Origin of the sequence: Enterococcus sp. AZ084, assembly GCF_051714905.1 — a bacterium.
In the GTDB taxonomy this organism is placed as follows: domain Bacteria; phylum Bacillota; class Bacilli; order Lactobacillales; family Enterococcaceae; genus Enterococcus_B; species Enterococcus_B pernyi.
This window is the reverse complement of record NZ_JBIOSS010000001.1, coordinates 1,799,730-1,857,400: the sequence shown is the minus strand read 5'-3', so window position 1 is coordinate 1,857,400 and position 57,671 is coordinate 1,799,730. Positions and strand designations below refer to the sequence as shown.

Here is a 57,671-nt window from a genome sequence, read left to right as displayed (position 1 = left end):
GGTGTCGATAATGTCTATGTGAATTATCAAAAACCTGATCAAAAGAAACTAGAAACAGTTGGTGTCTCAGAAATGAAACAATACATTGCTGAAAACCAATTTGCTCCAGGAAGCATGTTGCCAAAAGTGGAAGCAGCGATTGCCTTTGTTGAGGCTCGTCCTACTGGGAAAGCAATTATTACTTCCTTAGAAAATATTGAGAATCTATTAGCTTCAGAAGAAGGAACGATCATTGTTGCTGATGAAGCGTAAGAAACTTTTTATCGTTTTACCATGACCATGTGTATAAAATGTCCAGTTGGTTTTTAATCTCCTTTAGACCTCCTGGACATTTTAGGTTGTGAGAAAAGCACTTTGACCTGAGCAATAAGATAGAAAATCAGAAAATAGTATCTCATATTTTTTGATTTTTTAGCTTGTTGTTGAAGGTCAGCTTTTCGAACACCGTTTATTTATGAAGAAAACTCTAGCCAGTCGATTGGATATCTGCTATAATTCAAATCAAGTTAAATAAGAGCAACGTTTGCTGAACAAGAGAGTAATTGGTGTCATTTCGTTCAAAGCGAGTCTGGGTAGAGTGGAAGCCGGACGGACAAATCCCAATGAAGCGCACTTGGAGAACTCTGTCTTTGACAGACGGTCGTCTACCGATATCAGATCGAGCAGGTCCTTTTTTAGGACAATTGGAGTGGTACCGCGGGAATTCTCGTCTCTAGTAAATTCATAGGAAATATGGATTTGCTAGAGATTTTTTTGTTTTACAGCAAACAATATGTAGGAGGAAAATAAATGAATAACAAAGATGTTGTTGCAAAAGCACTATATGAAGTAGTACAAGATGATTTGACGTTGGAGCAAGTCGCACAATTACTTGAAAATCCAAAATCAGCGGACCATGGAGATGTCGCATTTCCCACGTTCTCTTTAGCAAAAATCTTCCGTAAAGCACCACAACAGATCGCAGCGGATCTTGCTGAGAAAATCGATGCAACAAATTTTGAAAAAATCGAAGTCGTTGGACCATACTTGAACTTCTTTATGAACAAAGAGATCATTAGTAAGCAAGTGTTAGCTACAGTAGTAAAAGAAAAAGAACACTATGGTGATAGCACGATCGGTAACCAAGGAAGCGTGCCTATCGATATGTCTTCACCAAACATTGCAAAACCAATTTCAATGGGTCACTTACGTTCGACAGTGATCGGAAACTCAATTGGCTTTATCATGGAAAAATTAGGCTACCAACCAGTACGTATCAACCATTTAGGAGACTGGGGCACACAATTTGGAAAACTGATCGTTGCCTACAAAAAATGGGGATCTGCTGAATCTGTAAAAGCTGAACCAATCAATGAATTATTGCGTCTATATGTCCAATTCCACGAAGAAGCTGAAACACAACCTGAATTGAATGATGAAGCTCGTTCTTGGTTCAAGCGTCTAGAAGAAGGCGACGAAGAAGCGATGGAGTTATGGCAATGGTTCCGTGACGAATCAATGAAAGAATTCAACAAGATCTATGACTTGTTAGAAGTTCGTTTTGATTCATTGAACGGGGAAGCTTTCTATAATGACAAGATGGATGAAATCGTCGAATTACTAGAAGAAAAACATCTCTTACAAGAAGACAAAGGTGCAGAAATCGTTGACTTATCTGCTTATGATCTAAATCCTGCCTTGATCAAAAAATCAGATGGTGCGACACTTTATATCACACGTGACTTGGCAGCTGCACTATACCGTAAACGTACGTATGATTTCAGTCAATCACTATACGTAGTTGGTAATGAACAAAGTTATCACTTTAAACAATTGAAAGCTGTCTTGAAAGAACTAGGCTTTGACTGGTCAGATGATATGCACCATATCCCGTTTGGTTTGATCACACAAGGTGGTAAAAAACTATCTACACGTAAAGGAAAGATCGTTTTACTAGAAGAAGTATTGAATGAAGCAATCGACTCAGCGAAACAACAAATCAGTGAAAAGAATCCTGATTTGGAAAACAAAGATGTCATCGCAAAACAAGTCGGTGTTGGTGCTGTTATTTTCCACGATTTAAAAAATGACCGTTTGAATACCTTTGACTTCAATTTAGAAGAAGTGGTTCGTTTTGAAGGGGAAACTGGTCCTTATGTCCAATATACTCATGCTCGTGCGATGAGTTTATTAGACAAAGCAGGTTTTGTTCCTTCTGAAGATCAAGCTTATGCGTTGAATGATGAAAATAGTTGGGAAGTCGTGAAGCTTGTACAGAAATACCCTGAAACAGTACTTCAAGCGGGTGAAAAATATGAGCCATCGATCATTGCAAAACATGCGATCAAACTGGCACAAGCATTCAATAAATACTATGCACATACAAAAATCTTAGCGGACGATGACCAAAAAGAAGCACGCTTAGCGTTAGTTTATGCGGTAACTGTTTTACTAAAAGAAGACTTACGTCTATTAGGATTACATGCACCAGATAAAATGTAAAAAGTTTCATTGCTCAATGATTTTCTGAAGAGAAATCTAAAAGTTATTTATCAGTCAATAATCCATTGCATATTTACAATTGAATTGATTTTTATCTAGAAGGTTCTCTTTTAGAAACGAGCCAAGTCGGGATTTGAAAAAATCCCGGCTTTTTTGACGTATTTTTGGTACGGCATACATTTTCATAGTTGTTTTATGTTGAATTGTACATACAAAAATTTTTATGAATAAATAATTGAATTTCCTTTTCTTATTTTAGAAAAAGTCGTTTCATGAGAATCTTCACTTTTTGTTAAGCGCTTTCTTTTCTTGCGATATACTCTCGGTGTAAATAAAAAAGAAAAGGAGTGGAAAAATGAAAGTGAAAAAGAAATGGTTCTCGTTGTTGATGGTTGTGATGTTGTTGTCGTCGGTTTTCCAACCGACGCTCTTAGCCTTTGCGAGTGATCGATCCTTCAAAGAAGCAACCTCGCGTCCAGCTGTTGAGATTGATTTAAGTGGCACTTCGCCAGCAAAAGATGAAAAAACATGGAACGAATGGGCAAAACTCCGAGGATTTACGGATACCCTGACTGCCGAACATAACGTATTTGATAATTTAGTTCTAGCGGATTATTTAGACATGATGGAAGGGCCAAGTACGTTACCCCTCAGTGCACGGTTTGCTCGTTCAAAAATTGCACCGATCATCCAAGCTACCGCCTTTGCTGAATTTACCCGACCCTACTTAAAAGAATCGTCCAAAGAGACGGCTGTCAGTCAGTTGTATCGTGTGACCTCCACCAATATCTTAAGACAATCGATCAGTTTACTTGGTGACGCCATTGATGCTCCAGAAGACCCCGTTGAGATTTATCCGACCACCAAAATCGAGTTGGCTAGCTGGATTTCAGTCCAAAACCAGTTTCTCGAATACATAGAAACGACCCCCGACTTATCTGGATATGAGATGCGAACTGGCACAGACGGTGTGAGCAGATTATTCGTGCCGAAAAGCACGAACAATCAAAGTCTGTTAGTTTATCCAGATGGTTCGCTGAATGAATACTTACCGGGAAATGAAAAATTACCTCCGCGGATCGGCGCCCTCAAGCAAATCAATTTTTCTCCATATAATGGTCCAGGAACGCCCTATGTCAATGTGACCATGAGCTATACCGCCTATGACCATCGTCAACAATTATATACACAATATGATGTTCGTGGCATCACGATTCCCATGGAGACGGACTTTGATACATTTTTAGCAGAAATCGCCACACCTGAACAAGCCTTGGAACTGGTCAAAGAATATTCTTCGGTCCAATTCGGGGCAGTAGACCCAACAGATGTCGATTCCGTCAATGAAGTCGGAAAAGAAATCACTCGTAAAATGATCGATGAGCGGGATGCGCTGATTGATCAATTACCTGATACGTTTCAGACCAATCTATTCCGGATTGCAGCGAAAGCCAATGACAAAGAAGTTGTCATTGATCGGGAAGGTGAGTTTGTGTATCGGGGAACGCAAGAAATTGTTCCCTTAGACCAAATCGACATCGGCTTTAACCAAGAAGTCATCTATACGATCCGCAAAGTGCAAAGCTTTTTCGGTATCTATTGCAACTACTATGCGTTAGCCGATGGCTTGTTTGATGAAGAACGCACGAATGCCTTACCAAGAAGTCTAGATGAAACCACCATTGCAGCGATTTCTGAAGTCGGTGGCAATGTATTGAAGAATTTACCAAATTACGAAAATACCGACTGGGTCATCAAACAGTCCCAAATCCAGCTCGAAAAAACAGACATCTTACTTATCATTATGTGCTTACCGTTGTCTGAAATGTTTTCTGTCTTACGAGCAGTTGAATCCGAAGAAGTCTTCGTAACAGCGATCGAAGTCGAAGAAGCTGAAGCCGCTCGCGTGCTAGAAGCCGAGAAAGCCCTGATCACCAAAGGTTGTCCAAATGAAGCCTTGGTGGAAAAATTACCAACCACTGAATTTTATAACCGCAAGTCGTTGCGTCATGTGGCAGGAGAGGTGAGACCGGGGAGAAGTGGCAATCCTGAAATCACAGGTGCCCATTCGAGACATCCTGATTTTTATAGCCCAGACAGTGGAGTAGTTTATGAACCAACTGGGGCGGTGGTGGAAGGACGACCTTTTGAGGCGGATGTTAAGTATGATGGGAAATATAAGAATACAAAATCTACTGTTTTTCCAGACAGCTGGGATGCAGAGAAAATTACGAGTGAAGTAGAACAAATTGTAAGGCAAAAAAATTTTGACTCTCCTGGAAACCATACTTTTAGTGGTGAGAGTACAGCTGGATTTGAGATAAAAGGAAATGTAAATGTTAAAATGAATGGTAAAATAACCGTGGTATCAGCATATCCCATTTTAAAATAAATATATACTCTGAAGTAAAAGATTTTCTAATGACATGGGTGAATAAGAAACGCAGATGTGGGACTTATTAATTAACTATAAAAAGACTAATGTCAAAACTATTTTTTAAGCTTTGATATTGGTCTTTTTATTTATAGGAATCTATTTAAAGTTTTTTTCCAAGCCTGCTTAAACCTCTTTCTTTATATTCATTAATTTTTTTTTGAAACATTTCAGGTGTATATACATTACGCCAATAATATAAATTGTTCTGTTGATATTGATAGATGATAGCTAAAATTGAATTATTCAATTGTTCGCTTAAACCAAGGTAGTCCGTATTAAACATCCATTCGCTATAAAAATCCCCATGTATTCCATAGCTTAATTGATAAGGGGAACAACCAAATAAAGAAATACCGCCGTAACTAATTGTATACTCTTCATTAGACAAATAACGTCTAGGATCATTAGGTTCATCTTCTTCAGGATCATAAGGGAATTCAGCGAAAAAGAACCCAACTTCTGGATCAAAATCAATGTATGATTCATCACGAATCACGGTTAATCGAGAATCTAATTTATTTAATCGAGTTTCTAGAAATTCCGTATTCTTTTCTACAGCAGCCAAAGGTCGATGCTTGGGGTCAGTGAAACTAATCGGCGAACTAACGAGTTCTCCTGGTCCAATGTATTGTGATGGACGATTATAAGGTTTTAACCTTTCCTGTTCCAATTGTTTTTCTGTAAATAAGTCATTCCAATAGAACAGGTTATGCACTTGATATTCATGAATGACTTTTAAGATAGCTTGGTCAATCACTTTTACTGCTTGTCTAGAAGAATCTGAAGCCCCGCTCGGTTTTCTATAATATTCGTAAATTTGTTCATCGTAAGGCGTAAACCAGTAAAGAGGATAGCCTCTATATCTAAGCAGATACTCCGAATACACAAAATATTCCATCGGATGATTCGGTACACGAGGGTCCCAGTAGATAGTAGAAAGTTGTGGAAAGACCTCTGGACCATAATCAATAAAGTTATCATTATGTATCAAAGACAAATCTGGATCGATTGCATGAAATTTTTGAGTCAGTTCTTCTGTCATTTTTCTGATCTCTGCTTGTGGTCGACGGTTGGAATCGACAAAGGGGAAGAAGGTCATAGTTACTATCCTTTCTGTTCAAGATTTTATTTTTTGAATAAACTGTTAAAATAAAGTCCACCATTCTTTATCTTCACTTATTTTACTTTGAAATTGTTCTGGGGTATAGGTTTCCCGCCAGTAGTATTTGTTGTAAAGCATATATTTTCTCATAATCACATTGATCGCATCAACTAGCTTCTTGCTTAGTCCAAGGTAGGTAACATTCGGTATTCCCCCATTAAAGTAATCGCCATGAAATCCAGTCCCACTACAATAAGGAGAGAGAGAGAAAAGTAATGTTTTATTAAAATAAATGTCGTACTCGTAACGAGATAAATCACGTCTAGGATCATCTGGCTCGTCTTCCTCTGGATCGTAAGGGCACTCCGCAAGAAAATGACCGATATCTGGACCAAAATCAATATATGAGTCATCACGAATCACGGTTAATCGAGAATCCAATTGATCTAACTGAGTTTCTAGAAATTCCGTATTCTTTTCTACAGCAGCCAAAGGTCGGTGCTTGGGGTCAGTGAAACTAATTGGTGAACTAATTAATTCGCCAGGTCCAATAGATTGCGATACTCTCTTGTAGGGTTTTAACTTCTCCTGTTCCAATTGTTTTTCAGTAAATATATCTTTCCAATAGAGAAGGTTATGAACTTGATAGTCATGAATGATTCTTAGGAGAGTCTGTTCAATCATTTTTAAAGTTTTTCTTCGCGAGTCTGCATTCCCTCCAGGTCTTCTATAATATTCATAGATTTGTTCACCATAGGGCGTAAACCAGTAAAGAGGGTAACCTCCATATCTAAGTAGATACTCCGAATACACAAAATGTTCCATCGGATGATTCGGTACACGAGGGTCCCAGTAGATAGTAGAAAGTTGTGGAAATACCTCTGGACCGTAATCAATAAAGTTATCATTATGTATCAAAGTCAAATCTGGATCGATTGCTTGAAATTTTTGGGTCAGTTCTTCTGTCATTTTTTTGATCTCTGCTTGTGGACGACGGTTGGGATCAACAAAGGGGAAGAAGGTCATAATCGTTTTTCCTTTCTATACTATAAAAGTTTTTTTAAATTAAAGTATGACATGTAAATAAGGAGTGTGGGGGACTGTTTTTTCGTCGATCAGAAAAAAGTGGGGATTTATAATGAAACAAGCAATACCTGCCTAATTCAAAGTGAACGAAGCTTTATATGATTTTTAGCGCTTGTTGTGTTTCTCAATGATATTTGAATTTATTCTACTAGTGGAAAACATTACTATTATTGTTTCTATGAGGCATTGAGTGCGAGGTATAATGGGCTTTCATAGCAACGAAAGGTTAAGTCAACTTGAGAGAGGTTCATGGTTCTTCTCCAGTATTGATTTAAATAAAAAAAGATGCTGGCAAATTTCACCAACATCAAAAAATATATATACAATTACTAACTGTTATGGCATTTAAAAAATTGTTGCTGTAGTGGGATGATGCAAGAAGTTTTCAACTAACTGCGCATCTTCATCATCTTTCGAAATAATGATCGTTGTATCAAAGCCAGCAATCGTACTAACGATATGAGGCGGTTTGATTTCATCTAAGACAGCTGCGAACAACGGTGCGTTGTCTGGTAAGGTATGGACGATAGTCAAAAAATGAACTCGTTCCACTTTTAACACGATATCTTCAATCATCTGGATCAAACGTTTTTCATCTTCGCTTTTTGATTCAGCTGTCTCCTTTTCTTTGAACAGGACAAAATGGGAAACACCATTTTCATCAGGCGCCTTGACGATTTTTAAGTCACGTATATCTCTTGAAATCGTCGCTTGAGTCGCAGATACACCCATTTCAGTCAGCTTAGCTAACATTTCATCTTGTGTACGGATCGTATAATCTTCAATGATTTGTTTAATCAACAAGTGTCGCTCAGTTTTTCGCATTTTAGTTCTCCTTTAACGAAACTTTTCACAAGTATCATAACAAAAAAACGTTGAATTGCCCATCTTTATTTTACATTTACCTGTTTATTTTTTCACGAATTGCTTATAAAAAAACAAAGAAATAAAGTAAAAAAATGAGAGGGAGAAAAAGAAGACACAAAAAAATAAGTAAGTTGATTTTTTTTCTTGAAATTTATGCCCAATTCAGTTAAACTATTGAATGTTGAGCAGAAAAAGATCACTTTGGTGTATCTTACGTCACTACTCAATAAATCCACATTCTTGTTGGATCGTTGGTCGGTGCTTGAAAAAGTTGGCTAGCGAGTTGGAAGACAAGAAGAGGGAAAATAAAAACCAAATCGGAGGAAACAAACATGGCAGTAATTTCAATGAAACAATTACTAGAAGCCGGCGTACACTTTGGTCACCAAACTCGTCGCTGGAACCCAAAAATGAAGAAATACATCTTCACAGAAAGAAACGGAATCTACATTATTGACTTGCAAAAAACAGTTAAATTAGTAGATGCAGCTTACGATTATATGAAGAGCGTAGCAGAAGAAGGCGGCGTTGCTTTATTCGTAGGTACGAAAAAACAAGCACAAGAAGCAATCAAAGATGAAGCTACTCGTGCTGGACAATACTTTGTAAACCACCGTTGGTTAGGTGGAACATTGACAAACTGGGATACGATCCAAAAACGTATCGCTCGTTTGAAACAAATCAATGCAATGGAAGAAGATGGAACTTTTGCAGTTCTACCTAAAAAAGAAGTTGCTGGTTTGAACAAACAACGTGAACGTCTTGAAAAATTCTTAGGTGGTATCGCTGATATGCCAAGAATCCCAGATGTAATGTACATCGTTGACCCACGTAAAGAACGCATTGCCGTTCAAGAAGCACACAAATTGAATATCCCAATCGTAGCAATGGTTGATACAAACTGTGATCCAGATGAGATCGACGTAGTTATCCCATCAAACGACGACGCAATCCGTGCCGTTAAATTGATTACTTCAAAAATGGCTGATGCTTTCATCGAAGGAAATCAAGGGGAAGATCAAGTAGTTGAAGAAGATTTTTCAGCAGAAAACACAGCGACTTCAATCGAAGAAATCGTTGATGTTGTTGAAGGCGACAACTCTTCAGCAGAATAATTTTTAAATGATGGAGCTGTTTCAAAGGCTAGGCGACAAGCCTCACTCTCCTTTGAAACAGCTTTTTTTAAAGAAAAAGCATACAACTAGGAGGAAGTAAAAATGGCAGACGTTACAGCTAAAATGGTAAAAGAACTACGCGACATGACTGGCGTAGGTATGATGGATGCGAAAAAAGCATTGGTTGAAGTTGAAGGTGACATCGAAAAAGCGGTAGATCTTTTACGTGAAAAAGGAATGGCTAAAGCTGCGAAGAAAAACGATCGTATCGCCGCTGAAGGTCTTGCTTCAGTTGCAGTGAAAGGTAATACTGCAGCAATCGTTGAAGTTAACTCAGAAACAGACTTCGTTTCTAAAAACGAAATGTTCCAAGACTTAGTAAAAGAAATCGCTGAACTAGTCGCTGAAAACAAACCAGCTGACATGGACGCAGCAATGAAAATCAAAACATCAAAAGGAACAGTTGAATCTGACTTGATCGAAGCAACACAAGTTATCGGTGAAAAAATCAGCTTCCGTCGTTTTGAAGTAATCGAAAAAGATGACAACGCTGCATTTGGCGGTTACCTACACATGGGTGGACGTATTGCTGTATTAGCTGTTTTAGAAGGTACAACTGACGAAGCGGTAGCTAGAGACGTAGCGATGCACGTAGCAGCGATCAACCCTCGTTATGTAAACGAAACACAAATCCCTGAAGCTGAATTAGATCACGAACGTACAGTCTTGACTGAACAAGCATTGAACGAAGGCAAACCAGCGAACATCGTTGAAAAAATGGTTGAAGGACGCTTAAACAAATTTAAAGCTGAAATCGCATTGGTTGACCAACCATTCGTTAAAGATCCTGATATGACTGTTGAAAAATTTGTTGCTTCTAAAGGCGCAACTGTGAAATCATTTGTCCGCTTTGAAGTCGGCGAAGGTATCGAAAAACGCGAAGATAACTTTGTAGAAGAAGTAATGAACCAAGTGAAAAAATAATCCGGTTTACGGACTTGATTAATGGTACGATGTTTGGTCCAAAGAAAATAGAGATTATTCTGCATTTTCTTTGTGACCACATCGGTTCCATCGCTTATTTGAATGAAATGAGGAGCAGCGACATTCGTCACAGCTCTTTTTTTTAGGGCAAGAGATATCAAGAGCATAGGTATTTTCGTGCCTAAACTATCTGGATATGGTAGAATGTCAATAGAAAATATTGGAGGAATGAACATGGTCACACCAAAATATCAGCGTGTCGTCTTAAAATTAAGTGGAGAAGCTTTAGCTGGAGATGAAGGGTTTGGAATCAAACCACCAGTTATCAAAGAAATCATCCAAGAGATCAAAGAAGTCCACGAGTTAGGCGTAGAGATGGCAATTGTTGTCGGCGGTGGAAATATCTGGCGCGGTCAAATTGGCGCACAAATGGGGATGGAACGTGCACAAGCGGATTACATGGGCATGTTAGCAACTGTGATGAATGCTTTAGCATTACAAGATACATTAGAAAATGTTGGTGTTCCTACACGCGTCCAAACCTCAATTGAAATGCGACAAATCGCAGAACCATACATCCGTCGTAAAGCAGAGCGTCATTTAGAGAAAGGGCGCATCGTTATTTTTGCCGGTGGTACTGGAAACCCTTATTTTTCTACAGATACAACTGCGGCATTACGTGCAGCTGAAATTGGCGCTGATGTTATTTTAATGGCTAAGAACAATGTTGACGGTGTTTATTCTGCCGATCCAAAAATCGATTCAACAGCAGTGAAATTCGATGAATTGACACACATGGAAGTCATTGCAAAAGGATTACAAGTAATGGATTCAACTGCTAGTTCATTGAGTATGGACAATGATATTCCGTTACTTGTGTTCAATCTTAATGAACATGGAAACATTCGCCGAGCAATCTTAGGTGAAAATATCGGAACAACCGTAAGGGGGAAATAAACAATGGCAGATGCAATTATGACAGAAGCAAAAGACAAGATGCAAAAAGCAGCACAAAATCTACAACGTGAACTTGGACAGATCCGTGCCGGCCGTGCGAATGCGAGCTTATTAGATCGTATCACTGTTAATTATTATGGTGCACCAACACCATTGAACCAATTAGCATCGATCCAGATCCCAGAAGCAAGAGTATTGATGATCACACCATTCGATAAAAGTGTGCTTCAAGACATTGAAAAATCGATCATGGCAAGCGACATCGGTATCAGCCCGACAAATGACGGAAATGTGATTCGCTTAGTCATTCCTCAGTTAACAGAAGAACGTCGGAAAGAATTAGCAAAAGACGTGAAAAAAGAAGCTGAAAATGCGAAAATCGCTGTTCGTAACATTCGTCGCGATGCAATCGATGAATACAAAAAACAACAAAAAAATGGCGATATCACAGAAGATGATTTGCGCGACTTAGAAAAAGAAGTGCAAACTTTGACAGATAACAGTATCAAAGAAGTGGATAATATTGCTGCAGACAAAGAAAAAGAATTGCTTGAAGTATAAGAATCAATAAAAACAGGTGGACAGTGAGAAGTGCTGTCTCCTGTTTTTTGCTTTTTGACTAAGAAAAACTAAAAAATCTTTTGAATTTGCGTAAAAAAAGGGCTATACCATAGGAAATAACGATAGATATTGCTATAATGGTAAAGATAGTTGTAATTTTTTAGTATGGGAGGAAAAAGAATGTTACGTTTTTTTCCGCAAAAAAACAAATATATTCAAGAAAAAAGTGAGTACCATTTTGATGCGCAGAGAGATATCCCGAAACATATTGCCATCATCATGGATGGGAATGGTCGTTGGGCACAAAACCGTCGTCTACCACGAGTGGCTGGCCACAAAGAAGGCATGGAAACCGTTAAGAAAGTCACAAAAAAAGCTTCTCGACTTGGGGTAAAGGTGTTAACGCTCTATGCGTTTTCAACCGAAAATTGGAAACGTCCAAAAGAGGAAGTCAATTTTTTGATGCAATTACCTGTAGACTTTTTTGATACGTTCGTCCCTGAGTTGATTGCTGAAAATGTCAAGGTACAAGTGATGGGCTATGAAGAACTCTTACCGGAACATACGCAAGATGCAGTACGCCGTGCTATTGAACAAACCAAAGAAAATACGGGAATGATCTTAAACTTCGCACTGAATTATGGTAGTCGGGCAGAAATCATCTCTGCAGTCAAAGCAATCAGTGAACAAGTAAAAGAAAACGATCTTTCTACGGAAGACATCGACGAGGACATGATCGCGGATCATTTGATGACCGGTTTCTTACCTCCCGAACTTCGCGATCCAGGGTTAGTCATCCGGACAAGTGGCGAAGAACGGATCAGTAATTTCTTATTGTGGCAGATTGCTTATAGTGAATTATATTTTTCAAAAGCCTTATGGCCAGATTTTGACGGCGCCCATTTAGAGGAAGCAATCGCTTCTTATCAACATCGAGACCGTCGTTTTGGTGGCGTAAAAAGTGTAGATAAAGGAGAACAATCATGAAGCAACGTGTGATCACTGCGGTCGTAGCATTGGCATTATTTATTCCGATCATTTGGATCGGAGGAATTGGTCTTGAGCTAGTAGCGGCTTTATTAGCAGTAGTTGGTGTCTATGAACTTTTTCGTATGAAAGGATTGACACTATTAAGTTTTGAAGGAGTTCTTTCTGCCATTGGTGCAGTTTTTCTTGTCCTGCCGAAAGAGCGCTGGTTTTTCTTTTTACCTGAACAAACAAATGAATTTATGTTGTTTTATTTGACTGTGATGATCCTTTTGGGTGCCGCTGTCTTCTCAAAAAATATGTATACGATCGATGAAGCTGGTTTTCCAGTTGTTACTAGTTTATATGTCGGTTTTGGTTTTCAAAACTTTGTTAGTGCGCGTACAGAAGGAATCAACGTATTGCTTTTTGGCTTGTTCATCGTTTGGGCAACCGATATTGGCGCATATCTAGTTGGTAGACGTTTTGGTAAGCGTAAGCTATGGCCAGATATCTCACCCAACAAAACGATTGAAGGTGCATTAGGGGGAATAGGTAGTGCGTTAGTTGTTGCCTTACTGTATTTCTTACTTTATCCACCACAAGAATTGTTTGGACATGGTTTATTCGTCATGTTACTCCTAACGATCATTCTATCGATCGTAGGACAATTTGGGGATCTAGTCGAGTCGGCAATTAAACGCCACTATGAGGTCAAAGATTCAGGGAACATTTTACCTGGACATGGTGGGATCTTAGATCGATTCGATAGTCTATTGTTCGTCTTTCCTGTCATGTACTTATTTGGATTGATTTAAATAAAAATTCTGTAAAAGAAGCTTCCGAAACCAAAAGTTTTTCGTCCGTCAATCAGACACGATCGGTAAGGAGATTCTTTACAGGATTTTTATTTTTTACATTTTAATAGGTGCTTGGTGAAGTGTCGATAATATGGTAAAATTAAGTAGTTTTATTTTAACTGAATAAAAAATAATGATTAATGTAAAGGAGAATAGGATGAGAACAATTATCACGTTCATTATCGTTTTTGGCATCTTAGTGATCGTACATGAATTTGGCCACTTCTTCTTTGCGAAACGATCAGGAATCCTAGTTCGCGAGTTTGCGATTGGCATGGGACCTAAAATCTACGGTCATCAAGCAAAAGACGGCACGACTTATACATTGCGTTTGTTACCGATCGGTGGCTATGTGAGAATGGCTGGGAATGGGGACGACGAAACGGAAATGGCCCCAGGAATGCCGTTATCGCTCTTGATGGATTCAGATCATGTCGTAAAGAAAATCAATTTAAGCAAAAAGATCCAATTGACCAATGCGATCCCCATGGAATTGATCCGTTATGATCTTGATGAAGCACTCACGATCACAGGTTATGTGAATGGTGATGAAACGCAAGAAGTAACGTATGCAGTGGATCACGATGCTTCGATCATCGAGGCGGATGGGACTGAATTGAGGATCGCACCGAGAGATGTGCAGTTCCAATCAGCCAAATTATGGCAACGAATGTTGACTAACTTTGCGGGTCCAATGAATAATTTTATTCTAGCAATTCTATTATTCATCGTATTAGCGTTCATGCAAGGCGGGGTGACTGTCACAAATACCAACCAAATCGGTGTTGTTACGCCAGACGGAGCTGCGGCTGCAGCTGGACTGAAAGAAAATGATGAAATTCTTTCGGTAGAGGGAAAATCAATCCGAACATGGAATGATCTGACAGCGATCATTACTGAAAATCCAGATAAACCACTTGATTTTGAAGTTGAACGAAATGGACAGGTTTCTTCTGTTGAAGTGACACCGAAAGCAATTGAGTCGAATGGTGAAAAAATTGGTCAACTTGGGATACAAGCGCCAATGAAAACTGGCTTCTTCGATAAGATCATCGGTGGAACACAACGTGCATTTAGTAGCTCTTTGGAAATATTCAAAGCATTAGGTTCATTATTTACCGGCTTTAGCTTGGACAAATTAGGTGGACCGGTGATGATGTTCCAATTGTCTTCTGAGGCAGCGAATCAAGGGATCATGACAGTCATTGGTTTGATGGCGATCTTATCCATGAATTTAGGGATCGTCAATTTATTACCGATTCCAGCATTAGATGGTGGAAAACTAGTCTTGAATATTTTTGAAGGTGTCCGTGGTAAACCACTTAGTCAGGAAAAAGAAGGCGTTTTGACGCTCGTTGGTTTTGGCTTCCTGATGCTATTGATGGTATTAGTAACATGGAATGACATTCAACGATTCTTTTTCTAGAAAAAGTAGGGTATAATGACATGCGTTAGATTATTTGAGGAATAAAGGAGTTTATATAATGAGACAATCAAAAATGTTGATTCCAACATTAAGAGAAGTTCCAAATGATGCGGAAGTATTAAGTCATCAAATCTTACTACGTGCCGGTTACATTCGTCAGGTTTCGGCTGGAATCTATTCTTATTTACCACTTGCAAATCGTGTATTAGAAAAATTAAAAACGATCATGCGCGAAGAATTTGAAAAAATCGGCGCAGTAGAAATGTTGATGCCAGCGATTTTACCTGCTGAGTTATGGCAAGAATCTGGTCGTTATGAAACATACGGTCCCAACTTGTATCGCTTGAATGATCGCAACGATCGTCAGATGATCTTAGGACCAACACATGAAGAAACATTTACAGAATTGATCCGTGATGAAGTCAATTCATACAAAAAATTACCTTTGAATCTTTATCAGATCCAAGCAAAATACCGTGATGAAAAACGTCCTCGTTTTGGACTATTACGTGGACGCGAATTTATCATGAAAGATGCGTATTCTTTCCATGCTTCTCAAGAGAGTTTGGATGAAACATACAAAGATTACGAAAAAGCTTATACAGAGATCTTTAAGCGTTGTGGTCTAGAGTTCCGTGCAATCATCGGTGACGGTGGCGCGATGGGCGGAAAAGACTCAAAAGAATTTATGGCAATCTCAGAAATTGGTGAAGACACGATTTGTTATTCAACAGAAAGTGACTATGCAGCAAATTTAGAGATGGCGACGAGCTACTATGTGCCAAAAAAATCCCATGAAACACAATTGGAAATGGAAAAGAAAGAAACACCAGATGTGAAAACCATCGAAGAGGTTGCAGCTTTCTTTGACGTTCAACCACAAAAAATCATCAAATCTGTACTTTTCACAGCAGATGAGCAACCTGTTTTAGTTTTAGTTCGCGGCGATCATGAAGTCAATGATGTGAAATTGAAAAACTTCTTAGGTGCAGATTTCTTAGAAGAAGCAACAGAAGAAGAAGCGAAAAACTATTTAGGCGCTGATTTTGGATCAGTTGGACCAATCGGTGTAGCTGAAGAGGTCAAAGTCTATGCGGATCGTCATGTTCAAGATCTGGCAAACGCGATTGCGGGAGCGAATGAAACTGGCTACCATTATATCAATGTCAATCCAGAACGTGATTTCAATGTTCTAGCATATGAAGACTTACGCTTTGTCCAAGAAGGCGATCCTTCGCCAGATAATAATGGCGTATTAGCCTTCACTCGAGGAATCGAGATCGGTCATATCTTCAAACTAGGGACACGTTACAGTGAATCAATGGGTGCTACTGTTCTTGATGAAAATGGTCGTGAAAAACACGTGATCATGGGTTGTTATGGTATCGGTGTGAGCCGTCTACTTTCAGCAATCGTTGAACAAAATGCAGACGAAAACGGTATTCACTGGCCAAAAGGCATTGCACCATTTGATTTGCATGTCGTACAAATGAACTTAAAAGATGAGTTCCAAACGAACTTGACGAATGAAGTGGAAAAAGCAATGAACGAAGCCGGTTATCAAGTACTTGTTGATGATCGCAATGAGCGTGCAGGTGTTAAGTTTGCTGATTCTGATTTGATCGGATGTCCAATCCGTATCACCGTCGGTAAAAAAGCAGTAGATGGCATCGTCGAAGTGAAAATCAAAAAAACAGGTGAAATGGTCGAAGTTCGGAAAGAAGAACTTGTAAATACATTACCGATTTTATTGAATCAAGGCGAATAAATAAGAGTGGAAAAGTCGTATCAGTCTTTTAAAAGACGGAAGCGACTTTTTCATTTCCTTTGGTGATTGGGATAGAGGTTGTTCAAGAAGCAACACTTCAATAATAAGGCAAAAAATCAAAAATGAAAAAGCCATTTTCGATTTTTCTGTCTTATTACTCAGTGCTGACCGCTTCTTTCACAACCTGATAAACGGTGTTCGAAAAGCTAACCTTCAACATTAAGCTGGAAAATCAAAAAATATGAGAAGCTATTTTCTCAATTTCTGCCTTAATACTCGGAGCTAACCGGCTTTCTCACAACCTTGATAAACGGTGTTCAAGAAGCAACACTTCAATAATAAGCCAAAAAAATCAAAAATGAAAAAGCCATTTTCGATTTTCTTGTCTTATTACTCAGTGCTGACCGCTTCTTTCACAACCTTAATGAAAATTTCCCTAAAAAGGGTTATACTAGATAGTATTGAAAAGTAAGGGTCGGAAATGGAATGATTTCTGGTCTTGACAGAAAGGGCGTATATTTTTGTCAGAAAAACGAGAGTTATTTGAGAAATTATTGGAGCAGATCCAATTAGAAGAAACAGAAAAAGCGCATCCGCTTATTTCTGCTGGTGAAATGGAACAGGTGGTGGTCCATCGTAAATCTCGTTTGTGGGAGTTTACGTTACGTTTTCCAGCTATTTTGCCTGTGATGCTTTATCGCTCGTTGGTGCAACATGTCATACTTGCATTCAAAGAAATTGCTGAGGTGAAAATCACAGTTCAAGCAGCGGATCAAACATTTGATGAACAACTCTTACAGGATTATTGGTCGCAAGCACTGGAGAGTCAGCAATGCGATACGCCTTTAGTACAAAAGGTATTAAAGACGCAAGTGCCAACGATCAAAGATCATAAGGTGATTTTGCCTGTTGATGGTGAGGGAGCGATCGGCTATCTTAAACAACAATATCTGCCATTAGTAGAACAGTTATTTGTTAGTTACGGCTTTCCTAAGTTTCGGATCGAACCAGAAGTTGATGAGCAACAAGCAGAAAGAGTCCTAAAGCTTTTTGAAGAAAGACGACAAGAACAGGCTGAGGCGTTTATGAAACAAGCGGCTGAAAGCTTGATTGTTCATGAACAAAAGAAAAAAGAGCGCAAAGAGCAATTACCAGCGCTTGACGGGCCGATCCAACTAGGTAGAAATATCCCGAATGATGAGCCTATCACACCGATGATCAATATCTTGGAAGAGGAACGCCGGGTAACGATCGAAGGTTACGTGTTCGACAAAGAAGTACGCGAGCTTCGTTCAAAACGTAAGATTTTGACATTGAAGATCACAGATTACACTTCTTCATTTATCGTCAAAAAGTTTTCAAATAATGAAAAAGATGAACAAATCTTTGAAGCAATCAGTACGGGTAGTTGGTTGAAAGTTCGTGGGAGTGTCCAAGAAGACACCTTTGTTCGTGACCTAGTGATGAATGCCCAAGACATTTTAGAAGTCAAACATGCACCACGTAAAGATTATTCTCCTGAAGGGGAAAAGCGTGTCGAATTACATCTTCATAGTAATATGAGTACCATGGATGCGACGAACAATATTGCAGATCTTGTGGCACAAGCAGGTAAGTGGGGACATAAAGCAATTGCAATCACTGACCATGGCGGTGCACAAGCATTTCCAGAGGCACATAGTGCAGGGAAAAAAGCTGGTGTGAAGATCTTGTATGGTGTCGAAGCGAATGTGGTCGATGATGGAGTGCCGATTGCGTATAATGACGCCCATGATTCATTGAGTGAATCCACTTATGTCGTGTTTGACGTGGAGACAACAGGTTTGTCTGCTGTTTATGATACGATCATCGAGTTAGCTGCTGTTAAGATGTATAAAGGAAATGTCATTGAAAGTTTTGATGAATTTATCGATCCTGGACATCCCTTATCACGAACAACCATTGATTTGACAGGGATCACAGATGAAATGGTCCGCGGTTCAAAATCTGAGGAAGAAGTTTTACGCTTATTCTTAGAATTCTCAAAAGATGCGATCCTAGTTGCCCATAATGCGGCATTCGATATGGGATTTTTGAATACAAGTTATGCCAAATACAACATTCCTGAAGCAGCTAATCCAGTTATAGATACCTTAGAACTAGCTCGTTATTTATATCCACAATTCAAACGGTTTGGTTTAGGTGTACTATCCAAAAAATTCGGTGTTAGCTTGGAACAGCATCACCGCGCGATTTATGATGCGGAAGCAACCGGACATCTGGCTTGGATATTTATCAAAGAAGCGATGGAAAATCACGAAATGTATTACCACGATCAGTTGAATGCCCATGTAGGTGAGGGTGATTCTTACAAACGGGCGCGACCTTTCCATGTCACATTACTGGCGAAAAACCAAGCTGGATTAAAAGACCTGTTCAAATTGATCTCGATGTCCAACGTCGATTATTTTGAACGTGTGCCACGAATCCCCCGATCACAACTGAAAAAATTCCGACAAGATCTGTTAGTTGGCTCTGCCTGTGACAAAGGTGAGATTTTTGAAGCTATGATGCAAAAAGGGGTAGAAGAAGCACGTAATCGGGCGAAATTTTATGACTATATCGAAGTCATGCCTAAAGCTGTCTATGCACCACTTCTGGAGCAAGAGCTTGTCAAAAATGAACATGATTTAGAAGAAATCATTCGTAACTTAGTAGAAATCGGCAAATCATTAGATAAGATCGTTGTAGCGACAGGAAATGTCCACTATCTGAATGAAGAAGATGCGATCTATCGTAAAATCTTGGTCAATTCGATGGGGGGAGCCAATCCATTGAATCGTCACAGTTTGCCTGAAGTGCATTTCAGAACAACGGATGAGATGCTGACTGCTTTCACCTTCTTAGGGACAGATTTAGCAAAAGAAATCGTAGTTGAAAATACCAATAAGATTGCAGATATCTGTGAAGAAGTCGTGCCAGTTAAAGATGAATTATATACGCCTAAAATCCCTGGTTCGGAAGATGAAATCACAGATCTAAGTTATACGAAGGCAAAACAAATGTATGGTGATCCATTACCGGATATCGTAGAAAAGCGTCTGAAAAAAGAACTGGATTCGATCAATGGTAATGGCTTCTCAGTGATTTATTTGATTTCACAAAAGTTAGTGCATAAAAGTAATGAAGATGGCTATTTAGTTGGTTCTCGTGGCTCGGTTGGTTCTAGTTTCGTAGCTACCATGACCGGGATCACAGAGGTCAATCCATTGGCACCCCATTACTATTGCCCAGATTGTCAGTATTCGGAATTTTATGAAGATGGAACTTACGGTTCAGGATTTGATATGCCTGAGAAAAAATGTCCAAAATGCGGCACTCGTTTAAATAAAGATGGGCATGATATTCCGTTTGAAACATTCTTAGGTTTCCATGGCGATAAAGTACCCGATATCGATTTGAATTTCTCAGGGGATTATCAAGCAGAAGCCCATCATTATACGAAAGTATTGTTTGGTGAAGAATATGTCTATCGTGCGGGAACGATCGGTACTGTTGCGGATAAGACGGCGTATGGATTCGTTAAAGGGTTTGAACGTGATCACAATTTGCATTACCGAAGTGCCGAAGTGGACCGCTTAGCCAAAGGTGCTACTGGGGTCAAACGAACGACCGGACAGCATCCAGGGGGGATCATTGTTATCCCCGATTATATGGATGTATATGATTTCACGCCGATCCAATATCCGGCAGACGATCAGAATTCAGAATGGAAAACGACCCACTTTGATTTCCACTCGATCCATGACAATGTCTTGAAACTTGATATCCTGGGACACGATGATCCAACGGTGATCCGGATGTTGCAAGATTTATCTGGGATTGATCCACAAACGATCCCAACCGATGATCCGGAAGTGATGCGGATCTTTTCTGGACCCGAAGTCTTGGGTGTCACACAAGAACAGATTTATTCTAAAACAGGTACATTAGGGATACCGGAATTTGGGACACGTTTCGTTCGTGGGATGCTAGAGGAAACACACCCAACGACTTTTGCGGAATTATTGCAGATCTCTGGTCTTTCTCATGGTACGGATGTTTGGTTAGGGAACGCAGAGGAATTGATCAAACGTGGGGATGCGACGCTGGCTGAAGTAATCGGCTGTCGTGATGATATCATGGTTTATTTGATCCATGCTGGCTTAGATAGTGGGATGGCGTTCAAAATCATGGAGACGGTGCGTAAAGGATTATGGAATAAGATCCCTGACGAATTACGTGAAACGTATTTGACCGCAATGAAAGAAAATAACGTTCCTGACTGGTACATCGATTCTTGTTCGAAAATCAAATACATGTTCCCAAAAGCCCATGCGGCTGCTTATGTCTTGATGGCGCTACGGGTTGCTTATTTCAAAGTTTATTTTCCGATATTGTATTACTGTGCCTATTTTTCTGTTCGTGCAGATGACTTTAATCTTGTCGCTATGTGCAAAGGAAAAGAAGCAGTGAAAGAAGCGATGAAGGAAATCACGGATAAAGGCTTAGATGCTTCTGTAAAAGAAAAGAATCAGTTGACAGTTTTAGAGTTAGCCAATGAGATGCTAGAACGTGGCTTGAAATTCGGAATGATCGATTTATACAAATCCGATGCAGTAAACTTTGTGATCGAAGGAGACACGCTGATTGCGCCATTCCGCGCGGTACCAAGTTTAGGGGCCAACGTAGCGAAACAAATCGTCGAAGCGAGAAAAGATGGTCCTTTCTTATCCAAAGAAGACTTGGCAACTCGTGGGAAAGTCTCGAAGACATTGATCGAGTATATGACAGAAAATGGTGTCTTGAAAGATTTACCTGATGAAAATCAATTATCGTTATTTGATATGTTATAAAAGTCAACGTGAGAAATGAAAATGAATCAAAATGAAAGCAAAGATTAGTAAAGCTGGTTGCCAGTTGGTTCTAATGATATGGCTTGTCATTTAGAGTGATTTATGTTATAGTTATTTAAGGTAATGATACTAACTGTGAGTGAGCGGAATTTTCGCTCACTCTTTTTAATGGAATTACGGATCTAATTTTAAGGAGGCGAAATCTTTGAGTAGCGTCGTTGAAACAGTCACAGAAATGGTGACACCGATCTTAGATGAACAAAAGTTTGAGCTAGTAGAAGTAGAATTTGTCAAAGAAGGAAAAAGCTGGTTTTTACGGGTGTTTATAGATAAAGAAGGCGGAATCGACATTGAAGAATGCGCATTTGTCAGTGAAAAATTAAGTGAGAAACTTGATACGACAGAGCCAGACCCGATACCACAAGCATATTTCCTAGAGGTATCATCTCCAGGCGCAGAACGCCCTTTGAAAAAAGAGGCAGATTATGAAAAAGCACGAGGAGAGTATATCCATGTGTCTTTATATCAACCAGTTGACGGAGAAAAACAATACGAAGGTTTTCTCCAATCATTTGATGCTGAACAGCTTACATTGAAGATACGCATAAAGACACGGGAAAAAGAAATTGTTTTTGACCGTAAGAATATTGCCAAAGCTCGCTTAGCAATCCAATTTTAATCACGGAGAGGAAACAGAAGAATGAGTAAAGAAATGTTGAACGCGTTAGATGCTTTAGAGGCTGAAAAAGGAATCTCAAAAGAAATCGTGATCGACGCTTTAGAAGCTGCGTTAGTTTCTGCATACAAACGCCATTATGGGCAAGCACAAAACGTAGAAGTAGAATTTGAACAAAAAAAAGGCAAGATCCATGTCTATGCAGTGAAAGAAGTCACCGAAGAAGTGATGGACTCACAATTAGAAGTATCTTTGAAAGACGCCTTGTTGATCAATCCTGCTTACGAGATCGGTGACAAGATCCGTTTTGAAGTCACACCAAAAGATTTCGGTCGTATCGCTGCCCAAACAGCTAAGCAAGTCATCTTGCAACGTGTACGTGAAGCAGAACGCACAATCATCTATAACGAATTCAGTGCGTATGAAAAAGACATTATGCAAGGGATCGTTGAACGTCAAGACAAACGTTATATCTATGTCAATTTAGGTAAAATCGAAGCAGTCCTATCAAAACAAGACCAAATGCCAAATGAATTTTATCAACCACATGATCGTATCAAAGTATATGTATCACGTGTTGAGAATACATCAAAAGGCCCTCAAGTCTTTGTTAGCCGTAGTCATCCTGATCTTTTGCGTCGCTTGTTCGAACAAGAAGTACCAGAAGTTTATGATGGACTTGTTGAAATCGTCAGCGTTGCTAGAGAAGCAGGCGATCGTTCAAAAGTGGCTGTTCGCTCAACTGATCCGAATATCGATGCTGTCGGCACATGTGTCGGTCCTAAAGGCCAACGTGTCCAAGCAATCGTGAATGAATTGAAGGGCGAAAACATGGATATCGTCGAGTGGGATGAAGATCCTGCGGTGTTCATTGCGAACGCATTGAATCCTTCACAAGTCGTGGATGTCATTTTTGACGAACAAAATCCAAAAGCTTGTACGGTCGTTGTGCCGGATTATCAATTGTCATTGGCAATCGGTAAACGCGGACAAAATGCGCGTCTAGCAGCCAAATTGACGAACCACAAAATCGACATCAAATCAGAGTCAGACATGACTGAATTCTATGAGAAAAAAGCTCAGGCAGAAGCAGCGATCTCTGAAGAATTACACGATGAAGCAATCATCCAATCAGATTTGACAGATGATGAATATCAAACAATCGCATTTGAAGACGAAACAACCGAAGTAACTGAACAAGAAGAAATTTAACTGCTAGTGAAGGAGGCAAAGAGATGAAACAAAGGAAGATCCCTTTACGCAAATCTGTGGTTTCAGGTGAAATGAAACCAAAAAAAGAGATGATTCGTGTCACACGTTCAAAAGAAGGTGTGGTATCGATCGATCCTACTGGAAAAATGCCTGGACGAGGAGCGTATGTCTCACTTGAGCCGGAGGAAGTACAACAAGCTTGGGATAAACATCTCTTGGATCGTGTACTTGAAGCTAAGCTAACAGATGAATTTTATCAAGAACTATTAGATTACGTCACTCACCAAAAAGCCCGAAAAGAGCTATTTGGCGAATGAATGGAATGAATCGGCAAAAAGCCATGAATCTTATTGGTCTAGCGATGCGTGCAGGGAAAATGATCACAGGTGAAGAATTGACGATCGGAGACATCCGTCGCCAAAAAGCCAAGATCGTTTTCGTCGCAAGTGATGCCAGTGAGAATACCAGAAAAAAAATCAAAGATAAGAGTTCGTACTACGAAGTTCCTTGCTTTGAGCTGTTTTCTGAGGAAGAAATCACGCAGATGATCGGTAAACCTCGGAAAGTGATAGGAATCACGGACACCGGCTTTGCAAAAAAGGTCAAGGAGCTAATTGAAGGTTAGGAAGGTGATTGCATGGGCAATAAACGAATTTATGAACTAGCGAAAGAATGGAACAAGTCTAGTAAAGAGGTCGTTGATAAAGCGCAGAAACTTGGAATCGATGTGAAAAATCACATGGGTGCGGTCAGCACACAAGATGAAAAGAAACTGCAACAAGCGTTCAACCAACCACAGCAGAAAAAGCAACCAGTACAAAAAGCAAACCAAAAACCAGCCGGACAACAGCCAAGTAACCAAAAGAAAACAAACGAACCATCGAACCAACAAAAAAATAAAAGTAACCGCAACTATCAAGATCGCGGTCAAGGGAGCGGTCAAGTGAATCAAGGAAAAAACCAATCAACAAATCAGAATAAGAGTAATCAGACAGGTGGAAACAATCAAAACCGTCAAGTAACTACTCAAAACAATAATCAAAATCGCCAAGGTAACAACCAAGGCAGCAACCAAAACCGTCAGGGAACTACCCAAGGTAACAACCAAGGAAGCAACCAAAACCGTCAGGGAACTACCCAAGGAAACAGCCAAGGTAGCAACCAAAACCGTCAGGGAACTGCCCAAGGAAACACTCAGGGCAGTAACCAAAACCGTCAAGGAGCAAACCAAGGCGGCCAAAATAGAAACAATAATAACAATCGCGGCAAATTCAACAATAACAACCGCAATCGTTTCAACAAAAAAGGGAAAAAAGGCAAACAACAAACGTCAAACAAGCCAGCAGTCCCACCACGTAAATTCCGTGAGTTACCTGAAGTATTAGAGTATACAGAAGGTATGAATGTTGCAGATATCGCGAAAAAAATCCACCGCGAACCAGCAGAGATCATTAAAAAATTATTTATGCTAGGCGTGATGGTCAATCAAAACCAAGCATTAGATAAAGATACGATCGAATTGTTAGCAACAGACTACGGTATGGAACCACAAGAAAAAATCCAAGTAGATATTGCGGATATTGACAAATTCTTTGAAGCGGATGAAGTGAACCCAGAAAAATTAGTCTCACGTCCACCAGTTGTTACGATCATGGGACACGTTGACCATGGTAAAACAACTTTACTCGATACCTTACGTCATTCTCGCGTAACAAGCGGAGAAGCCGGTGGTATCACACAGCATATCGGTGCGTATCAAATCGATATTGATGGCAAACCAATCACATTCTTGGATACACCAGGACATGCGGCCTTTACAAGTATGCGTGCGCGTGGTGCAAGTATCACTGATATCACGATTTTAGTTGTTGCCGCCGATGATGGCGTAATGCCACAGACTGTAGAAGCGATCAACCATGCGAAAGCAGCTGGTGTACCAATCATCGTTGCAGTCAACAAAATCGATAAACCAGGTGCAAACCCACAACATGTGATGCAAGAATTAAGTGAATATGAATTGATTCCTGAAGCATGGGGTGGCGAAACGATTTTTGTAGAAATCTCAGCAAAATTCGGCCAAAACATCGAAGAACTATTAGAAATGATTCTTTTAGTCGCTGAAGTGGAAGACTTGAAAGCTGATCCAACACAACGTGCGATCGGTACAGTGATTGAAGCACGATTAGACAAAGGAAAAGGTCCTGTGACAACATTACTTGTTCAACAAGGTTCATTGAATGTTGGAGACCCAATCGTTGTCGGAAACACATACGGTCGTGTCCGTGTAATGGTCAACGACTTAGGACGCCGTGAAAAAACAGCTGGACCAGCAACACCAGTTGAAATCACAGGATTGAATGATGTACCTCAAGCAGGCGATCGTTTTGTTGTCTTTGAAGACGAGAAGACAGCTCGTGCGGCGGGTGAAGAACGTGGCAAACGTGCGATGTTAGAACAACGTGCAGCAACTAGTCGTGTGACATTAGACAACTTGTTTGAAAGCTTAAAAGAAGGCGAATTAAAAGAAGTCAATGTCATCATCAAGGCTGATGTACAAGGTTCAGCAGAAGCACTAGCTGCTTCATTGAAGAAGATCGACGTTGAAGGCGTACGTGTCAAGATCGTCCATTCAGCTGTTGGAGCAATCAATGAAAGTGATGTGACGCTTGCTGCGGCAAGTAATGCGATCATCATTGGTTTCAATGTTCGTCCGACACCACAAGCGAAAATCCAAGCAGATACAGAAGAAGTGGATATCCGTCTTCACCGTATCATCTACAAAGCCATCGAAGAAATTGAAACTGCGATGAAAGGGATGTTAGATCCTGAGTTTGAAGAGAAAATCACGGGTCAAATGACTGTCCGTGAAACCTTCAAAGTATCAAAAGTTGGAACGATCGCTGGTGCCTTTGTCACTGATGGTTACATTCGTCGTGATAGCGGTGTGCGTGTCATTCGTGATGGCATCGTCATTTTCGAAGGACAATTAGCAAGCTTGAAACGCTTCAAAGACGATGTTAAAGAAGTGAAAATGGGCTTTGAATGTGGAGCAATGGTAGAGAAATTCAATGATCTTAAAGTAGACGATGTTATCGAAGGCTTTATCATGGAAGAAATCAAAGTCGACTAATTTAAAAAAAGGAGGCCGCTCATTATGGCTAACTATCGTGACCGCAGAGTCGGTCAAGAAATTTTAAAAGAAGTGAATGATATCTTACGCAAAAAGGTACGTGATCCACGTGTGGAAAACGTAACGATCACAGATGTGCATGTCACGGGTGATCTGCAACAAGCAACGATTTATTATAGCCTTTTATCAGACTTAGCTTCAGATAAGAAAAAAGCGCAAGAAGGGTTGAATAAAGCAAGTGGACTGATTCGTCGTGAATTAGGACATAACATGAGTATTTATAAAACACCTGAATTGACGTTTGAGCTAGACGAATCAGTTGTATATGGTAATCATATCGATGAATTATTGCGTAATTTAAACAAAGACTAATGTTCTAGCGAGTTAACTCGTTCGTATCAATGGTCGAACAGGGAGGATACAATAACTGTATCCTCCCTGTTTTTTTTGTCTATTTTCATTCGACACTAGAGAGCCAAACGAAATACAACGAAAGAATCCAAAAATAGAAGAAGCCATTTCCGAATTTTTTCGTTGTATTCGTAGCAGATGATCATCGCTGAATTGTCCGCTTTTGGGGAAAACATGTTTCATCATAAAAGCAAAATATAAGAATTGACTGATCAAAGAATCATCCGATCATCTACCAGATAACCATCCGTATAACCAATCAAAAGGTGCAAAGAAAAGATTTTCCATAGGTGCTCCCTCCTTTACAAAAAGAATACCATCTTTCTATTTACAACAGTGTGAACTTTTGTTACGTTTATGTTTCTAAAACAAAATAATCGTACATTTAAGGATCAATCCCGTCAGTTTTTGATCCGATGTGTTATAATAATTCAGTTAATACTTAAAAGAATGGAGAACAAAAGATGGAAGGCTTATTACCTTTATGGAAAGAACGCGGCATGACTAGCCACGATTGTGTATTCAAATTACGAAAAATTTTACATACAAAGAAAATCGGACATGGTGGGACATTAGATCCTGATGTAGATGGTGTTCTTCCAATTTGTATTGGTAAAGCCACTAAAGTCATTGAATATCTGACGGATTCGGGGAAGACCTACAAAGGAGAAATCACCCTTGGCTACAGTACGACGACTGAAGACAAATCAGGAGAAATCGTCGAACAACGGGCTGTAACCGAAGTGTTGACAGAGGACCAAATAGATGAAGCAATGGCTGCTTTTGTCGGTGAGATCACACAGATTCCTCCGATGTACTCGGCTGTGAAAGTCAATGGTCGACGTTTATATGAATATGCTCGAAATAATGAAACAGTGGAACGACCTGTTCGCAAGGCGCAGATCTATCGTTTTGAACGAACGAGTGAAATCCACTGGTCAAAAGAAGCAGGGACCGTTTCGTGGCGGTTTGAAGTCGAATGTGGGAAAGGTACCTATGTCCGGACATTGGCTGTAGATACGGGGAGTAAGTTGGGCTATCCTGCACATATGTCAGATTTGACGAGAACAGCGAGTGCCGGCATGAATGAATCCCAAGCAATTACTTTAGCTGAAGTAGCATCATATATGGAGAATGGTACGATCGAAGAGTATTTATTACCCATTGAAACGGGTGTAGCAAAGTTCAAACAGGTCGATATCGACGAAACAGTTTGGCAGAAAGTCAAGAATGGTATGCGTTTAGATTACCAAGTATTTGGTTTATCAGAGATGCCATCAGAAGAAATTGCTCTTTTTTATCAAGGAAAAGTAGTGAGTATCTACCAACCAAATCCAAAAGAAAAAAATAAGTTAAAACCAAGTAAAGTTTTAAGAAATGAGGTTTAATGTAAAAATGGAAATCATCAAAATCAGACACCCTTATCAAGTTTCTCAAATTCCGAAAGAAGACGTCGTATTGATCTTAGGTTTCTTTGACGGAGTTCATTTAGGACATCAGAAAGTGATTGAAACGGGGCGAGAAATTGCTCAAAGAGAGGGTCTGAAATTGGCATTGATGACATTTAATCAACATCCGTCAATCGTCTTTAAAAAAATCAATCCAAGTAACGTCAAATACTTGACTACGTTAGAACAAAAAGAAGAAAAAATGGCAGAACTTGGTATCGATTATCTTTACGAAATTGAATTTACTTCTGCATTTGCCCACTTAGCCCCTCAAGATTTCGTTGATCAATATATTGTAGGACTAAATGCTAAGTATGCCGTTTCTGGCTTTGACTATACGTATGGTCCAAAAGAAATTGCGGATGTCCCTCATCTCCCTGGTTATGCAAAAGGTCGTTTTGAAGTAGTCACTGTACCAAAAGAGCAACAAGAAGGGGAAAAAATCAGTTCTTCACGGATTCGTCAAGACTTGGATGCTGGGGATGTCGCGAGTGTGGCCCATTTGCTAGGATATATTTATGAAATCGACGGTGTGGTCATCCACGGGGACGCACGTGGTCGCTTATTAGGATTCCCGACAGCCAATGTCAAAGTTAAAAGCACCGTTCATTTACCAAAAGTGGGTGTCTATGTTTGTGAAATCAAAATCGGTGAGACGTGGTACCCAGCGATGGGATCAATCGGGCATAATGATACATTTGGCGATGGACGTGAATTGACAGTCGAACTGTATATTCTAGATTTTGATCAAGATATCTATGGTGAACATGTCTACATTCGTTGGCACGAGTTTATCCGAGATCAAGTGAAGTTTGATGGAGCAGAAGCTCTAATTGAGCAATTAAAAGCAGACGAACAAGTAACTGCTGATTTTTTTGAACATGTTGAATAAGCAAATGTAGTATTCGAGAATAAGGAAGAAGCCCAATCAGGATAACTGAAGGGCTTTCTTTTTTTGGAAAGAATTTTTTAGTGCGTATGATTTGCTTTCACCTACACTGCGTAGTGTACACTGTCTTTATAGCTAATAACGAATGTTTTAAAATATCTGTTATTAATGTGATAAAAGAAAGGGTGTCTCCTATGTATAAAGAATTAGAACAGAAAGTAGCTGTAGTGACTGGTGGGTCCAAAGGGATCGGTACAGCCATTTCTCAGCGTTTTGGAGAAGAGAAGATGAAAGTAGTCGTAAATTACCATTCGGATGCTGATGGAGCCGAAGAAGCAGTTAAAGCGATTGAAGAAGCTGGGGGCCAAGCAATAGCTGTCAAAGCGGATGTGGGGACAGAAGAAGGCGTGCAGACTTTGATTGATCAAGCGATAAAAGCCTATGGTCAGTTGGATGTTTGGGTCAACAATGCTGGCACTGAGAACCAAAAACCTACACACGAATTAAGCTTGGAAGAATGGGAAACTGTGATGCAAGTCAACCTTACTGGCGTGTTCTTAGGAACAAAAGCCGCGATCAATTATTTCAAAAAACACAAAGTAAAAGGAAGTATTATCAATCTTTCCTCTGTCCATGAACAAATCCCATGGCCGACTTTCTCACATTATGCCGCTTCAAAAGGTGGGGTAAAACTATTCACTCAAAGTGTTGCGATGGAGTATGCGCCTGAAGGAATACGTATCAATAGTATCGGACCAGGAGCGATCAAAACACCGATCAATGCCGAAAAGTTTGATGATCCAGAACAAAAAGCGACAACAGAAAGCATGATTCCGATGGAACGGATCGGAAAACCAAGTGAAGTTGCCGCTGCAGCTGCTTGGTTGGCTTCAGATGAATCAAGCTACGTTACAGGTATCACGTTGTTTGTAGACGGTGGTATGACGCTTTATCCTTCATTTCAAGGTGGGAAAGGATAGGTATTGATTGATGGGAATCTTAATTGCATTAATACCAGCGATTGGCTGGGGGATTCAACCACTGGTTTTGAAAAAAATCGGTGGGCGTCCCACTAATGAAATATTAGGTACGGGTATTGGCGCATTACTCGTTGGTCTAGTTGTTCAATTGTTCATGTCACCCGGTGGTATTTCGATTACTACATTTTTGATCAGTCTTTTATCGGGGGCGTTTTGGGTCATTGGCCAAATCGGACAATACACCACGTTCAATTTGATCGGCGTATCAAAAACAATGCCTATTTCCACTGCGATGCAGCTTGTTGGAACGTCACTGATCGGTGTTTTTGCTTTTGGCGAATGGGCAGGAACAACAGGAAAAGTGATTGGCGGAGTAGCGATCGTCTTGCTAGTGATTGGTTCTGCACTAACAGCAGTAACTGATGGGGGAAGTAAACAAGGTGGGATAACTAAAGGAATTTCGATTCTTGCTTCTACGAGTATTGGTTATTGGGTGTACAGTGCATTACCTAAATTAGTCAATGCAGACGGTGTAGCTATCTTCTTTCCACAAATGTTAGGTGTTTTCTTAGCAGCGGCTATTTACGTCGTCTTGAAGCAACCAAAAGCGTACGGAGATGGAAAAAGTTGGAAAGCAACGATCGTCGGAGTCATTTTTAGTTTAGCAGCATTTGCTTATATATTTTCAGCTAATGCCAATGGAGTAGCTACTGCCTATATCATCACGCAACTGAACGTAGTGATCTCAACTTTAGGTGGTATGGTTATTTTGCACGAAAAGAAGAGCAAAAAAGAATTAAGATACACGTTGATCGGGTTAGCCTTGATTGTCGGGGGTAGTATGATCACTGTGCTGATTTAAAAAAATAAAGCAATGTAAGACATCAACTAACAAAAATGTCTTACACTGCTTTATTTTGGTGCGGTCAATGAGATATCCGTTCGTTTTAAAACAGCTTCATTGAACCAAGTACCAAAACTTTGAACATAGTTAAAATTCCCGCTAATAATAAATTCCGCGTAGGTGTCATCTAAGACATTATAAAAAAAGTAACGATCTTCTTTATTTGAATAAACATCTTGATGATACTTGATCATACAATCTCTAAATTGGTGCAATGACTCCAACGTTTCGTACTGAAGGTAGAATTTTAGGACTACTGCACTATTTATTGGTTGGTCAGTTCCTACGAAACTTGGTTTATTTTTAAGGGAGAACTGTAGAAACTCTGACAGATTTTCTTCTGAAAATTTCCATTTTCCTCCAACCTTTATCCCCTGTAGTTTTCCCTCGCGTAGATAATTTCGTACAGAACGAGTGGTTACTCCTAGAATCTCTGCAAGTTCATTGACTGAATAATAATTCTTCATCAGTTTTCCTTCCTCCGTTTTCTTGAATGATAGAAACAAATAACTAGTACCATTTACGAGTTAGATAAATGATTCTTGCTATTATGATTTGCCTATCAATTATATAAATATAGCGTGAAATAATAAATAAATAGAGAAAAAATAAGGATATCTTTCAAATTATTATACTCAATATAAAGCATTAAAACCATAATTTTTGAAGATTATTGTTATGTTTTTAAACTTTTGCAAAAAAATCGATAAGGTAAATATCAATTCTGTAAACAATCCGCCTAAACCTTTTCTAAAACATTTCCTAAAATTTGTGAGTGTTTCAATAATAGGGTAGCTAGTTACTCCTTAATTCAGTGTCTAAAATCCTGCAATCCATGAAAATAGTATGAATAAGCTGTTTAATAAAAAAACTTATTCCTAACTTTTCCTAATAAAAATATTGACTTTTACATTAATCGCGTTATACTAATGTTAGGAAAAAAAGTGAATTTTTTTCCTAGATGCTAGAGAGGAGGACAGTGATAGTTAGCTCAAAGGATCTGAGAAGAGTTTCTAAGCATATTAGATGACCGTATACTAAAGTGAAGTCATGTAATTGTTCTAGTAGCTTAACAAATGGACCAAAGCTTACACCGTTCTTTTTTATGGTAGAAACGAAGTTAGTACACTAAAAAACTCCCCTTTTTTGTATAGACTAACTTTAGTTTCCTAAAAATCCCCTTATTGTGAGGCAAATGATTTCGTTAATGATTTGCCTCACAATAATCAATTGTAAGTTAACGATGAATAAGATCAGATAAGACGGATAGCCCTTATTTATATAGGAAATATTATGTGTGTACATAACGTTTTGAGATGATAACTACTACTTATTCGCATTTGATTACTTTACGATGTAAAGTAAAAGCAAGAATCAATCACCCGCCAAGAATAAAGGGGTTCTTATCTTTGGAATAAGGAATGAGAACAAGTAATAGGGTTAATGCTTTTGAAAAGTTAGTCCATGTGAAGTAATATTCAGAACACCATCAATTTCGAAGAATGACTGTTAAAAGAAGACGATCAATAGTGGAACTATTGGTTATGGAGTTAAAGGAAGGGAAGAAAAGAAATGAAGTTAAACAAAACAATCGCTTATGAAAAATTAGGAAACACAATCTATTTGTCATCAGATGAGGGCATCTTTCTATTGGAGAATGAAGTAGCGACATATATCTTCGATCTTCTGACAAAGGAACAGACCCTCAAAGAAATCAAAATAAATGTAAAAGAAAAGTTTAGTCAAGCGAATGAACTGACAAAAGAAGGAACAGATTTATTTATTGAAAATTTTTTAACTGATCTGTCGAAGCGATCGATCGTTTGTTAAATGAAAAGCACATTATCTCACTCTATGTTGGATCATTCAACATCAAACAGCTCTAATTGTTTGCTACCAATAAAATATACCTGTTACAGCTGAAGGTACAATAAGTTTAAAGCTGTTTTATTTTGAGTTATCGAACGATATAAATAGACTACAAGTCAAACTTGTGGTCTATTTTTTTGTTGAAAATAGATTTAAAGCCAGATTCAATGATCACCAATAGAAGATATGTCTTTGCCTTCCTCGCTTTCTAGCTGCTGCCGTGAGACAAAATTATTAGAATTTGTTCTGTCGCAATTGATACTATTTTAGTATTCCTATACTTTTCTCTACCAATAAAAAAACCTCTATGCTATATTGGAATAAATATGGTATATTTTACTTAAATAGAAAATAGCTGAAGGAAACTATGTCTATCATATGAAAATCGCAAAATTAAGTGACTTTTCTAAAAAATTTTACGATTAAATGATACCGATTACATGGGTCTGCTATTTATTTGATCGGCATGAGAAATTACTACTGTCTGAGGAAGATAGCTGTTGGAACTGACTTAGTATGGAAATTCAATGAAAGAATACAGTGAGGGGAAAACGAATATGGCGAAAAAAGTTGGCATTTTATCAATAGAAGGCTATGTAAAAGGGGGAGAGCGGTTGGTGGAACAGCTTGTGCTTTCCATACCTGAACAAGAAATCGAATTATTCGCAATCAATTTTTCTGAAGAACAATATATCCAAACAAAGCTGGATCAACATGTAAATCATTGGCATTTATTTGATTGCTCCTATTTATGTTCAGAAACTAACCATGTTAACTATCCATTTATTCAATTGATCAAAGAGGAAAATTACGACTCCTTCGTATTATTAGGTGGGACTTCGAGTGTTGTATTTGCAAATGAGCTACGTAGCCATGGGCTTTCAGTAATCACTGTACCAGTATCTAACTATCTTGATTACCCAAGTGGTGACTATACAGTAGGTTCAGATACATTTATCAACGGCGTAACAAAAGTGATTGATCGGATCGTCGATACTGGACATTCTCATCAAAAAGTAACGTTCATCCAAATTGACGATACCATCACAGGTAAAGTCACAAGAGAACTATCTTTGACAAATGAAATCGATGTTTGTATTGCTAATCAACTTGATTTAACGAATAATAAAAAATATCTTTTGAAACATATGAATAGCCATCCTATGCATTTTTTATTGAACCGTTCAGTGAGTTCAATCGAATCTTTTGTTGAAACGTTTTGTCCGACTTTATCCGACTATAGAAGTATTGTTTTAGATAATTTAGCAATTGGACAGTCGATGATCACCGCATTTGATCGAATTGCGGTAATCAAATTAGCGAATGTCATAACTGATTTACTTAACGACAGGCAATGTTTAGACGCTGAATTATATTTTTCACATGGGAAAGTGTTGTTTGAACAGAGTCTCTATCATCAAAATGTGGAAAAGCAAGCGGTGGAGTAACGATTAGTAAGCATATTGTTACAGGATAGACAGCTACGTTCCACAAAAAAATTTTGGCAATCAGGACTTGGTAAAAGGTAGTCCTTCAAATTATTTCTCGCAAGCAAATCAATAAAAAATTCTAACTCAAAGCAACCCATGAGTTAGAATTTTTTTGTTATTGTCATTTAGTAAAAAAGATAAGATAAAAATTTTTATAAATTAATCTTTTATATTACTTTGCATCGTGTTATTATATTTGTGTTAAATGGTTATTTTATTTTCTTTAATATAAACGGAAATAGCAAACGATTTTACTGTAAAATCATTTTATTTAATGGATTATGGGCGGATATATGCTATTTTGATCAAGTTTTACAAGGAATAAAACAACTGTTTCATATAAAAAAATCATTGTTATCGTAGGGGGAGAAATGAAAAAAATTAGTTATCGAAAAAAATATGAATGGATCGGATTAGGTTTGCAATTAGTATTAGTAGCAATCGGTTTGATTTATTACTTTTTTATCTATCGTTAGGGGAATGAAAATGAAATTAATAGTAAAAAAAAGGTTGAATGGCGTCTATCTTGAAAAAAACAAACATACAGCACAACAAGCCATCGAGAAACTAACGCCACCAAAGAAAATTATTTTACCAATGTCTATGCATCTTGGAAAACCTGCTAAAGTTGTTGTTGAAGTAGGAGATAAAGTGGCAATTGGGACACTCATCGGAGAAAAAGATGGACGAATATCTGCCAATGTACATAGTTCAGTGGCAGGAGTCGTAAAAAAAATCGAGGAGCGCATGGTCAATCATCAGTTGACTAAAGTAGTCATTATAGAAAATGACTTTTCTGATCGTATAGAATTATTACATACAAAAAATAAAGATTTACATAGCATCGTTGCGAATGCAGGAATCATAGGGATGGGAGGGGCTGGTTTTCCAACTGACATAAAGCTACTACCTCAAGAAGAACAAAAGATCCATACCTTGATCATTAACGCAGCAGAATGTGAACCATCCATTACTAGTGATAGAAGATTATTGATTGAAGATACCGAACAAATGATCAAGAGTATACAAATGATTCTGGATACTTATCAAATCCCAAAAGCAAGGATTGCGATCGAAAAATCATCTGTACAAGTGATTGAACATTTACATAAACATCTGATTGATCCAAGAATCCAGTTACATATTCTAGGGGATCTATATCCTCAAGGTGCGGAAAAATTAGTGATCAAGCATGTATTATCTCAAGAAATACCTAAAGGCAAGCTCCCTTTTGATGTCGGAGTGATCACCTTGAATGTAGCGACGATACATAGTATTTTTAGTGCTGCGTTGAAGCAGGTCGCATCCTTCGAACGGGTAGTAACAGTTTCAGGTACACCGATCAAAGAAGGAAAAAATCTACGAGTACGAATTGGCACACCAGTAGAGGAATTGATTGCTGCGTGTGGTGGATTTGTGTCGTCACCTCTTAAGGTATTGAATGGTGGTCCGATGATGGGGAAACTTATCCAATCATTAGATGAACCAGTCACAAAAACGACTAATTTGATTTTAGCATTGTCTGCAGCAGAGGCAATGATCCCCAAGGAACAAAAGTGTATCAAATGTAGCGAGTGTGTGAATGCGTGCCCGATCGGTCTACATCCGATCTTGATCAGTCAAGCGTACCGTCATCAGGATCTTCAGACAGCCGAACAGTTAGGCGCGTTGAATTGTTTAGAATGTGGTGCTTGCTCATTTATCTGTCCTTCAAAAATCGACTTATTAAAAGATATCAGAGCAGTAAAAAATCAGATCATGGAGGCAAAAGGATGAGTACGAAATATCTAGGAAACGGAACGATCAATGGTCCGCATATCCGTAATGATTGGACAAGCCAATGGAAAATGAAACAAGTGTTGATTGCCCTTATATTTCCAACGATTGGTGCGACTTACTTTTTTGGTGGGCGTTCGTTAGTGATGATCATTACCAGTATCCTCACATGTGTCTTACTTGAAGGGGTTATCCAAAAAGCAAGTAAACAACCGATCACGGTCAATGATTTGACTGCTGTGATCACAGGTTGGCTGTTAGCTTTGACATTACCTACTAGTGCACCATTATGGACAGTGCTTGTCGGGGACTTTATTGCTATCGTCCTTGTAAAGCATCTAGGAGGCGGGTTAGGAAGGAACTGGATCAATCCCGCAGTAGCAGCACGAGTCCTTCTAAAGCTCTTTTTATCTCCTTGGATCACTAATTGGATCGCACCAGGACCAGATGTAATCACAACTGTGACGCCACTTGTGGCACTTGGTCATTTTTCTCGAGAAATCAGCGCGACCACACCTGAATGGTGGAAACTTTTCTTAGGGATTGATCTAGGCGGTCCAATGGGGGAAACAAGTAAACTGCTCTTATTGATTGCAGGGGGCTATTTGATCGTGCGAAAAATCATCCATCCATTCGTTCCTCTGTTGACCCTAAGCTCTTTCTATCTAGCGATTTTAATTTATAGTGGGTTTAATTTTAGCTTTGCTACAGCTCATTTGCTTAGTGGAGCATTGATCATGGCAGCTGTTTTCATGGTAACAGACTATACGACTTCACCTGCAACCGATAAAGGGAAGTATTATTTCGCTATCGGCTGTGGTTTACTATGTGCCGTTTTAAGAATCGTCTTAGATTTACCAGGGGGGATCGGCGTAGCGATTGTTGTCATGAATCTAACAGTACCATTTATCGATCAGTGGACGATGCATCGAGTGTATGGTGAAAAAGAGTTTAAGATAACCCAGATAATTGATAAAGAAAATAGAAAAGGATTATCAAGTTTCAAGTGATAATTTATAACGAATAGGACTGTTACCCGACTAGAGAAATTTAGTCGGGTCTTTTTAGGTAAAACTGTTGCTCAACTATTTTTTTTGCGAAAGAACTCAATAATTTCACCTGTGAATGAAATTATTGAGTGCCAAACTATTTATTTATCTGCTAATCTACAAATGGATATCGTTCGTTATTTTATGGTGTCTTAAAACAAAAGGTACCTAACACCAAAAATAAAAGAATACTTCCTGTTTAGAACGATAGCCAATCACAGCTAAAAAGAATGGAGAGACAAATGAACAAACGACAACTAAAAATGATGTTATGTTTTCTGGTTCTGTTTGTAATAAGCATACCAGCAAATATAAACGCAGAAGCAACGAATGAGTTAGAGGGCCAAAAAACTTTTCCGGCTCAGCACACCGAATGGTTAGATGCAACAGATGAGACGATTTTTGGGGAGCACGCGTTGCGACGTGAGAGTTTAGAAGATCAGTCAGATCAATTACAAACGATTATTGATCACACCAATTCTTTAACAAAACAGTTATATATTCCAGCTGATACGTATATCATCAATAAAAATGTGGTGTTAAGAAGCGGTCTCAAGATCAAAGGAGAAGAAGAGAATCCAACGATATTGAAAAATGAAACAGGACAAAACGTTTATTTGTCAGATGAAAATTACCAGACAAGCCACAATATTGAGATTCATTCATTGTTTTTCGATGGAGTAGGAATTTTTACACGTTTAGCAAATAACATTACCATCAATGATAATGTGTTTTATCATCCTGTCTCTTTGTATCCGATCAACCTACAGACATCCAATGGGGCAACTATGCAAAATAATATATTTATGAGAGATCATGAACATGCCACGCCAGATACAGAAAATCGGGCAATCTATATTGGTGGTTTTTCGACGGTTGGAAGATATGAGTATATGGAAAACGTACAGATTACAGATAATCTATTTGGATTACGGATCAATGAGTTAGAGGCAATCAAGAGCTTTAGCAATCCTGAGATTATCAAAACCATCAATCGTCTACAATCTGCGTTGGAGTCTGAGCAAATGTCTCTTGAACATAACGAACAAAACTATCTTTCTTGTGGTGTTAATTCATATAGTAATTCGAAGAATGTTTTGATAAAAGATAATTTCTTCCAGCAGATGTACGAGAACGAGGATCGATATGGTGTGGTAGGTGATCATGCCATCTATCTAAGAGGATCACAGAATGTACAGGTTATAGGCAATCACGTTCGTGGATTGCACAATGGACCTTATGGTGGATTTAAATTCAAATCAGGACGTAACATCACAATCATGAATAATTATCTACGTAATACCGGTATTATTATGTATGAAACACCAGAATTTGGATTAGGAGATAGTTTTGATCAAGGTCAAGTAGCGGAGTTATCGAATTGGCTAGTAGCAAATAACGTGTTTGATTTTAAAGAGTGGCAGGATAAGTACGCGATTGGGATAGAGTATAATCGGCATACTGGAAAGGACAACGTATATAATGGAGTATTTATTGATAATCAATTTATCAATTATCACAATATTCCAGCCAACCGCCGGAGAGAGCTATTGATCATGAATCAAGCTTCTGAAGGTTTTAAAGGAGAGTCAACGTATGTTTCTGGCAATACACGTGATGACACATCTGATCGACAATTAAATGTTGAGTATTGGACCTCTGCAGAGTATGACAAAATGCCAAAGAATTGGAGAAGTTTGATCGATTCTACATTGTATGATCAATATAAAGAAACGCAAATACCAATACAAGATGCATTTCCTGTTGGCCGGAGGGTTGAGATTGTTTTAGGAGAACCTTATGATCCATTTGATTTTGTTGAGCAGACCCATATAGAAGAAAATGATCGTCCTGAAATCACTATTTTGAATCCTGAAGTTCTATCAAAAGTTGGTCAACATAAGCTAGAGCTAATGCTTTCATATCCAAATGGACGAACAGTGCGTGTGGTTGCAAATGTGACAGTCCTGTTTCAATAATTAAAAAGTTCAAGCGGTCCCTCAAACCAGTTGAAACTTCTTGACATATCATTTTCTAGCCAAAGTCGAAAGAGTTAGAAATATTTCCGCCCGATAAAGATTTACAAGTAGTCATTTTATCAGAAATACCAAGTTTTTATCGCTTAATTTTCGATTGAAAAGGCGGTGTTAATGAGCTTTGCTAAATAGGTGATTTCGACAAAAGAACAGATGCATGAAATTACTTATATCTCTTCTATTTTTTCGCACCAAAAAACAAGGTTGGTTGAACATTCCTTCTTTTTATAGACATAGTATAAAGACGGAGGATGTTCAACTGAGTTTTATTTTGCTTAAGTAGTTTATCAATCAGTTAAATAAAAGCATTGCTGATTTATCAGAAAATGCCACCGCTAAAGAGTTTAAAACGGTCATGAAATATGTAGCAGACGAAGCGAATCGTAAGCAGAGGGAATTATTAGGATTGGATTAATAACGTTAGAAAAAAGAAACCAACCTTTTAGTAGGTTGAAGTGAGACTCAATAGTTAGGCCAAGTACCGACTGGAGAAATCTTGTCGGTATTTTTGTGTTGCCATTCGTTTACGATATTGAACAGGACTGCAGCCGAGTTTCGTTTTGATGCGCAGCTGATTCTAATACTCGATCCACTAACCAATGGATTGTGCTAAGATATAATTTTTTGATGATTGGCTTTCCATGAAAATTTTCCTTTCGGTTTCGGTGAAAGACTTTACATGCCTTATTTGAGGGATGATTGATGCCAATGAAAAACCTGAAGCGTTGGAGGACAAGCCGTATTTCAGGGTAATGTCAAGATAAGATTTATCACTATTCAACTAATAGTATGTGACATCTTGTTTGAATTGAGAAGAGTAACTTTGTTTCGTTTTTTTCTTGTGAAAAGCATTAAATTCGAGCGTCTAAACTGTCTTTATCCGTTTTAACTGGATAGGAGTCTGGAATACTATACCGATCCGTCAATGTTTTATAAACACCTTCACTTTCTTGGTAAGCTTCAACTATCTGTTTTTTAAATGCGTAATCGTATCTAGTCACTAAAATACCCCCTAAGTTAGATTTTTGGGTCTAACTTTGGGGGCGCACTTCATTGTTATGATAGTTTTATATTCAGTAACAACAGAAAAGATAAATCATATCCTTTGTTAAATTAGCTATGTCATCATGGTTAACCGGATGTGTGTCGAACGTTTCTATATGAAAATTACAATGGGAATTTGTAACTAAGTTTCGACAACAACTAAAGAAAAATAAAAGGAGAGGCAAACAAATCTATAGGATATAAGTTTTCTGCTTCTATCCATATTTCTTTAGTGAGTATATCTATCGTCACTATGACTAGACCATTTTTTTCATCAATCATTCAAATAAAGTCACATTGGATAGTCATATTTTTTGTACAATTAACGTATATAAAAATAAAATTTTTTTAGTTTTTTTAATTGCTATTGACGATATGCTTTTCCTTTATTTCGGTATCCAGGCTTAACACTCTCTATGATTAAAAATATGATTATTACATAATTTTTTTTATTAAAACAGATGAAGGAGTGAAAAAAATGATAATAGAAGTTTATAGGAAAAAAAATGGTGAATTTTATTATCAATGTCAAAAGAAATATAATCAAAAAGCAGAACAAAGATGGTTGAACGCTTTAGCCAATAGTATGGGACAGACGCTCAGCCCCAAGGGATTTCACAGTCCGCTAGGATTCCTTTATCTATTAAGTGTATTAGGGAATTTTCGATTATCCGATAAAGTATCACCAAATCTTCAACAAACAGGTAAAGGAGCTTCTTCCGCTTTTGAAGTAGACACCTTCATAGAAGTGCGTAATCAAGAAGAATTTCTCACAGTTCAATCTTTTGTTTCAACTTCTACTTCTAACCGGTTGCATTTTCAGGCAGAAACAGGTAACAATACGATAGTCGGACCAATCATTGAAGGGAATTCTAATAATCCTCCGATGATGTACTTAGCTGAAAAAGCTCATCAATGGAGTGTCAATATTCATCAGGTAGTTCACGGGATTTCGAAACTTGAAAATTGTACAACCAATAGTGAGTTTAACTATCGACTACATTGGGGAATGTGGCAAGTTCCCAATCATACACAATCTCACTTTAAAACAATCTGTCAGAGAGCCATCATCGATTCACAAGAAAGGCTAGGTCAACAAACATACCGCCCAATAGACATTAAAAAGTTTCACTTTAAAAAAACTAGCACAGAAAACGACTTGCCATTTTCTATTGGAAAGGATATGACTGAAACATTAAAAACTGTTTTTCAATTCCACATGGAAGATTTATATTCTTTGACAAATAAATATTTTTCAGTAAATGCAACTGAAGGAGCAGTATCAAATGTAGAAGAATTTCCGATAGAGAAGATTGATTTATTTCCCATTTATTTTAGTGGATTTTTAAATAGTATATTTACAGAAAAACAAGAAAATGCAAATGGATACCTTTTAATTGACTATTTTTTCCCCTTTTTCAAGCAAACTTTTCCTCCCTACTATGAAACAAAAAATTCGGAAACTACCCAAGTTAGAAAGAATATTAGACATCCAATACAACATTTCTTCCCCAACTTATTTCAACTCACTAAACATCTAGATAACAGCTCAATAGTAAAAGAACAATTTAATATGGTATGGACATTAATGGAGAAAGCAACGGAAAGCGTTGACCGATTCCTTGAAATATTGGATCCATTAAAAGTAAGAGTTGCAGAAGCGGCAACGATTCCTGTCAAATTATCCGATGGTAGAAAAAAAATATTCCCATTGGATAGAAGTGTGAACATTCCACTGAAATCATATGAAGACTTTTCGGATCATACACTAAAAAAAATCGAGTCTACGATTTCGTCTTATATGAAAAATGAACTTACTTCAGAAAAAATAGTTGAATCACTGAGGCCAGTATGGTTTGATTTAGCGGTTTTTAGCAAGCGTGATAAGACGGAGACGGTTAATAAAGTGATTATTGAGCGTGTGTGCCAGCATGATAAGGAGTTGTGTTTGTCGAATGAATCATCGCTCAGAGAGTTGTTTCTTGCAATCCAATACTGGGGAAATAGAGGGAACACGAATCAAGATATTTTGGATAAAAGAAAACAAATTGCTCGAATCATTTTGAAAGCTTATGATCTTTCCGAAGAACATCTGACGGATAGTAGAGCCATTGAAGTATTTCTCCAATGGCGAAATAATAATATTTTTAAAAACGTTACATTTTCAATAAATAAAAATTTTGCTTTGATGAAGAACCAAACAATCATAATGGACACCCAGATGAATCAAGATAAAGCTACAATGAATGCGACTGAATTAACATTAATATCTAAAGTGACTGAAGCGATTGCGGCAAATCGTTTTCCTACAATCGATCAGGATCAACCATTGCCGATTTTTTATTATAACGAACTTCTTTTTTTAAGAAGAAACGCTACAAAAACGGTAAATAAACATCTAAAAGATTGGTACATCAAACAAGGATTATTGAGTGATTCTGTCACTGACACGGAACTGATAAAGAGACTTCAAGATAGGGTAGGAATAAGTGAAAAAAATGAAGTATCAGTTATATCAGAAAAGTTAGCAACCTTAGCTTTTTTTTTACTCAAAGCGTATGGCGTAGAAAATGTAAGGTTGGGAGATATTCTTTCTGCGACTCAATTACAGGCAATTTTTATGCAATGGAAAACAAATACGATTTTAGAGGGTAATACATACAAAAATCAAACGAATCAAACGCACATTTATCAACTAGCTCAGCCGGAAACATCCGTGATGAGTCATTTCCTAGAGAAAAGAAAACATAGTGATCAAATTTATGCCGACTTTATTAATGATCGACCGCTTTCTATACCTAATACACAACCAATCATTCTTGTCTGTTACCACTTTGCTCTTTTTGAAAATCGCACCCAAACTTCTAAAGTGAACGAAGCGGTCAGGACGTTCCTCCATGAGCAAAATGCCCATTTTATTAATTCATCTACGAGTGAATTAGTCAGAAAATTGCGCGAGTGGACTTTATCAGCTGATACATATGATTTGATTATCAAAAGAGAAAAAGAGGCAGCCAATCTCCTCCTTAAAAATTATGGTATTAAAGAAACTTTTATTACCATTGATGAGGCAAGAAAGATTTTTCTCCAATGGGAAAACAATAACGCACAGAAAGGATATTTCTATAAGGAATTCAGAGAAAGTGAACGTCGTTTTGTTGGAGGGATCACTGAAGAGATAGAAGGAGAGAAAGAGACAAAGGTAAAAATTGAAGCATTTCTGAATGAAAATCATATTGATCCAGCCAAACAGGTAACCAACGAATTACAGAACCATTTTGAAAATGGAATCGATTCTACTCAAAAAGAACAAATCAATCAAAGAATTGCCACTTTTTTAACTACAAAAGGGATTCCTTGCGATATCTCTAATCTTCGTTTGTTAGTTGAAAAGGTGTCAGAATGGACATTACTTGAAGATACTACTCAAGAAACAATTGATATGGTGAAAGTGAAAGAAATCGCTCAATTGATTATTGGTGAAGAACAAGATGGAGTAATCTCAGACATGGAGGCAAAAATCACTTTCATTGTTTGGCTTTCTCAAACGATTGAAGATGTCACTTCTTTAAATGAAAATAGAACATCTAGTATATTTGAACAATCAACTAGTTCGAATTCATCTGTACCCCCTGCAGATATACCTAAAGATAAACAAGATATCTTAGGAAATATCATTAGTTTAAAAACAACTAGTGACGGGGATCAGTGGCGTGAGGGACGAGTAATGGAACAGGTGAAACGTTTTTTTTACAATAAAGGCCTATTAGCAAATGAAGCAACGAAAGAAGATCTATTCGTTGTAATGGGAAAATGGTTGATACGAAGTGGTGACAAACGAGTGATCATACATGAAAACTTACAAGCAATCGCGATGATCATTCTTAAAGAGTTAAATCTATATGGTGGAGAATTAGAGGAAAAAATCTCCGATAATCTTGCAGAAGCTACGGTTTCCAAATGGGCTGTTGAAAATTTATTAGAAAGTTCAATCGAAGCATACATAGCTAAAAGTATACTTGCATCTTCAGATCCATCATCCTATACGATTGGACAGCTCAGAAAGCTGTTTGAGCTAGAGGAGTTGAAAAAATCGGGTTTGATCGATCCTCTACCTCGAGCACATACACTTGCTGATTCACGAAAGCAAGAGGAGGATCAAGCGAATTTAAAGAGTTTATGGATCCATCTAGTCGATCGCGTATTACCAAATTATCTTTTAGAGGCAAGTAATCTATCTGATGATTTACCGATTTCTGATTATGATACATTAATGCAGTTAACAGGTTCGATGTTATTAAAAGATGCAGGATATCTGAAACAGTTCAACCAAACGGAAATTCGAGCGTTTGGCGAGTTTTTTTGTGAGACAGTCAGTAAACAAGGCGTCGATTCACTTAATCAGTTGCAATATCTAATCACACCAGCACTATTAGCCATTGCTCAACTCGATCCGAAGGGATTAAGTGAAGCATTAGAAAAAGGAAACCATAAAGAGTTTGCCTTAAGCACTTTCATAGGTTATCGACAGAAAGGTTATTTCAAAATTTTAGAGCTACATAAAATGATACATGTTTCTTATCAAATGTATGAAAAAGCATTCAGGGAGTGGCGTCGTAAGCAAGCGTTGGCAAAAGAAGTAGCCGAAGAATGTAGACAAAAGGGAGTAATAGATGTCAGAGGGTTTGATCAGATATATCTTAAGGGGAAAAATCCATGTCCTAAACTTTTGGACTTGCCAAATATTAATGAGAAATACACACACCTAACTAAAGCTGTTTCGAATGCCTATCACTCGTTCAATAAGAAGTTGATTGAACTGGCACTAAAAATAGTAATTCCTGAGGAGCTTAGCTTTATATTTTCGGCTGATACCAAAATTTACGAAGCTTCGGCGCAGTTGAAAAATGAAGCTCCTTATGTCGGAGGAGGTGCAGGTGCGCCGGGTATGCCACCAGTTTCCTTTACAAAACGCGTGGATTGGCTCGATACAATCCTTAAGTTAGAAAATACCAATCTGTTCGTTGCCATTTGCAACAATGAAGAACGTTTATACGCATTAAAAGCATTGGATGAAGACAGTGGGTATATGTTATATCGTGTCGATACTGATCCATTATTATATCTTAAATATGGTTTGTTTGATCAGAAGTACATTTGGAATCAAGGTTTTCAAAAAGACCGTGATGGGGTCTTGATAAATAAAAAACACTATACATTTACTGTTAAAGTCCATCGCGATAAAGAATTATCTCGTGGAACTGACGTAGAGACATTCGTCGAGAATATCAGCAGTAAGCACCGTGATGCATTCTACCGACAACTGTATGAGTCAGGAAATGACAAGTCGACAACTGAAAAAATATGGGATATGGTGAAGCATATTATTCCGTTTTACGATTGTGTGGTAAGTAGTATAAATGGACAAGTGGGTGAGGCCGTGTCTTCTTGTCTAATTGATGTTGTTCTGCTGATTCCTTTGTTTGGAACGGTTACTGCTTTGAATACGAAGTTTGTTGTGGGCGTAGCCAGAGCAATTGCACGAGGTGGGTTAAGAAATGCAATAATGAGCAGTGCGAACGTAATCCCTAATCCAGCAGAACTGAGAGCTCTCATAGCAGGTGTGGCACGCTATATTGATCCCGGTTTTGAGTTAGTTGTAGGTGGGAGTCAATTAGTCATAAAAGGATTAGTGACATTAAAAAATCAAAATTTTTTAAACCATAGTATCAAAGAAATCTTGTTAAAACTAGAAAAGTTACAAAAAGAAACAACAGATTGGTCTGACATATACATCCGTACACATTTACCAAGAAATGGTCCAGAAGTTCAAGTGAAATGGGTAAAAAATAAATTATATATGAAGGTGACAGATTTAAAAAATGGCGATGTCTCTGGTAAATACTTTACTTTGAGAGGCAATCAACTAAGAGAATTTGAAGGGGCAGCATCTTTTACGCCAGAACAAAAAGCATTGATTGATCGCTTAACAAAGAAAGTAGATAAAGACGTTCCGTTTGTTGAAGAAGCGAATATTTACCCAAAGGGATATGGGGAGGGGATAGTTTATACCATACAAAATAAAGATAAATCCATCTCGTATGGTATAAAAATGAATGACCAAATTATACCTATCAGAATTGAGCCAGTGAAAGGCCATGGGGTACGTTACGATGTTATTGATGGAAATGAGATATTTCCAGTCAATTTCAATGGGGTGGAATGGTATTTTGAGCCAGGGACGTCACCCCTTCTCTCTAAAGAAGTAACAACCGTTGTTGAGAGTCAAATCAACCGATTTGAAGTGTTACTAGATCCAACTGGTCTTTCCGCTCCAGATGCGTATGGGTTGATGAGCGATGCAGCAGGAAGAACGTATATAAAAATCACACATCGGTACATTCCATTGATTTTGTTGGACATGGAAGAGAATCGATACCATTTAGTAAAAAAGAATATTCTAGAACCGCTCACTGTATTACGATTTGATTCTAGCATTCAACATTTTCGTTTTGAGACTCATTTAGAAAGAGTCTCTGTTGATCATATGAGTGCCGTGTCAAAAACTGGTGGGAAACATGAGAAGGCTAGTACCTCAAAGGTAGGTATCGCGAGCACATCACAGGAAGAGACCTCTAAAAATAGAATATTCCCACCATATAATACAATCCCTACAGGGGCAGGGAAAATAAGTGATTGGAACAAATTCAGACAAGCAGTAGTCACTCCAAATGATTACCAATTTCCAAGATATGAAGATAACGATGTGGCACTTACACCGTTAACTAGCTTTATTTCGGAGCCACAAAATTATTATATAAACGATCAAGCTTTGGTAGAAAGCGCATTGTCTCGTACAATTAACGATTTGTTGACTAAGAAAGTTTCTCAACATCAGGTAATTCCTGAAGAAGAGGGTCTAGGTGAAGCAATATCAAAAGCAATTGATGATCTATTAGATGCGGGACCTTCGAATGTCCCTATTGTGGCAACTAGTGACTTAACAGAATTAGAGGAATGGGTAGAAACATCATTTCCTAATGAAGACGTGACGCTCAATCAACCGCCAGAGCCTCTATTTACAGACGAAGATTTAGAGATTATGAAAGGATGGGTAGAGGATTCTATTGCTCAAAATATTGAAGAAGTAGCGCCTGACCTGGTACCTGAACAACCCGGTAATCCAAATGAAGGGGAAATTGAATTCGTAAAAGAAAACGAGTTGACTAGTCAAGTAGAGGAGGGAGGTACCACAAACTTTCGAGCTGACTATCGAGTATTTGTGGGCTTTGATGCCACAAAGGTTCCTGACTTTCTCAAACCATTTATCGAAGAATTATCCCAAGAGTTTTATAAAGCAGTAGAAAATTTCAGCAAAGCCAAAGAAATTTGTTCGAAATTATTAAAACAATCTACAATTGCTGAAACAAAAGTAGGGAAATATTTGATTCAAATGTTTGACTTAGTAGAAGCAACGAACCAAGAACAGGTTTTAAGAGAAATCATCAAAAGAGTCCTGTCGATCGCAGAAAAAGGGGAGTTATTTCTTCGACAGTCAGCGGATTGGGGATTTGAAAACATGTGGATTGTCTCATCTGACCTTGTTCAAGATGAAATCACACAAAACTATTATTCACAATATAATGAATATTTAAATGCGTATGCATTTGTATTTAAACAAGATGGCGAATGTTGAATCATTATTATGGCAGATGCTTTTCACTTAAAGCCAGCTATTTCTCCAGAAGAGCAGTTAAAAACAGCTCCAGAGGAAACGATTATGCATGAAGCCACACATCTTGCATCTTCGACAGATGACATTATAGCCTATACTTTACCTACAATAGGGACAAGAAGAAGCGGAAAAGACTTGAGAGATGAGTTTCTACGTTATTATCCTAGCTTTGTACTGTCGGAGACATTTGAGAGGTTTGTTAAAAGACTAGCTCTGGAACAAAACAAACCGAATCTATCTAAAAATACTGTTGTTGAAGCACTAAAAGTAGATTCTATGTTACGAAGTAATTTTCAATTAATGGATGCAGAAATGGCAATGATCATTATTCGAGATATTGCACAAGGAAATGAGTTTGACATACGACCACGTTTTAAAAGAAGTGCCGATCATTCAAAATTAGGAAACGGATTTATGTTTATGTTCCAAGTAATGATGCATCTATGGAATTATGAAAATCTTGAAAAAAAGGTTACATTAAAAGAAATACCAAAAGATAGGCCAAAAGAAACAACAACAGAAAATGTTTTAACACCCACCTCACAAAATAGTGACAAAAAAAGTTTTGCGACCCTTGTAAATAGGGGGAAGATAATCAGTAAGATTATAAATAGCACGTATACTGGTAAGCAGTTCAAACAACAACTTAGAAGTGAGTTGAACATATAAGCGATATAGAAGCTTTGCTTGTGGCAAAGGGGCTGAGTATAAATAAAGTGGGATATGCAAAGTTTTTTGCTTTTTTAGAGATAAAAAGTTACCACCTATAGATTACTAGAAAATGACATTGAAAAATTAAGTACAGGTATTTGAAGCAATAATGCTTCTTATATTAAAAATTGGATAACTGTTAGTAATAGATAGATGGGAAGGAAGATGGATGAAAAAGGACAAGTATGGAAAATTGTAAATAAATACAACAAAAGTATATCTTACTTATCAGAAAATGCTACTGCTAAAGAACTTAATACAGTAATGATGTATAGCGCGAATGAGGAATATAGAAGGCAACGTAAATTAGTAGGATTAGCTAAATAATACGAATAACGATTTATGCATATTATTAAACTAGACTGAAAATTTATGGGAAATATAATCATCGTTGCTGTTTAAATAGATAGTCCATTCGTTAAGGAGATATTAGCCAGAGAGGAAATGAATATAGTATGAGAAGTAAAATTAGGGGGGGAATCCAGAGGTTGATCCTTTGAAGTGCCCCTTGTCAAGTGGACAGTAAAAAAAACAAAAATAGTATGAAAACAGGAATCGAGTCACTTGATTCCTGTTTTCATGCAGCTCAAGGCAATCATGGAACGTGTAGGGCATGCCAACATGAAAACCACACTGGAAATTTACAACCAAGTCTCCACCACAACCAAAGAAAAACTCATCCAAGAAATCGATTCTTGGATTTTTTAGTGGATTTGTTTGTTAAATACGTATAGTATGCGTATATAAGAGGTCGTGAAAGTGCCGGTTAGCTCCGATGACAATAAGAAAGCAATTTTTAAAACAGCTTTTCATGTTTTGAAAATTGCTGGCTTATTTCAAGGAGTTGGCACTTGAACACCGTTTAAAGAGTGGTCGAAAAGCGGTACGACTTTTTGACGTAAGGAGAAAGAAAATCAAATGAAAGAAACAAACAAATCCGCAGAACATAAGGTTTCTGCATATATCCATATTCCATTTTGTGAACATATCTGTTATTACTGTGACTTCAATAAAGTGTTTCTAGAAGGTCAACCAGTGGATGAGTATGTCGAAATGCTACTAAAGGAAATGGCGATCATGATGGAGCGTCGTCCGGTGAATGAATTGGAGACACTGTATGTTGGTGGTGGAACGCCGACTTCTTTATCGGCTAAGCAGCTCGATCGACTATTGTCTGGTGCCAGAGAGATCTTACCTTTTAATGAAGGAAAAGAGTTTACAGTGGAAGCGAATCCTGGTGATTTGACCAGGGAAAAGCTACAAGTAATGAAGAATTATGGGGTCAATCGTTTATCGATGGGGGTCCAGACCTTTGATAATCGCTTATTAAAGAAAATTGGTCGAAAACATACGGCGGAAGATGTCTATGAAACGATGCGATTTTTAGAGGCGGAAAATTTTTCAAATGTCAGCATTGATTTGATCTATGCATTACCTGGACAGACATTAGAAGGCTATCTTGATACGTTAGAGCGGGCATTAGCCTTAGACTTGCCTCATTATTCTCTTTATTCATTGATTTTAGAGAATAAAACGATGTTCATGAATTGGGTTCGACAAGGAAGATTGCAGTTGCCAGATCAAGAGACGGAGACACGGATGTTTGAAGAAACGATTGCGGCGATGGAAAAACATCAACGTCATCAATATGAGATCAGTAACTTTGGTTTAGCTGGTCATGAATCCCAACACAATTTGATGTATTGGAATAATGATCACTATTTCGGTTTTGGCGCAGGAGCAAGTGGCTATCTGGATCATACGCGATATCGAAATAAAGGACCGATCCAACATTATTTGCGTCCGTTACGTGAAGGTGAGCTACCAGTATTAGAACGTGAAGAGTTATCTCGTAAGAATCAAATCGAGGAAGAGATGTTTCTTGGTTTAAGAAAAAAGGCGGGCATTGAGAAGCAACACTTTTTACAGCGTTATGGTCAATCGATTGAATCGTTGTATCAATCTGTCCTGGATGAGTTAGTAGCAGAAGAGTTGTTAGTGAATGAAGAAGACCGAGTATATTTGACACAAAAAGGAACTTTTTTGGGGAATAATGTATTCGAACGTTTTTTATTGGATAAGGACTTGGTAAACGACTGAATGATTGTTTAAATTTTTTATAACAACGAAATAAAAAAAACGATTTTAATCAAGTTTTTTATGATCAAATGCCTGATATGACGCTATTTTAAGCAAGTTGACAATTGATTAGCACTCTCGATGTAAGAGTGCTAAAAAAGTGGGTTCTTTTCCTTGACACTTTTTAGTCTTCTTGCTATATTTATAAGTGGGTTAGCACTTAGAAGCTAAGAGTGCTAATGAGAGGTGAGAAAGATGTTAACACAGCGACAAAGTGATATTTTACGTCTGATCATCCAAAACTATACGAGTAGTGGGGTGCCCGTTGGTTCCAAAACGTTAATGGCGGAAGGAGTCGAGGCAAGTCCAGCGACGATCCGTAATGATATGAAAGCTTTAGAGGATGAAGGTCTACTTTTAAAGACACATTCTTCTTCTGGACGTATACCGTCTGCGCTAGGTTATCGTTATTATGTGGATCATCTGTTACGACCTGCTCGTGTAGCAAATGATGATTTGCACCAAATTCGACAGTCTTTAAACAAGGAATTCCATGAAATCAACGAAATCATCAAACAATCAGCTGAGATTTTATCTGAGTTGACTAGTTACACTACTTTTTCGTTAGGACCCGAGATTAAAGATCGCCGTTTGACCGGTTTTCGCATCGTGCCATTGAATAGTCGTCAGGTCATTGCGATCGTGGTGACTGATAATGGGAACGTTGAAAGTCAGGTTTTTACTCTTCCTGAAAACTTAGGTAGTCAGGACTTAGAAAAAATGGTTCGTATTGTCAATGACCGTTTGGTAGGAGATCCGTTAGTGACGGTATACAACAAATTACGCACGGAGATCCCGATGATCTTGCATAAATATTTTCAAACAACGGAAGGGATGTCTAGTCTCTTTGATACGGTTTTGAGTCATGCGTTTGAAGATAAAGTTTATGTGAGTGGCCAAATGAACTTATTGGATTATGAACCGTTGCAAGATGTGGATCAGTTCAAGTCAATGTTTTCATTTATGACAGATTCCTATGAACTGACACAGATGATCGTACCGATGGATAGCAAGATACATATCAAAATCGGTTCGGAAATAGGCAATGACCTATTGCAAAATATGAGTATGATCCAAGCGAGTTATGAAATCGTCGGCCATGGACGTGGAACCATCGCATTGCTAGGACCAACTAGTATGCCATATTCCAAAATGTTAGGCCTTGTCGATGTCTATCGAAAAGAATTGGCGCACAAACTCGCTGATTATTATCGCACACTTGATCGCTCGGATTTTTGAACAATCACAAAAGTGACTGATCGTTTTTTCGATTTGAGCGATCAAGCATCTGACTGAATAATGAAAGGAAGACTGCATCATGAAAGAAAACCATGAAGAATTAGATCAGGAATTGAATGATACGCAGCTAGATCCAGAAACGGAAGAAGTGGAAGTTTCAGAAGTGGAAGAAGAAGCAAACGAACTTGCAAATCTCCAAGCTGAATTTGATGAAATGGAAGACAAGTTTTTGCGTGCGAGAGCAGAAATCGCTAATATGGCAAATCGTGGTAAAAACGAACGAGAGCAATTGCAAAAATATCGTTCACAAGATTTAGCCAAAAAATTATTACCTTCGATCGACAACTTAGAACGTGCTTTAGCAACAGAAGTATCTGATGAGCAAGGTGCAAGTTTGAAAAAAGGTGTCGAGATGGTTCTTGAAAGTTTGAAACATGCATTGAAGGAAGAAGGAATCGAAAAAATCCCTGCAAAAGGTGAACCTTTTGATCCGACATTGCATCAAGCAGTTCAGACGGTACCAGCAACAGATGAATTACCTGCTGATACGATCGTTGAAGTGTTACAAGAAGGCTATAAATTACATGACCGCGTATTGAGACCGACAATGGTTATCGTTGCGCAATAAAGTCATGATGGAATAGAAACAACAACTTAGTAATAAGATAAGGAGACGTTGATTATGAGTAAAATTATCGGAATTGACTTAGGTACTACAAACTCAGCAGTAGCTGTATTAGAAGGAAATGAAGCAAAAATCATTGCAAACCCAGAAGGAAACCGTACAACACCTTCTGTTGTGTCATTTAAAAATGGTGAGATCCAAGTAGGGGAAGTCGCAAAACGTCAAGCAGTAACAAACCCTAATACAATTTCTTCCATCAAACGCCATATTGGTGAAGCTGGTTATAAAGTGGATGTTGAAGGTAAATCATATACACCACAAGAAATCTCTGCAATGATCTTACAATACATCAAAGGATTCGCAGAAGATTATTTAGGCGAAAAAGTAGAAAAAGCAGTTATCACTGTTCCTGCATACTTCAATGACGCACAACGTCAAGCAACTAAAGATGCTGGTAAGATTGCAGGTTTAGAAGTAGAGCGTATCGTCAATGAACCGACTGCGGCAGCACTAGCTTATGGTTTAGACAAAACAGATCGCGATGAAAAAATCTTAGTATTTGACCTTGGTGGTGGTACATTCGACGTATCGATCCTTGAATTAGGCGATGGCGTATTCGACGTATTATCTACTGCTGGAGACAACCATTTAGGTGGAGATGACTTTGATAACAAAATCATTGATCATATGGTTGCTGAATTCAAAAAAGAAAATGGCATTGACTTAGGTCAAGATAAAATGGCTATACAACGTTTGAAGGACGCTGCTGAAAAAGCGAAAAAAGACCTTTCAGGTGTTTCAAGCACTCAAATCAGCTTGCCATTTATCACAGCTGGTGATGCTGGTCCATTGCACTTAGAAATGACATTGACTCGTGCAAAATTTGATGAATTGACAGCTGACTTAGTGGAACGTACGAAAGTTCCTGTACGTCAAGCATTGAAAGATGCTGGTTTGTCACAATCAGAAATCGATGAAGTGATTTTAGTCGGTGGTTCAACTCGTATTCCTGCGGTTGTTGAAGCTGTAAGAAAAGAAACAGGAAAAGAACCAAACAAATCAGTAAACCCAGATGAAGTTGTAGCGATGGGTGCAGCAATCCAAGGTGGCGTGATCACTGGTGATGTAAAAGACGTTGTTTTACTAGACGTAACTCCATTATCATTGGGTATCGAAACGATGGGTGGCGTATTTACAAAATTGATCGATCGTAATACAACAATCCCAACAAGTAAATCACAAGTATTCTCAACAGCTGCGGATAACCAACCTGCTGTAGATATCCATGTATTACAAGGGGAACGTCCAATGGCTGCGGACAATAAAACATTAGGTCGCTTCCAATTGACAGACATTCCAGCTGCACCACGCGGTATCCCTCAAATCGAAGTAACATTCGATATTGATAAAAATGGTATCGTAAATGTATCTGCCAAAGATCTAGGTACACAAAAAGAACAAAAAATCACGATCAAATCTTCTTCAGGTCTAACAGACGAAGAAATCGAACGTATGGTGAAAGATGCTGAATCTAATGCAGAAGCAGATAAAGCACGTAAAGAAGAAGTTGATCTACGTAATGATGTCGATGCGTTGCTATTCTCAGTTGATAAAACCTTGAAAGAATTAGAAGGTAAAGTTGACGAAGAAGAAGTGAAAAAAGCTGAGGCAGCTCGTGACGAATTGAAAGCTGCAGTAGAAGCAAACAACATCGAAGAAATGAAAACAAAACGTGATGCGTTGAACGAAATCGTGCAAAACTTGACAGTTAAATTATATGAACAAGCGGCACAACAACAAGCTCAAGAAAATCCTGAAGCTGCCCAAGGCGGAGCGGATGATGTCGTAGATGCTGATTTTGAAGAAGTCGATGACGACAAAAAATAATCAGTTCATTTAGTTTCACTTAAAGAGATCAAGTCCCGCTTTAGAATAAGCCGAAGAATTCGAAAATAGCTTCTCATATTTTCGCGATTCTTCGGCTTATTTCCGAGGGAATAATCTTGTATCACTTTATTTTATGCAGTTTAGAAGCATCACTAGAGTAAAGTAACAAGTCATCAGTTATGATTTTTCTTTGGATCAAGAAGAGAAATGTTATCTTTTCTTTGTGCCATAGAAATCAATGATCGATTTTTTCTTCTTTAGTCGATACTTCGAAATTTCCGGTTTTTGTTTCGATCAAAGTGTGATATGATAACAAACGACGTGGAAATGAAGAGAACCAATAGGAGGAAAGCCTATGGCAACAAAACGTGATTATTACGAAGTCTTGGGGCTGTCAAAGGGAGCTTCAGAAGACGAAATAAAAAAAGCTTATCGAAAGTTATCAAAGAAATACCATCCAGATATCAATAAAGAGCCTGATGCTGATGAAAAATTCAAAGAAGTTTCCGAGGCTTATGAGATTTTAAGTGATCCACAAAAACGTGCGGCTTACGATCAATACGGACATGCTGGAACTGATCCTAATTATGGCGCTGGTGGCGGCGGCTTTGGTGGCTTTGGCGGCTTCTCCGGTGGTGGAGCTGGCTTTGGTGGATTTGAAGATATTTTTGATTCGTTTTTTGGCGGTGGTGGAAGATCTGTTGATCCAAATGCCCCTCGTCAAGGATCAGATCTACAATATACAGTCAATTTATCCTTCGAAGAAGCAATCTTTGGGGTAGAAAAAGAAATCAAATACAATCGTGAAGAAATTTGTCACACGTGTAGCGGAAATGGTGCAAAACCAGGAACACAACCGACGACTTGTCATAAATGTCATGGTTCTGGAACGATCAATGTGGAACGTCAAACACCACTTGGTCGTGTGATGAGCCGTCAAACTTGTGATGTATGTCGAGGCACTGGGAAAGAAATCAAAGAACCATGTCCGACTTGTCATGGCTCTGGTCATGAGAAGAAAGCACATACGGTCAAAGTGAATGTACCAGCCGGTGTGGAAGAAGGACAACAAATGCGCTTAGCAGGACAAGGTGAAGCAGGCGAGAATGGTGGTCCATTCGGAGATCTATATGTGGTCTTCCGAGTAGAAGAAAGTGATATCTTCGATCGCGATGGTTCTGAGATCTATTATGAGTTACCATTAAGCTTCGTGCAAGCAGCGCTGGGTGATGAAGTACAAGTGCCAACCGTTCATGGGGATGTCAAATTGAAAATCCCTGCTGGTACGCAAACGGGAACGAACTTCCGTTTACGTGGTAAAGGAGCGCCACGTTTACGTGGTGGGTCTACAGGGGACCAACATGTGCGTGTGAAATTGATTACACCTAAAAACCTCAATGAAGAACAGCGTGAAGCTTTACGCGCATTTGCTAAAGCAGGCGGCATGCATGTTCAAGAGCAACAAGAAGATGGTTTTTTTGATAAAGTAAAAGATGCGTTTGGCGGAAAAAAACGTAAATAAATACAAAAAAGATAGACGATCATACGTCTATCTTTTTTTTGATGAAGTTGCAGTGGAGAAGAAATTGAGATAGAAATCATCAAAATTCTCTATCACACCATCTTTTCTTAGTTCTTGATTGGAGAATAACTGGCGATTTTTCCCAAATGGATCAATGGCGATGATCGTACCGATATTTGCACGCTTGGCTGCTAAAAGTCCAGAATAAGCATCTTCAATGACCAAGCAATCTTTTGGTTCAAGAGCTAATTTTTGTGCGGCTTTGATAAAGATATCAGGTTGTGGTTTACCTGGGAAAGTATTATCATCGTAAACGACTTGATCAAATTCAAACCATCTTACTAAATCAAAAATCTCAAAATAAAATTCAACGTTATCTTTGACTGTAGCTGTAGCGATCGTGATCGGGATGTTTTCCTCTTTTAATATGTCCAAAGTACCGATCAATCCCTGCGTCAGCATTAAATCATCCGGTTTTTCTAAGCAAAGAGTGCGATAATATGCCTCTTTCTCGTTTGATAGTTTCTCGACTTCTTCTTTCGATAAAGTAGGGGAGATAAAATAATTCAATATCTCACTATTGGTACGTCCATGGATATTTTTAACAATGTCTTCATCAGAAAGCTCTTTTTTAGAATAATGATGGATCATTTGGACCCAAGCCGCTTCATGTAAATGGGAGTCTTGGAACATCGTCCCGTTAAAATCAAAAATAATTCCTTTCATACGTTCACTCCTAAAGTTCATTTTCTAGCGATTCCGCTAATTTTATTTGGACATATTGCGAATAATGATCTTTCACATGTGGTTTGATGTGTGGATCAGTAATCAGTAAATCAAAATCATGTAATTGATAAAAGATATAAAAGTCATCGCGATTAAATTTTTGGTGATCCACTAATAAGTATTTATTTTTCGAATGGTTCAAGGCAATTTGTTGAGCTTCACCTTCTTCGGTACTATAGGTTGAGATTGCTTCATTATGCACACCGTTAGCGCTGATAAATGATTTGGTGAACTTCAGTTTTCTGAGGTTATCGTTGGTGATGGGGCCGACAAATGCACCAGTGTTTTTTCGAAAGTCGCCACCGATCAACAAAATTTCGGGAACTTCTGCTTGGGCTAACACTTCAAAAACGGCATAATTATTCGTAATGATCCGCAGTTTTCTGTGGATCAAGTGAGAAGCTAATAACTCGATCGTCGTTCCTGGACCCAAAAAGACTGTATCACCTTCATTGATCAACTGTGCAGCTGTTGCCGCAATCTGTTGCTTTTCTTTGATTTGCATGACTGATTTTTCTGTATGTGATAATTCTTGGTCGAGGGTATAGGTAAGACTTTGGGCCCCACCATGGATACGCAATAATTTTCCTGACTTTTCTAGCTCATCCAAATCTCGACGAACGGTCATA

At 38.3% G+C, this 57,671-nt stretch carries 41 protein-coding genes and 2 pseudogenes (2 of these 43 cut by a window edge); 36 read left to right on the top strand and 7 right to left on the bottom strand.

Features of this window, described 5'->3' with window-relative positions:
* The 3 genes from arcC to IGI79_RS08410 all read left to right on the top strand — a co-directional run.
* Positions 1-252, top strand: the end of a protein-coding gene (arcC, locus tag IGI79_RS08420; protein WP_010735176.1) for a carbamate kinase. It extends 702 nt beyond the left edge of the window; the window shows 252 of its 954 coding nt (coding positions 703-954); its start codon lies off the left edge, out of view; the stop codon is at positions 250-252.
* 537 nt (positions 253-789) lie between these two features.
* On the top strand, positions 790-2,481 hold the full coding sequence (argS, locus tag IGI79_RS08415; protein WP_074801792.1) for an arginine--tRNA ligase: 1,692 nt from the start codon (positions 790-792) through the stop codon (positions 2,479-2,481).
* 355 nt (positions 2,482-2,836) lie between these two features.
* Complete coding sequence (locus IGI79_RS08410) at positions 2,837-4,873, top strand: EndoU domain-containing protein (protein WP_438845847.1); 2,037 nt, start codon at positions 2,837-2,839, stop codon at positions 4,871-4,873.
* 145 nt (positions 4,874-5,018) lie between these two features.
* Here the strand turns inward: IGI79_RS08410 and IGI79_RS08405 are convergent, their stop codons facing one another.
* From IGI79_RS08405 to IGI79_RS08395, 3 genes are all read right to left on the bottom strand, one after another.
* Positions 5,019-6,017: a hypothetical protein gene (locus IGI79_RS08405; RefSeq protein ID WP_438845846.1), complete on the bottom strand. Its 999-nt coding sequence runs from the start codon at positions 6,015-6,017 to the stop codon at positions 5,019-5,021.
* 45 nt (positions 6,018-6,062) lie between these two features.
* Entirely contained in the window at positions 6,063-7,046 is a 984-nt protein-coding gene (locus IGI79_RS08400) for a hypothetical protein (protein WP_438845845.1), read from the bottom strand.
* A gap of 405 nt (positions 7,047-7,451) precedes the next feature.
* On the bottom strand, positions 7,452-7,931 hold the full coding sequence (locus tag IGI79_RS08395) for an arginine repressor (protein ID WP_010735183.1): 480 nt from the start codon (positions 7,929-7,931) through the stop codon (positions 7,452-7,454).
* Positions 7,932-8,305: 374 nt separating this feature from the next.
* Between IGI79_RS08395 and rpsB the strand changes: the two genes are divergently transcribed.
* The 20 genes and pseudogenes from rpsB (at position 8,306) to IGI79_RS08295 (ending at position 31,092) form a co-directional block, all read left to right on the top strand.
* On the top strand, positions 8,306-9,088 hold the full coding sequence (rpsB, locus tag IGI79_RS08390) for a 30S ribosomal protein S2 (protein WP_010735184.1): 783 nt from the start codon (positions 8,306-8,308) through the stop codon (positions 9,086-9,088).
* A gap of 102 nt (positions 9,089-9,190) precedes the next feature.
* Positions 9,191-10,072, top strand: coding sequence for a translation elongation factor Ts (gene tsf / locus IGI79_RS08385; RefSeq protein ID WP_010735185.1), 882 nt, complete (start codon positions 9,191-9,193; stop codon positions 10,070-10,072).
* A 234-nt stretch (positions 10,073-10,306) separates the two neighbouring features.
* Entirely contained in the window at positions 10,307-11,029 is a 723-nt protein-coding gene (gene pyrH / locus IGI79_RS08380) for a UMP kinase (RefSeq protein ID WP_010735186.1), read from the top strand.
* A 3-nt stretch (positions 11,030-11,032) separates the two neighbouring features.
* Complete coding sequence (frr, locus tag IGI79_RS08375; RefSeq protein ID WP_065095887.1) at positions 11,033-11,590, top strand: ribosome recycling factor; 558 nt, start codon at positions 11,033-11,035, stop codon at positions 11,588-11,590.
* 180 nt (positions 11,591-11,770) lie between these two features.
* Positions 11,771-12,577 carry an isoprenyl transferase gene (locus tag IGI79_RS08370; RefSeq protein ID WP_065095888.1) on the top strand — a complete coding sequence of 269 codons (807 nt, stop codon included), beginning with the start codon at positions 11,771-11,773 and terminating at the stop codon, positions 12,575-12,577.
* The gene (locus tag IGI79_RS08365; RefSeq protein WP_023519848.1) at positions 12,574-13,374 is read left to right on the top strand and encodes a phosphatidate cytidylyltransferase; all 801 of its coding nucleotides are present in this window, start codon (positions 12,574-12,576) and stop codon (positions 13,372-13,374) included. The genes IGI79_RS08370 and IGI79_RS08365 overlap by 4 nt, the downstream gene beginning before the upstream one ends.
* 199 nt (positions 13,375-13,573) lie before the next feature.
* Positions 13,574-14,842 carry an RIP metalloprotease RseP gene (rseP, locus tag IGI79_RS08360; RefSeq protein WP_019723222.1) on the top strand — a complete coding sequence of 423 codons (1,269 nt, stop codon included), beginning with the start codon at positions 13,574-13,576 and terminating at the stop codon, positions 14,840-14,842.
* Between the two features lie 58 nt (positions 14,843-14,900).
* The gene (locus IGI79_RS08355; RefSeq protein WP_010735191.1) at positions 14,901-16,610 is read left to right on the top strand and encodes a proline--tRNA ligase; all 1,710 of its coding nucleotides are present in this window, start codon (positions 14,901-14,903) and stop codon (positions 16,608-16,610) included.
* 521 nt (positions 16,611-17,131) lie between these two features.
* Complete coding sequence (locus tag IGI79_RS08350) at positions 17,132-21,484, top strand: PolC-type DNA polymerase III (protein WP_065096790.1); 4,353 nt, start codon at positions 17,132-17,134, stop codon at positions 21,482-21,484.
* Between the two features lie 205 nt (positions 21,485-21,689).
* Positions 21,690-22,163: a ribosome maturation factor RimP gene (gene rimP, locus IGI79_RS08345; protein ID WP_010735193.1), complete on the top strand. Its 474-nt coding sequence runs from the start codon at positions 21,690-21,692 to the stop codon at positions 22,161-22,163.
* 21 nt (positions 22,164-22,184) lie between these two features.
* Positions 22,185-23,372 (top strand): transcription termination factor NusA, encoded by a 1,188-nt coding sequence (gene nusA / locus IGI79_RS08340; protein ID WP_019723218.1) that lies wholly within the window; start codon positions 22,185-22,187, stop codon positions 23,370-23,372.
* Positions 23,373-23,395: 23 nt separating this feature from the next.
* Positions 23,396-23,689 (top strand): RNase P modulator RnpM, encoded by a 294-nt coding sequence (rnpM, locus tag IGI79_RS08335; protein ID WP_010735195.1) that lies wholly within the window; start codon positions 23,396-23,398, stop codon positions 23,687-23,689.
* Complete coding sequence (locus IGI79_RS08330) at positions 23,686-23,997, top strand: YlxQ-related RNA-binding protein (protein WP_010735196.1); 312 nt, start codon at positions 23,686-23,688, stop codon at positions 23,995-23,997. The genes rnpM and IGI79_RS08330 overlap by 4 nt, the downstream gene beginning before the upstream one ends.
* Positions 23,998-24,009: 12 nt before the next feature.
* A pseudogene (locus tag IGI79_RS08325) lies at positions 24,010-24,102 on the top strand (translation initiation factor IF-2 N-terminal domain-containing protein); the annotation flags it as partial.
* A pseudogene (gene infB, locus IGI79_RS08320) lies at positions 24,076-26,502 on the top strand (translation initiation factor IF-2); the annotation flags it as partial. The pseudogenes IGI79_RS08325 and infB, both read left to right, overlap by 27 nt.
* Positions 26,503-26,526: 24 nt before the next feature.
* Complete coding sequence (gene rbfA / locus IGI79_RS08315; RefSeq protein ID WP_010735198.1) at positions 26,527-26,874, top strand: 30S ribosome-binding factor RbfA; 348 nt, start codon at positions 26,527-26,529, stop codon at positions 26,872-26,874.
* Positions 26,875-27,377: 503 nt separating this feature from the next.
* A complete protein-coding gene (truB, locus tag IGI79_RS08310) occupies positions 27,378-28,301 on the top strand; it encodes a tRNA pseudouridine(55) synthase TruB (RefSeq protein WP_430603661.1) in 924 nt (307 codons plus the stop codon).
* A gap of 7 nt (positions 28,302-28,308) precedes the next feature.
* On the top strand, positions 28,309-29,253 hold the full coding sequence (gene ribF / locus IGI79_RS08305) for a riboflavin biosynthesis protein RibF (protein WP_065097010.1): 945 nt from the start codon (positions 28,309-28,311) through the stop codon (positions 29,251-29,253).
* A 191-nt stretch (positions 29,254-29,444) separates the two neighbouring features.
* Positions 29,445-30,230: a glucose-1-dehydrogenase gene (locus IGI79_RS08300; RefSeq protein WP_430603659.1), complete on the top strand. Its 786-nt coding sequence runs from the start codon at positions 29,445-29,447 to the stop codon at positions 30,228-30,230.
* Between the two features lie 10 nt (positions 30,231-30,240).
* Positions 30,241-31,092: a GRP family sugar transporter gene (locus IGI79_RS08295; RefSeq protein WP_071866233.1), complete on the top strand. Its 852-nt coding sequence runs from the start codon at positions 30,241-30,243 to the stop codon at positions 31,090-31,092.
* Positions 31,093-31,142: 50 nt separating this feature from the next.
* Here the strand turns inward: IGI79_RS08295 and IGI79_RS08290 are convergent, their stop codons facing one another.
* Positions 31,143-31,601, bottom strand: coding sequence for a helix-turn-helix domain-containing protein (locus IGI79_RS08290; RefSeq protein ID WP_071866234.1), 459 nt, complete (start codon positions 31,599-31,601; stop codon positions 31,143-31,145).
* Positions 31,602-32,706: 1,105 nt separating this feature from the next.
* On the opposite strand from IGI79_RS08290, the gene IGI79_RS08285 reads away from it, so the two are divergent.
* The 5 genes from IGI79_RS08285 to IGI79_RS08265 all read left to right on the top strand — a co-directional run bounded on the left by IGI79_RS08285 (position 32,707) and on the right by IGI79_RS08265 (position 39,297).
* Positions 32,707-32,964, top strand: a complete 258-nt coding sequence (locus IGI79_RS08285; RefSeq protein WP_071866235.1) for a hypothetical protein — start codon at positions 32,707-32,709, stop codon at positions 32,962-32,964.
* Between the two features lie 596 nt (positions 32,965-33,560).
* A complete protein-coding gene (locus IGI79_RS08280; RefSeq protein ID WP_438845844.1) occupies positions 33,561-34,451 on the top strand; it encodes a 6-phosphofructokinase in 891 nt (296 codons plus the stop codon).
* A gap of 528 nt (positions 34,452-34,979) precedes the next feature.
* Entirely contained in the window at positions 34,980-36,269 is a 1,290-nt protein-coding gene (gene rsxC, locus IGI79_RS08275; RefSeq protein WP_438845843.1) for an electron transport complex subunit RsxC, read from the top strand.
* Positions 36,266-37,279 carry an RnfABCDGE type electron transport complex subunit D gene (locus IGI79_RS08270; protein WP_438845842.1) on the top strand — a complete coding sequence of 338 codons (1,014 nt, stop codon included), beginning with the start codon at positions 36,266-36,268 and terminating at the stop codon, positions 37,277-37,279. The genes rsxC and IGI79_RS08270 overlap by 4 nt, the downstream gene beginning before the upstream one ends.
* A gap of 281 nt (positions 37,280-37,560) precedes the next feature.
* On the top strand, positions 37,561-39,297 hold the full coding sequence (locus IGI79_RS08265; protein WP_438845841.1) for a glycosyl hydrolase family 28-related protein: 1,737 nt from the start codon (positions 37,561-37,563) through the stop codon (positions 39,295-39,297).
* 908 nt (positions 39,298-40,205) lie between these two features.
* Here IGI79_RS08265 and IGI79_RS08260 read toward each other — a convergent pair.
* Complete coding sequence (locus IGI79_RS08260) at positions 40,206-40,355, bottom strand: hypothetical protein (RefSeq protein ID WP_438845840.1); 150 nt, start codon at positions 40,353-40,355, stop codon at positions 40,206-40,208.
* Positions 40,356-40,876: 521 nt separating this feature from the next.
* On the opposite strand from IGI79_RS08260, the gene IGI79_RS08255 reads away from it, so the two are divergent.
* The 8 genes from IGI79_RS08255 (at position 40,877) to dnaJ (ending at position 56,256) form a co-directional block, all read left to right on the top strand.
* Positions 40,877-48,094: a QWxxN domain gene (locus IGI79_RS08255; protein WP_438845839.1), complete on the top strand. Its 7,218-nt coding sequence runs from the start codon at positions 40,877-40,879 to the stop codon at positions 48,092-48,094.
* A gap of 9 nt (positions 48,095-48,103) precedes the next feature.
* A complete protein-coding gene (locus IGI79_RS08250; protein WP_438845838.1) occupies positions 48,104-48,802 on the top strand; it encodes a hypothetical protein in 699 nt (232 codons plus the stop codon).
* 207 nt (positions 48,803-49,009) lie between these two features.
* Positions 49,010-49,171 carry a hypothetical protein gene (locus IGI79_RS08245; RefSeq protein WP_169823214.1) on the top strand — a complete coding sequence of 54 codons (162 nt, stop codon included), beginning with the start codon at positions 49,010-49,012 and terminating at the stop codon, positions 49,169-49,171.
* 591 nt (positions 49,172-49,762) lie between these two features.
* Complete coding sequence (hemW, locus tag IGI79_RS08240) at positions 49,763-50,944, top strand: radical SAM family heme chaperone HemW (RefSeq protein WP_438845837.1); 1,182 nt, start codon at positions 49,763-49,765, stop codon at positions 50,942-50,944.
* Between the two features lie 234 nt (positions 50,945-51,178).
* The gene (gene hrcA / locus IGI79_RS08235) at positions 51,179-52,222 is read left to right on the top strand and encodes a heat-inducible transcriptional repressor HrcA (protein WP_071866244.1); all 1,044 of its coding nucleotides are present in this window, start codon (positions 51,179-51,181) and stop codon (positions 52,220-52,222) included.
* Between the two features lie 79 nt (positions 52,223-52,301).
* Positions 52,302-52,850 carry a nucleotide exchange factor GrpE gene (grpE, locus tag IGI79_RS08230; RefSeq protein WP_010735217.1) on the top strand — a complete coding sequence of 183 codons (549 nt, stop codon included), beginning with the start codon at positions 52,302-52,304 and terminating at the stop codon, positions 52,848-52,850.
* A 54-nt stretch (positions 52,851-52,904) separates the two neighbouring features.
* On the top strand, positions 52,905-54,734 hold the full coding sequence (dnaK, locus tag IGI79_RS08225) for a molecular chaperone DnaK (protein ID WP_438845836.1): 1,830 nt from the start codon (positions 52,905-52,907) through the stop codon (positions 54,732-54,734).
* Positions 54,735-55,089: 355 nt separating this feature from the next.
* Positions 55,090-56,256, top strand: a complete 1,167-nt coding sequence (gene dnaJ / locus IGI79_RS08220) for a molecular chaperone DnaJ (protein ID WP_010735219.1) — start codon at positions 55,090-55,092, stop codon at positions 56,254-56,256.
* 27 nt (positions 56,257-56,283) lie between these two features.
* Here dnaJ and IGI79_RS08215 read toward each other — a convergent pair whose 3' ends face one another.
* Together IGI79_RS08215 and IGI79_RS08210 are read right to left on the bottom strand one after the other, a co-directional pair.
* Positions 56,284-56,982, bottom strand: coding sequence for an HAD family hydrolase (locus tag IGI79_RS08215; protein ID WP_071866245.1), 699 nt, complete (start codon positions 56,980-56,982; stop codon positions 56,284-56,286).
* 10 nt (positions 56,983-56,992) lie between these two features.
* Positions 56,993-57,671 carry the 3' portion of a DeoR/GlpR family DNA-binding transcription regulator gene (locus IGI79_RS08210; protein WP_071866246.1) on the bottom strand. 98 nt of this gene lie beyond the right edge of the window, so only the last 679 of its 777 coding nucleotides appear in the window; its start codon lies beyond the right edge, outside the window — the gene reads right to left on this strand; it ends in the stop codon at positions 56,993-56,995.

Coding starts and splice junctions, on each gene's coding strand:
- argS (WP_074801792.1), top strand. CDS start 790: ATGAATAACAAAGATGTTGTTGCAAAAGCACTATATGAAGTAGTACAA.
- IGI79_RS08410 (WP_438845847.1), top strand. CDS start 2,837: ATGAAAGTGAAAAAGAAATGGTTCTCGTTGTTGATGGTTGTGATGTTG.
- IGI79_RS08405 (WP_438845846.1), bottom strand. CDS start 6,017: ATGACCTTCTTCCCCTTTGTCGATTCCAACCGTCGACCACAAGCAGAG.
- IGI79_RS08400 (WP_438845845.1), bottom strand. CDS start 7,046: ATGACCTTCTTCCCCTTTGTTGATCCCAACCGTCGTCCACAAGCAGAG.
- IGI79_RS08395 (WP_010735183.1), bottom strand. CDS start 7,931: ATGCGAAAAACTGAGCGACACTTGTTGATTAAACAAATCATTGAAGAT.
- rpsB (WP_010735184.1), top strand. CDS start 8,306: ATGGCAGTAATTTCAATGAAACAATTACTAGAAGCCGGCGTACACTTT.
- tsf (WP_010735185.1), top strand. CDS start 9,191: ATGGCAGACGTTACAGCTAAAATGGTAAAAGAACTACGCGACATGACT.
- pyrH (WP_010735186.1), top strand. CDS start 10,307: ATGGTCACACCAAAATATCAGCGTGTCGTCTTAAAATTAAGTGGAGAA.
- frr (WP_065095887.1), top strand. CDS start 11,033: ATGGCAGATGCAATTATGACAGAAGCAAAAGACAAGATGCAAAAAGCA.
- IGI79_RS08370 (WP_065095888.1), top strand. CDS start 11,771: ATGTTACGTTTTTTTCCGCAAAAAAACAAATATATTCAAGAAAAAAGT.
- IGI79_RS08365 (WP_023519848.1), top strand. CDS start 12,574: ATGAAGCAACGTGTGATCACTGCGGTCGTAGCATTGGCATTATTTATT.
- rseP (WP_019723222.1), top strand. CDS start 13,574: ATGAGAACAATTATCACGTTCATTATCGTTTTTGGCATCTTAGTGATC.
- IGI79_RS08355 (WP_010735191.1), top strand. CDS start 14,901: ATGAGACAATCAAAAATGTTGATTCCAACATTAAGAGAAGTTCCAAAT.
- nusA (WP_019723218.1), top strand. CDS start 22,185: ATGAGTAAAGAAATGTTGAACGCGTTAGATGCTTTAGAGGCTGAAAAA.
- rnpM (WP_010735195.1), top strand. CDS start 23,396: ATGAAACAAAGGAAGATCCCTTTACGCAAATCTGTGGTTTCAGGTGAA.
- IGI79_RS08330 (WP_010735196.1), top strand. CDS start 23,686: ATGAATGGAATGAATCGGCAAAAAGCCATGAATCTTATTGGTCTAGCG.
- rbfA (WP_010735198.1), top strand. CDS start 26,527: ATGGCTAACTATCGTGACCGCAGAGTCGGTCAAGAAATTTTAAAAGAA.
- truB (WP_430603661.1), top strand. CDS start 27,378: ATGGAAGGCTTATTACCTTTATGGAAAGAACGCGGCATGACTAGCCAC.
- ribF (WP_065097010.1), top strand. CDS start 28,309: ATGGAAATCATCAAAATCAGACACCCTTATCAAGTTTCTCAAATTCCG.
- IGI79_RS08300 (WP_430603659.1), top strand. CDS start 29,445: ATGTATAAAGAATTAGAACAGAAAGTAGCTGTAGTGACTGGTGGGTCC.
- IGI79_RS08295 (WP_071866233.1), top strand. CDS start 30,241: ATGGGAATCTTAATTGCATTAATACCAGCGATTGGCTGGGGGATTCAA.
- IGI79_RS08290 (WP_071866234.1), bottom strand. CDS start 31,601: ATGAAGAATTATTATTCAGTCAATGAACTTGCAGAGATTCTAGGAGTA.
- IGI79_RS08285 (WP_071866235.1), top strand. CDS start 32,707: ATGAAGTTAAACAAAACAATCGCTTATGAAAAATTAGGAAACACAATC.
- IGI79_RS08280 (WP_438845844.1), top strand. CDS start 33,561: ATGGCGAAAAAAGTTGGCATTTTATCAATAGAAGGCTATGTAAAAGGG.
- rsxC (WP_438845843.1), top strand. CDS start 34,980: ATGAAATTAATAGTAAAAAAAAGGTTGAATGGCGTCTATCTTGAAAAA.
- IGI79_RS08270 (WP_438845842.1), top strand. CDS start 36,266: ATGAGTACGAAATATCTAGGAAACGGAACGATCAATGGTCCGCATATC.
- IGI79_RS08265 (WP_438845841.1), top strand. CDS start 37,561: ATGAACAAACGACAACTAAAAATGATGTTATGTTTTCTGGTTCTGTTT.
- IGI79_RS08255 (WP_438845839.1), top strand. CDS start 40,877: ATGATAATAGAAGTTTATAGGAAAAAAAATGGTGAATTTTATTATCAA.
- IGI79_RS08250 (WP_438845838.1), top strand. CDS start 48,104: ATGGCAGATGCTTTTCACTTAAAGCCAGCTATTTCTCCAGAAGAGCAG.
- IGI79_RS08245 (WP_169823214.1), top strand. CDS start 49,010: ATGGATGAAAAAGGACAAGTATGGAAAATTGTAAATAAATACAACAAA.
- hemW (WP_438845837.1), top strand. CDS start 49,763: ATGAAAGAAACAAACAAATCCGCAGAACATAAGGTTTCTGCATATATC.
- hrcA (WP_071866244.1), top strand. CDS start 51,179: ATGTTAACACAGCGACAAAGTGATATTTTACGTCTGATCATCCAAAAC.
- grpE (WP_010735217.1), top strand. CDS start 52,302: ATGAAAGAAAACCATGAAGAATTAGATCAGGAATTGAATGATACGCAG.
- dnaK (WP_438845836.1), top strand. CDS start 52,905: ATGAGTAAAATTATCGGAATTGACTTAGGTACTACAAACTCAGCAGTA.
- dnaJ (WP_010735219.1), top strand. CDS start 55,090: ATGGCAACAAAACGTGATTATTACGAAGTCTTGGGGCTGTCAAAGGGA.
- IGI79_RS08215 (WP_071866245.1), bottom strand. CDS start 56,982: ATGAAAGGAATTATTTTTGATTTTAACGGGACGATGTTCCAAGACTCC.